Source organism: Micromonospora sp. NPDC004704 (assembly GCF_053601675.1).
This window is the reverse complement of sequence record NZ_JBSGCD010000031.1, coordinates 1-56,742: the sequence shown is the minus strand read 5'-3', so window position 1 is coordinate 56,742 and position 56,742 is coordinate 1. Positions and strand designations below refer to the sequence as shown.

54 protein-coding genes (1 of these 54 only partly in view) are annotated in these 56,742 nt (G+C 71.4%); 24 read left to right on the top strand and 30 right to left on the bottom strand.

Annotation, left to right across the window (positions count from 1 at the left end):
- The 5 genes from ACWEFB_RS30160 to ACWEFB_RS30140 all read left to right on the top strand — a co-directional run.
- On the top strand, positions 1-1,539 hold the 3' portion of the coding sequence (locus ACWEFB_RS30160) for a pyridoxal phosphate-dependent decarboxylase family protein (protein WP_452290872.1). 63 nt of this gene lie to the left of the window's left edge; the window shows 1,539 of its 1,602 coding nt (coding positions 64-1,602); its start codon lies beyond the left edge, outside the window; it ends in the stop codon at positions 1,537-1,539.
- The gene (locus ACWEFB_RS30155; protein ID WP_452290870.1) at positions 1,536-2,915 is read left to right on the top strand and encodes a lysine N(6)-hydroxylase/L-ornithine N(5)-oxygenase family protein; all 1,380 of its coding nucleotides are present in this window, start codon (positions 1,536-1,538) and stop codon (positions 2,913-2,915) included. Before ACWEFB_RS30160 ends, ACWEFB_RS30155 begins: the two co-directional genes overlap by 4 nt.
- Positions 2,916-3,010: 95 nt before the next feature.
- Positions 3,011-4,822 carry an IucA/IucC family protein gene (locus ACWEFB_RS30150; RefSeq protein ID WP_452290868.1) on the top strand — a complete coding sequence of 604 codons (1,812 nt, stop codon included), beginning with the start codon at positions 3,011-3,013 and terminating at the stop codon, positions 4,820-4,822.
- 1 nt (position 4,823) lies between these two features.
- Positions 4,824-6,698, top strand: coding sequence for an IucA/IucC family protein (locus tag ACWEFB_RS30145; RefSeq protein WP_452290866.1), 1,875 nt, complete (start codon positions 4,824-4,826; stop codon positions 6,696-6,698).
- Positions 6,695-8,074, top strand: coding sequence for a glutamine synthetase family protein (locus tag ACWEFB_RS30140; RefSeq protein WP_452290864.1), 1,380 nt, complete (start codon positions 6,695-6,697; stop codon positions 8,072-8,074). Before ACWEFB_RS30145 ends, ACWEFB_RS30140 begins: the two co-directional genes overlap by 4 nt.
- Positions 8,075-8,176: 102 nt before the next feature.
- Here ACWEFB_RS30140 and ACWEFB_RS30135 read toward each other — a convergent pair whose 3' ends face one another.
- From ACWEFB_RS30135 to ACWEFB_RS30125, 3 genes are all read right to left on the bottom strand, one after another.
- The gene (locus ACWEFB_RS30135; protein ID WP_452290862.1) at positions 8,177-9,451 is read right to left on the bottom strand and encodes an alanine racemase; all 1,275 of its coding nucleotides are present in this window, start codon (positions 9,449-9,451) and stop codon (positions 8,177-8,179) included.
- A gap of 19 nt (positions 9,452-9,470) precedes the next feature.
- Entirely contained in the window at positions 9,471-10,301 is an 831-nt protein-coding gene (locus ACWEFB_RS30130; protein ID WP_326563321.1) for a helix-turn-helix domain-containing protein, read from the bottom strand.
- A 210-nt stretch (positions 10,302-10,511) separates the two neighbouring features.
- Positions 10,512-10,751: a DUF397 domain-containing protein gene (locus tag ACWEFB_RS30125; protein ID WP_363590668.1), complete on the bottom strand. Its 240-nt coding sequence runs from the start codon at positions 10,749-10,751 to the stop codon at positions 10,512-10,514.
- A 322-nt stretch (positions 10,752-11,073) separates the two neighbouring features.
- Here ACWEFB_RS30125 and ACWEFB_RS30120 point away from each other — a divergent pair, with 322 nt between their 5' ends.
- Positions 11,074-11,364: a hypothetical protein gene (locus tag ACWEFB_RS30120; protein ID WP_326558755.1), complete on the top strand. Its 291-nt coding sequence runs from the start codon at positions 11,074-11,076 to the stop codon at positions 11,362-11,364.
- Between the two features lie 286 nt (positions 11,365-11,650).
- A complete protein-coding gene (locus ACWEFB_RS30115) occupies positions 11,651-12,580 on the top strand; it encodes an EamA family transporter (RefSeq protein WP_452290859.1) in 930 nt (309 codons plus the stop codon).
- 78 nt (positions 12,581-12,658) lie between these two features.
- On the opposite strand, the gene ACWEFB_RS30110 is transcribed toward ACWEFB_RS30115, so the two are convergent.
- The 15 genes from ACWEFB_RS30110 to ACWEFB_RS30040 form a co-directional block, all read right to left on the bottom strand.
- Positions 12,659-13,099, bottom strand: a complete 441-nt coding sequence (locus ACWEFB_RS30110) for a DoxX family protein (RefSeq protein ID WP_452290857.1) — start codon at positions 13,097-13,099, stop codon at positions 12,659-12,661.
- Positions 13,100-13,250: 151 nt separating this feature from the next.
- A complete protein-coding gene (locus tag ACWEFB_RS30105) occupies positions 13,251-14,534 on the bottom strand; it encodes a sensor histidine kinase (RefSeq protein WP_452290855.1) in 1,284 nt (427 codons plus the stop codon).
- On the bottom strand, positions 14,534-15,205 hold the full coding sequence (locus ACWEFB_RS30100; protein WP_452290853.1) for a response regulator transcription factor: 672 nt from the start codon (positions 15,203-15,205) through the stop codon (positions 14,534-14,536). The genes ACWEFB_RS30105 and ACWEFB_RS30100 overlap by 1 nt, the downstream gene beginning before the upstream one ends.
- Before the next feature lie 197 nt (positions 15,206-15,402).
- Entirely contained in the window at positions 15,403-16,908 is a 1,506-nt protein-coding gene (locus ACWEFB_RS30095) for a PQQ-dependent sugar dehydrogenase (protein WP_452290851.1), read from the bottom strand.
- Positions 16,909-17,003: 95 nt separating this feature from the next.
- The gene (locus ACWEFB_RS30090) at positions 17,004-17,468 is read right to left on the bottom strand and encodes a nuclear transport factor 2 family protein (RefSeq protein ID WP_326558749.1); all 465 of its coding nucleotides are present in this window, start codon (positions 17,466-17,468) and stop codon (positions 17,004-17,006) included.
- A 71-nt stretch (positions 17,469-17,539) separates the two neighbouring features.
- Positions 17,540-18,079 carry a nucleotidyltransferase domain-containing protein gene (locus tag ACWEFB_RS30085; protein ID WP_452290849.1) on the bottom strand — a complete coding sequence of 180 codons (540 nt, stop codon included), beginning with the start codon at positions 18,077-18,079 and terminating at the stop codon, positions 17,540-17,542.
- A 132-nt stretch (positions 18,080-18,211) separates the two neighbouring features.
- Positions 18,212-18,685 (bottom strand): hypothetical protein, encoded by a 474-nt coding sequence (locus ACWEFB_RS30080; RefSeq protein WP_452290847.1) that lies wholly within the window; start codon positions 18,683-18,685, stop codon positions 18,212-18,214.
- A gap of 148 nt (positions 18,686-18,833) precedes the next feature.
- Complete coding sequence (locus ACWEFB_RS30075) at positions 18,834-20,006, bottom strand: 4-hydroxybenzoate 3-monooxygenase (RefSeq protein ID WP_452290845.1); 1,173 nt, start codon at positions 20,004-20,006, stop codon at positions 18,834-18,836.
- 21 nt (positions 20,007-20,027) lie between these two features.
- A complete protein-coding gene (locus tag ACWEFB_RS30070; protein WP_452290843.1) occupies positions 20,028-21,224 on the bottom strand; it encodes a CynX/NimT family MFS transporter in 1,197 nt (398 codons plus the stop codon).
- Positions 21,182-22,645, bottom strand: a complete 1,464-nt coding sequence (locus ACWEFB_RS30065) for a benzaldehyde dehydrogenase (protein WP_452290841.1) — start codon at positions 22,643-22,645, stop codon at positions 21,182-21,184. The genes ACWEFB_RS30070 and ACWEFB_RS30065 overlap by 43 nt, the downstream gene beginning before the upstream one ends.
- Before the next feature lie 52 nt (positions 22,646-22,697).
- Entirely contained in the window at positions 22,698-24,305 is a 1,608-nt protein-coding gene (locus ACWEFB_RS30060; protein ID WP_452290839.1) for a thiamine pyrophosphate-dependent enzyme, read from the bottom strand.
- Positions 24,302-25,144, bottom strand: a complete 843-nt coding sequence (locus tag ACWEFB_RS30055; RefSeq protein ID WP_452290837.1) for an ABC transporter ATP-binding protein — start codon at positions 25,142-25,144, stop codon at positions 24,302-24,304. The genes ACWEFB_RS30060 and ACWEFB_RS30055 overlap by 4 nt, the downstream gene beginning before the upstream one ends.
- Positions 25,141-25,935 carry an ABC transporter permease gene (locus ACWEFB_RS30050; protein WP_452290835.1) on the bottom strand — a complete coding sequence of 265 codons (795 nt, stop codon included), beginning with the start codon at positions 25,933-25,935 and terminating at the stop codon, positions 25,141-25,143. The genes ACWEFB_RS30055 and ACWEFB_RS30050 overlap by 4 nt, the downstream gene beginning before the upstream one ends.
- Positions 25,932-26,729, bottom strand: coding sequence for an ABC transporter permease (locus ACWEFB_RS30045; RefSeq protein WP_452290833.1), 798 nt, complete (start codon positions 26,727-26,729; stop codon positions 25,932-25,934). Before ACWEFB_RS30045 ends, ACWEFB_RS30050 begins: the two co-directional genes overlap by 4 nt.
- Positions 26,726-27,688 carry an ABC transporter substrate-binding protein gene (locus tag ACWEFB_RS30040; RefSeq protein WP_452290831.1) on the bottom strand — a complete coding sequence of 321 codons (963 nt, stop codon included), beginning with the start codon at positions 27,686-27,688 and terminating at the stop codon, positions 26,726-26,728. The genes ACWEFB_RS30045 and ACWEFB_RS30040 overlap by 4 nt, the downstream gene beginning before the upstream one ends.
- Positions 27,689-28,014: 326 nt before the next feature.
- Here ACWEFB_RS30040 and ACWEFB_RS30035 point away from each other — a divergent pair, with 326 nt between their 5' ends.
- Genes ACWEFB_RS30035 through ACWEFB_RS29995 form a run of 9 tightly spaced genes read left to right on the top strand, consistent with a single transcriptional unit; the run spans position 28,015 to position 35,681 of the window.
- Positions 28,015-28,833, top strand: coding sequence for a CoA transferase subunit A (locus tag ACWEFB_RS30035; RefSeq protein WP_452290829.1), 819 nt, complete (start codon positions 28,015-28,017; stop codon positions 28,831-28,833).
- Positions 28,830-29,621 carry a CoA-transferase subunit beta gene (locus tag ACWEFB_RS30030; protein WP_452290827.1) on the top strand — a complete coding sequence of 264 codons (792 nt, stop codon included), beginning with the start codon at positions 28,830-28,832 and terminating at the stop codon, positions 29,619-29,621. The genes ACWEFB_RS30035 and ACWEFB_RS30030 overlap by 4 nt, the downstream gene beginning before the upstream one ends.
- On the top strand, positions 29,618-30,802 hold the full coding sequence (locus ACWEFB_RS30025; RefSeq protein WP_452290825.1) for a thiolase family protein: 1,185 nt from the start codon (positions 29,618-29,620) through the stop codon (positions 30,800-30,802). The genes ACWEFB_RS30030 and ACWEFB_RS30025 overlap by 4 nt, the downstream gene beginning before the upstream one ends.
- Before the next feature lie 9 nt (positions 30,803-30,811).
- On the top strand, positions 30,812-31,564 hold the full coding sequence (gene pcaH / locus ACWEFB_RS30020) for a protocatechuate 3,4-dioxygenase subunit beta (protein WP_452290823.1): 753 nt from the start codon (positions 30,812-30,814) through the stop codon (positions 31,562-31,564).
- On the top strand, positions 31,557-32,129 hold the full coding sequence (gene pcaG, locus ACWEFB_RS30015) for a protocatechuate 3,4-dioxygenase subunit alpha (RefSeq protein WP_452290821.1): 573 nt from the start codon (positions 31,557-31,559) through the stop codon (positions 32,127-32,129). Before pcaH ends, pcaG begins: the two co-directional genes overlap by 8 nt.
- Positions 32,104-33,732 carry a class-II fumarase/aspartase family protein gene (locus tag ACWEFB_RS30010; protein ID WP_452290819.1) on the top strand — a complete coding sequence of 543 codons (1,629 nt, stop codon included), beginning with the start codon at positions 32,104-32,106 and terminating at the stop codon, positions 33,730-33,732. Before pcaG ends, ACWEFB_RS30010 begins: the two co-directional genes overlap by 26 nt.
- Entirely contained in the window at positions 33,729-34,517 is a 789-nt protein-coding gene (pcaD, locus tag ACWEFB_RS30005; RefSeq protein ID WP_452290817.1) for a 3-oxoadipate enol-lactonase, read from the top strand. Before ACWEFB_RS30010 ends, pcaD begins: the two co-directional genes overlap by 4 nt.
- Positions 34,504-34,884 (top strand): 4-carboxymuconolactone decarboxylase, encoded by a 381-nt coding sequence (pcaC, locus tag ACWEFB_RS30000; protein WP_452290815.1) that lies wholly within the window; start codon positions 34,504-34,506, stop codon positions 34,882-34,884. The genes pcaD and pcaC overlap by 14 nt, the downstream gene beginning before the upstream one ends.
- Positions 34,881-35,681, top strand: coding sequence for an IclR family transcriptional regulator (locus ACWEFB_RS29995; RefSeq protein WP_452290813.1), 801 nt, complete (start codon positions 34,881-34,883; stop codon positions 35,679-35,681). Before pcaC ends, ACWEFB_RS29995 begins: the two co-directional genes overlap by 4 nt.
- A gap of 120 nt (positions 35,682-35,801) precedes the next feature.
- Here the strand turns inward: ACWEFB_RS29995 and ACWEFB_RS29990 are convergent, their stop codons facing one another.
- From ACWEFB_RS29990 to ACWEFB_RS29960, 7 genes are all read right to left on the bottom strand, one after another.
- Positions 35,802-36,140 carry a DUF952 domain-containing protein gene (locus tag ACWEFB_RS29990; protein ID WP_452290811.1) on the bottom strand — a complete coding sequence of 113 codons (339 nt, stop codon included), beginning with the start codon at positions 36,138-36,140 and terminating at the stop codon, positions 35,802-35,804.
- A 95-nt stretch (positions 36,141-36,235) separates the two neighbouring features.
- Positions 36,236-36,466, bottom strand: a complete 231-nt coding sequence (locus tag ACWEFB_RS29985) for a ferredoxin (RefSeq protein WP_326558728.1) — start codon at positions 36,464-36,466, stop codon at positions 36,236-36,238.
- Complete coding sequence (locus ACWEFB_RS29980) at positions 36,460-37,668, bottom strand: cytochrome P450 (RefSeq protein WP_452290809.1); 1,209 nt, start codon at positions 37,666-37,668, stop codon at positions 36,460-36,462. The genes ACWEFB_RS29985 and ACWEFB_RS29980 overlap by 7 nt, the downstream gene beginning before the upstream one ends.
- 196 nt (positions 37,669-37,864) lie before the next feature.
- Positions 37,865-39,967 (bottom strand): xanthine dehydrogenase family protein molybdopterin-binding subunit, encoded by a 2,103-nt coding sequence (locus tag ACWEFB_RS29975; protein ID WP_452290807.1) that lies wholly within the window; start codon positions 39,965-39,967, stop codon positions 37,865-37,867.
- Positions 39,964-40,956 carry an FAD binding domain-containing protein gene (locus ACWEFB_RS29970; protein ID WP_452290805.1) on the bottom strand — a complete coding sequence of 331 codons (993 nt, stop codon included), beginning with the start codon at positions 40,954-40,956 and terminating at the stop codon, positions 39,964-39,966. The genes ACWEFB_RS29975 and ACWEFB_RS29970 overlap by 4 nt, the downstream gene beginning before the upstream one ends.
- Complete coding sequence (locus ACWEFB_RS29965) at positions 40,953-41,519, bottom strand: 2Fe-2S iron-sulfur cluster-binding protein (protein ID WP_452290803.1); 567 nt, start codon at positions 41,517-41,519, stop codon at positions 40,953-40,955. The genes ACWEFB_RS29970 and ACWEFB_RS29965 overlap by 4 nt, the downstream gene beginning before the upstream one ends.
- A gap of 75 nt (positions 41,520-41,594) precedes the next feature.
- On the bottom strand, positions 41,595-42,272 hold the full coding sequence (locus tag ACWEFB_RS29960; RefSeq protein ID WP_452290801.1) for an HAD family hydrolase: 678 nt from the start codon (positions 42,270-42,272) through the stop codon (positions 41,595-41,597).
- Between the two features lie 273 nt (positions 42,273-42,545).
- Here ACWEFB_RS29960 and ACWEFB_RS29955 point away from each other — a divergent pair, with 273 nt between their 5' ends.
- Both ACWEFB_RS29955 and ACWEFB_RS29950 read left to right on the top strand, forming a co-directional pair.
- On the top strand, positions 42,546-43,826 hold the full coding sequence (locus tag ACWEFB_RS29955) for an Ig-like domain-containing protein (RefSeq protein WP_452290799.1): 1,281 nt from the start codon (positions 42,546-42,548) through the stop codon (positions 43,824-43,826).
- A gap of 306 nt (positions 43,827-44,132) precedes the next feature.
- The gene (locus ACWEFB_RS29950; protein WP_452290797.1) at positions 44,133-46,019 is read left to right on the top strand and encodes a Xaa-Pro dipeptidyl-peptidase; all 1,887 of its coding nucleotides are present in this window, start codon (positions 44,133-44,135) and stop codon (positions 46,017-46,019) included.
- A gap of 98 nt (positions 46,020-46,117) precedes the next feature.
- Here the strand turns inward: ACWEFB_RS29950 and ACWEFB_RS29945 are convergent, their stop codons facing one another.
- Positions 46,118-46,342: a helix-turn-helix domain-containing protein gene (locus tag ACWEFB_RS29945; protein WP_326558720.1), complete on the bottom strand. Its 225-nt coding sequence runs from the start codon at positions 46,340-46,342 to the stop codon at positions 46,118-46,120.
- On the bottom strand, positions 46,342-46,938 hold the full coding sequence (locus ACWEFB_RS29940; RefSeq protein ID WP_452290794.1) for a DUF2975 domain-containing protein: 597 nt from the start codon (positions 46,936-46,938) through the stop codon (positions 46,342-46,344). Before ACWEFB_RS29940 ends, ACWEFB_RS29945 begins: the two co-directional genes overlap by 1 nt.
- Positions 46,939-47,074: 136 nt before the next feature.
- Here ACWEFB_RS29940 and ACWEFB_RS29935 point away from each other — a divergent pair, with 136 nt between their 5' ends.
- Positions 47,075-47,935: an NAD-dependent epimerase/dehydratase family protein gene (locus ACWEFB_RS29935; protein ID WP_452290792.1), complete on the top strand. Its 861-nt coding sequence runs from the start codon at positions 47,075-47,077 to the stop codon at positions 47,933-47,935.
- A 24-nt stretch (positions 47,936-47,959) separates the two neighbouring features.
- Here the strand turns inward: ACWEFB_RS29935 and ACWEFB_RS29930 are convergent, their stop codons facing one another.
- Positions 47,960-49,114 (bottom strand): phospholipase D-like domain-containing protein, encoded by a 1,155-nt coding sequence (locus ACWEFB_RS29930; protein ID WP_452290790.1) that lies wholly within the window; start codon positions 49,112-49,114, stop codon positions 47,960-47,962.
- Between the two features lie 164 nt (positions 49,115-49,278).
- Here ACWEFB_RS29930 and ACWEFB_RS29925 point away from each other — a divergent pair, with 164 nt between their 5' ends.
- Positions 49,279-49,968 (top strand): helix-turn-helix domain-containing protein, encoded by a 690-nt coding sequence (locus tag ACWEFB_RS29925; protein ID WP_452290788.1) that lies wholly within the window; start codon positions 49,279-49,281, stop codon positions 49,966-49,968.
- A 73-nt stretch (positions 49,969-50,041) separates the two neighbouring features.
- Here ACWEFB_RS29925 and ACWEFB_RS29920 read toward each other — a convergent pair whose 3' ends face one another.
- Positions 50,042-50,434, bottom strand: a complete 393-nt coding sequence (locus tag ACWEFB_RS29920; protein ID WP_326558715.1) for a VOC family protein — start codon at positions 50,432-50,434, stop codon at positions 50,042-50,044.
- Between the two features lie 288 nt (positions 50,435-50,722).
- On the opposite strand from ACWEFB_RS29920, the gene ACWEFB_RS29915 reads away from it, so the two are divergent.
- The 4 genes from ACWEFB_RS29915 (at position 50,723) to ACWEFB_RS29900 (ending at position 55,837) form a co-directional block, all read left to right on the top strand.
- A complete protein-coding gene (locus ACWEFB_RS29915; protein WP_326558714.1) occupies positions 50,723-50,869 on the top strand; it encodes a hypothetical protein in 147 nt (48 codons plus the stop codon).
- A 19-nt stretch (positions 50,870-50,888) separates the two neighbouring features.
- Positions 50,889-52,340, top strand: coding sequence for a class I SAM-dependent methyltransferase (locus ACWEFB_RS29910; RefSeq protein ID WP_452290785.1), 1,452 nt, complete (start codon positions 50,889-50,891; stop codon positions 52,338-52,340).
- Entirely contained in the window at positions 52,333-54,399 is a 2,067-nt protein-coding gene (locus ACWEFB_RS29905; protein WP_452290783.1) for a sulfatase-like hydrolase/transferase, read from the top strand. The genes ACWEFB_RS29910 and ACWEFB_RS29905 overlap by 8 nt, the downstream gene beginning before the upstream one ends.
- Positions 54,400-54,553: 154 nt before the next feature.
- A complete protein-coding gene (locus ACWEFB_RS29900) occupies positions 54,554-55,837 on the top strand; it encodes a citrate synthase (protein WP_363590625.1) in 1,284 nt (427 codons plus the stop codon).
- A gap of 95 nt (positions 55,838-55,932) precedes the next feature.
- Here ACWEFB_RS29900 and ACWEFB_RS29895 read toward each other — a convergent pair.
- Positions 55,933-56,742: glycosyltransferase family 4 protein (locus ACWEFB_RS29895; RefSeq protein ID WP_452290781.1), on the bottom strand; the 810-nt coding region annotated here is incomplete at its 5' end.

Below are 56,742 nucleotides of genomic sequence, written 5' to 3'. Positions count from 1 at the left end.
GGCCCCTCCGCCCTGGGTCCCCTGGTCGACGTGGCGCTCGACGCGCTCCGGCTCGGTGCGCACCGCCGCGGCGGCCCGCTTCCCGCCGGTACGCCCGCCGAGGTGGCCCGTGCCGTCGCCGCCGCGACCGGTGGTGCACTCCTGCCCGACCGGGGGACCGGTGCGCTCGCCGCGCTCGCCGCGCTCGCCACCGAACTCACCGCCGGCACCGCCGATCCGGCCGACCCGCACTGCGCCGGGCACCTGCACTGTCCACCGCTGGCGGTGGCGGTGGCCGCCGAGGTGGTCGCCGCCGCGCTGAACCCGTCGCTCGACTCCTGGGACCAGGGCCCGTCCGCGACCGAACTCGAACCACTGGTGATCGCCACCCTGGCCGGGCTGGTCGGCTACCCGACCGACGGCTCGGGCGGCGTGATCACCACCGGTGGCACCGAGTCCAACCTGATGGGTCTGCTGCTGGCCCGCGACGCCGCCGTGCTCGCCACCACCGGGTCGACCGCGGCCACCGTCGGGCTGGGCGCGGTCGGTTCGCGGCTGCGCTACTTCTGCAGCGAGGTCGCCCACTTCTCGGTACGCCGCAACGCCGCCCTGCTCGGCCTCGGCGAGGAAGCCGTGGTCCCGGTGCCGGTCGACCGGGCGTACCGGATGAACCCGGCGGCGCTCGCCGACCGGCTGGCCGCAACCGTGCGCGCCGGTGGCGTACCGGCGGCGGTGGTGGCGACCGCGGGCACCACCGACTTCGGCAGCGTCGACCCGCTGCCGGAGATCGCCGAGATCACCGCCCGCCACCGGACCTGGCTGCACGTCGACGCCGCGTACGGCGGCGGTGCGCTCTTCTCCGACCGACTCGCCGGCCTGCTCCACGGCCTGTCCGGAGCCGACTCGGTCGCGCTGGACCTGCACAAGCTCGGCTGGCAACCGGTCGCCGCCGGGGTGTTCCTGACCGCCGACGCCGCCGCGCTGGCACCGCTGTCCCGGCGGGTGGCCTACCTCAACCCGGCCGACGACGAGGCGGCCGGCTACCCGAGCCTGCTCGGACACTCGCTGCGCACCACCCGGCGGGTGGACGCGTTCAAGCTCGCGGTCACCTTCCGTGCCCTCGGACGCCAGGGACTGGGCGCGCTGGTCGACGCGTGCCACGACCTGGCCCGGCACGCGGCGGCCCGGATCGCCGCCAGTCCGTACCTGGAACTGGCCGCCGAGCCGGTGCTCACCACCGTCGTGTTCCGCTACCGGGCCGGTGCGCGCGGCGACCGGGTCAACGCCGCCCTGCGCCGGCGCCTGCTCGCCGACGGGTCGGCGGTGGTCGGCCGCACCGAGGTCGGTGACGCGGTCTGGCTCAAACTCACCCTGCTCAACCCCCACGCCACCAGCGCCGACGTGGACGCGTTGCTGGACCTGGTGATCCGGGCCGGTGCCGCCGAGCAGCAGGCCGCCGCCGAGCAGCAGACTGGTACGCGGCGACCCGGTGCAGCGGCACCGAACGCCGTCGCCCCCAGGGCGAGGACCAGCGACACCCCGGAGGAAGCCAGCCGATGAGCACCGACGCCGTACCGACAGTCACCGACCCCGATCCGGTCGACACCGGATACGACCTGGTCGGGATCGGCCTGGGGCCGTTCAACCTGGGACTCGCCGCGCTGGCCGAACCGATCGCCGGCCTGCGTACGCTCTTCGTCGACGCCCGCCCCGACTTCGCCTGGCACCCCGGCCTGCTGCTCGAGGGCGCCCAGTTGCAGGTGCCGTTCCTCGCCGACCTGGTCTCCCTGGTCGACCCGACCAACAGGTGGTCGTTCCTCAACTACCTGCGCGAGCACGACCGGCTCTTCCCGTTCTACTTCGCCGAGCGGTTCCACGTGCCGCGCCGCGAGTACGACCACTACTGCCGCTGGGTCGCCGAATCGTTGCCCTCCTGCCGGTTCGGTGCCCGGGCGGACCGGCTGCGCTGGTCCACCGAAACCCGACGGTTCCTGATCGACCTGACCGACCCGGAGACCGGTGGAACCAGCCGGATCACCGCGCGACACGTGGTGCTCGGGGTCGGCACCGAGGCGGTGGTACCCGAGTCCCTGGCCCACCTGGTCGGCGAGCACATCTTCCACGCCGAGCACTACCTCGACCGGCAGCCGGCACTCGCCGGTGCCCGCGACGTCACCGTGGTCGGATCCGGCCAGTCCGGCGCCGAGGTCTTCCTCGACCTGCTGCGCCGCGCGCCGGAGCAGGGCTGGCGGCTGCGCTGGCTCACCCGGTCGCCGGGCTTCGCCCCGATGGAGTACTCGAAACTCGGGCTGGAGCACTTCACCCCGGACTACACCGCCTACTTCCGGGACCTGCCGGAGTCCACCCGCGACCGGCTCGTCCCCGAGCAGTGGCAGCTCTACAAGGCGATCAGCGCCGAAACCATCGACGAGATCCACACCCTGCTGTACGAGCGGTCCGTCGGTGGTTACCGGCCCGAGGTGGCGCTGACCGCGAACGTCGCGGTGGAGTCCGCCTCCGCCACCGAGGACGGCTACCTGCTTTCCTGCCGGGAGACCCGCCAGCAACGGTCGTTCACCCTGCGTACGGACCGGGTGGTCCTGGCGACCGGTTACCGGGCCCGCCGGCCGGCGCTGCTCGAACCCCTCGCCGACCAGGTGCTCTGGGACGGGCAGGGACGCTACCGGGTGGACGCCGACTACCGGGTGTCGCTCACCCCGGCGATCACCGGCTCGCTCTTCGTCCAGAACGCCGAACTGCACACCCACGGGATCGGCACACCCGACCTGGGGCTCGGTGCCTGGCGCAGCGCAACCATCCTGAACGCCGTCACCGGCGGGAAGGCGTACCGGCTGCCGGCCCGGACCGCGTACACCGGGTTCGGCGTACCCGAGGACGAGGTCGAGCGGGACCTGCCGGACGCACGGGCGCACTGAAGCTCCGCCCACCGGTCGCCGCCCACCGGTCGCCGCCCACCGGTAGGCGCCGGGCCCACCCCTGGTCACCGAACCCGCCCCCACGAAGGAGCGCCGTGCCCGTCGAGCCCGCCACCGCACCACCGCCGCACCTCGTACCGGAGCACTGGACCGCCGCCGGGCGTACGCTGCTGGCCCGCACGATCGCCGAAATGGCGTACGAGGAGATGGTCACGCCGCGCCCCGACGGCCCGGCGGAGAACTGGTGCCTCGACCTGCCCGACGGGGTGACCTACGCCTTCCGGGCCCGCCGGGGCGCGTTCGGGGCCTGGCGGATCCGGCCGGAGAGCCTGCGACGGCGGGCCGGTGGAAACGAGTCACCGGCGACCGACCCGACCCGGTTCGTGGTGGACGCCGCCGACGTGCTCGGCCTGACCCGGGCGGTCCTCGCCGACCTGATCCGCGACCTCACCGCCACCCACGCCGCCGACGCCCGGCTGCACGCCCGCGCGATTCCGGCCGCCGACCTCGCCGACCTGTCCCACGAGGACCTGGAGGCGCACCAGACCGGCCACCCGTGCATGTTCCTCAACAAGGGACGGCTCGGCTTCTCCGCCGCCGACACCGCCCGGTTCACCCCGGAGGCGGCCGGCGACTTCCGGCTGGTCTGGCTCGCGGTCACCCCCGCGCTCGCCCGGTTCAGCGCGGTACCGGGGCTGGACCGGGAGACCCTGCTCGCCGGGGAACTCGACCCGACCACCCGCGCCGAGTTCGCCGACCGGGTACGCGACCGGGGCGGCGACCCGGACGCCTACGTCTGGCTGCCGGTGCACCCGTTCCAGTGGGACGAGGTGATCCTGCCGCTGTTCGCCGGGCAGATCGCCGACGGCAGCGTGGTCTACCTCGGCGAGAGCGCCGACCGGTACCGCCCGTTGCAGTCGATCCGCACCCTGACCAACCTGGACCGACCCGGACGGCGCAACGTCAAGGTCCCGCTGATGATCCGCAACACCCTGGTCTGGCGCGGCCTGTCCGAGGCGCAGACCACCTGCGCCCCCCGGCTCACCACCTGGCTGCAGGACCTGCGCGACGGCGACGCCTTCCTGCGCGACGAGTGCCGGGTGGCGATGCTCGGCGAGGTCGCCTCCGTGACCGTGCCGCACCCGACCTACCGGGATCTGCCGGACGCCCCGTACAAGTACCAGGAGTTGTTGGGGGCGATCTGGCGGGAGCCGGTGCACGGCTACCTGGAGCCGGGGGAGCGGGCCCGGACCATGGCCACCCTGCTGCTGGAGGGCGGGGACGGGCGGGCGGTGGTGGGGGAACTGGTCGACCGTTCCGGTCTGGGGGCGCGGGAGTGGCTGCGGTCGTACCTGGGTGCGCTGCTGCCGCCGCTGCTGCACTACCTCTACCGCTACGGCGCCTCCTTCACCCCGCACGGGGAGAACGTGGTGCTGATCAGCGACGCGGCCGAGCGGCCCAGCCGGATCGCGCTGAAGGACTTCGGCGCCGACGTCGAACTGCTCCCGTTCGACCTGCCCGAGTACGCCCGCATCCCCGCCGAGGCACGCGACCGGCTGCACCGCTGGCCGGCCGGCGACCTGGCGCACTCGATCCTGTCGGCGATCTGCGCCGGGCACTTCCGTTTCTTCACCGACATCGTGGAGCGGCACCTGGGCGTACCGGAGCGGGAGTTCTGGTCCCTGGTCCGCGAACCGATCGACGCGTACCACCGGCGTTTTCCCGAACTGGCCGAGCGGTTCGCCTGGTTCGACCTGCTCGGGCCGGAGTTCGGGCGGGTGGCGCTCAACCGGGAGCAACTGCTCGGCGGCGGCTTCCACGACCGGGCCGAGCGCGACGCCGAGTTCGACGTCATGTACGGCACCCTGGCGAACCCCCTGCACCCGGCCCGAGTCGACGGAGACTGAGATGGACATGCTCATCCCACCCGGTCTGGCCCCCGGGACCTGGCAAGGGGTCTGCGGCACGCTCGCCGCCAAGATGGTCGCCGAACTCGCCTTCGAGCAGGCACTGACCCCGGAGCCGCTGGGCGGCGGCCGTTACCGGGTGTCGGTCCTGCCCGGTGTCGGGTACGAGTTCCTCGGCCGGCCGACCGCCATGGACTCCTGGCGGATCGAGCCCGACTCCCTCGTCCGGGTCGCCGACGACGGAAACGAGCCGGCGGACCCGTACCGCCTGCTGCTGGACCTGCACCGGGCATGGGGGCTGGATCCGGCGGTCACCGCGCTGACCGTGGGCGAGCTGAGCGCGACCCTCTCCGCCGACGCCTGGCTGCTGGAGACCGGACTACCGGTCGCGGAACTGGCCGAGCTGCCGCACCTGGAACTGGAGGGCCACCAGACCGGCCACCCGTGGATCTTCGCGAACAAGGGCCGGGTCGGTTTCTCGTACGCCGACCGGGCCCGGTACGCCCCCGAGTCCCGCCACGCCGATCCCCTGCACTGGATGGCCGTGCACCGGGACCTGGCCAGCTTCCACGGCGTACCGGGGCTGGACGAGGCGACGCTGCGCGAGCGGGAACTGGACGGGCCGACCCGGCAGCACTTCACCGATCTGCTCACCGGCCAGCGGCTCGACCCGGCCGAGTACGTCTGGCTCCCGGTGCACCCGTGGCAGTGGGACGAGGTGGTGCTGCCGCTGTTCGCGGCGGAGGTGGCCCAGGGGCAGATCGTGCCACTGGGTGAGGCACCGGACTCCTACCGGGCGCAGCAGTCGATCCGTACGTTCGGCAACGTGTCCCGGCCGGACCGGTTCGACGTCAAGCTGCCGCTGTCCATCCTCAACACCATGGTGTACCGGGGCATCCCCACCGAGCTGGCGCACGCCGCCCCGCACGGCACCACCTGGATCCACGCCATCCGGGACGCCGACCCGTTCCTGCGGGACGAGTGCCGGGTCATCCTGCCCGGCGAGGTGGCCGCGGTGGCGGTCCGGCATCCGGTGTTCGAGGCGTTGCCGGAGGCGCCGTATCGGTACCGGCAACTGCTCGGGGTGATCTGGCGGGAGCCGGTGGCGGGCAGCCTGGAGCCGGGTGAGCGGGCCCGTACGCTGGCCGCGCTGCTGCACGTCGACCGGGCCGGCCGGGCGTTCGTCGCGGAGTTGGTCGAACGGTCCGGGCTGGCGCCGACGCGTTGGCTGGCCGCCCTCTTCGCCGCCGTGCTGCCCCCGCTGCTGCACCTGCTCTACCGGTACGGCATCGGCTTCAACCCGCACGGCGAGAACGCGATCGTCGTGTACGACCACGCCGACGTGCCGGTCCGGTTGGCGGTGAAGGACTTCGTCGACGACATGAAACTGCTCGACGAGGACCTGCCCGAGTACGCCGACCTGCCGGCCGAGGCGCTCGGTGTACTGATGCGGTTCGGTGCGGAGGAACTGTCCGGGTCGATCGTCAAGTCGTTGCTGATGTGCCACTTCCGTTACCTCGCCCCGCTCTGCGCCGAGCAGCTCGAAGTGCCGGAGGAGGAGTTCTGGCGATTGGCGCGGGCCGAGATCGTGGCGTACCAGGCCCGGTTCCCGGAACTTGCCGACCGGTTCGACGGGTTCGACCTGCTGGCGGCCGAGTTCGGCCGGGTCTGCCTGAACCGGGAACGTCTGCTGCCCGGTGGTTACCACGACCGGGCCGAACGGGACGCCCCGTTCCACCTGGACGTCGCCCCGGTCCCGAACCCGCTGCACCTGCCCCCGGCTGGCTACTCGGCGGGCTCCTCCGCGGGCTCCTCTGCGGGCTCCTCTGCGGGCTCCTCGGCCGGTTCCTCGGTCGACCCGGAGCGGGCCCGATGAGCACGGATCCGAACCCGTTCCCGATGCCGGTCGAGCGGCTGCGGGCCGAGGTGGCAGCCGGTCGGATCGACAACGTCATCGTTGCCGTACCCGACCTGCAGGGGCGGTTGCAGGGGAGCAGGCTCGACGGCGAACACTTCTGCGAACGGGTCCTCGTCGACGGCTTCGCCGCCTGCGTCTACCTGCTCGCCGTGGACGTGGAGATGAACACCGGGCCGGGGTACGCCGTCGACCCGTGGGCCGCCGGCTTCGGCGACCTCAATCTCACCCCGGACATCCGTACGCTGCGCGAGCTGCCCTGGGATCCGGGCACCGCACTGGTGATCGCCGACGCGCACCGGCCCGACGGTCGGCCGCTCGGTTTCGCGCCCCGGCACGTGCTGCGGACCCAGCTCGACCGGCTGGCGCAGCGGGGACTGACCGCCCACGCCGGCACGGAACTGGAGTTCATCCTGTTCCGGGACAGCTTCCAGGAGGCACACGACCGGGACTACCGCGGTCTGCGTACCGCCACCCGGCACAACGTGGACTACTCGCTCGCCGGGGTCACCGAGGTCGACCCGGTGCTCCGGCGGATCCGGCGCGAGATGACCCGGGCTGGCCTGAAACTGGAGTCCGCGCGCGGCGAGGTCCACCCCGGACAGTACGAGATCGTCTTCCGGTACGCGGACGCGCTCACCACCTGCGACAACCACGCGCTCTACAAGACCGGTGTACGCCAGATCGTCACCCAGGAGGGCCTGGCCGTCACCTTCATGGCCAAGTACGACGAGGGCGAGGGCAACTCCTGTCACGTGCACCTGTCGCTGCGTCACGCCGACGGCACCCCGGTCTTCGCCGGTGACGGCACCGGGGACACGGCGGGCATGTCACCGCTGATGGAGCACTTCGTCGCCGGGCAACTCGCCGGGCTGCGGGAGCTGACCCTGCTTCAGGCACCGAACATCAACTCGTACAAGCGGTTGGCGCCGGGCGCGTTCGCCCCGACCGGTGTCGCGTGGGGGCGGGACAACCGCACCTGCCCCATCCGGGTTGTCGGTACGGGCGACTCGCTGCGAATCGAGCACCGGGTGGCCGGCGGCGACGCGAACCCGTACACGGTGGTTGCCGCGATCATCGCCGCCGGCCTGCACGGCATCGACCGGGAACTGCCACTGCCACCGGCCCAGTCCGGCAACGCCTTCACCGCCGATCTCCCCCGCCTGCCGGGATCCCTGGCCGAGGCCGTTCACCTGTGGGAGAACAGCCCCCTCGCCCACGACGCGTTCGGCCAAGAAGTGGTCACCCACTACGCCGCCGCCGCCCACGCCGAACTAACCGAGTTCGCCCACGCGATCACCGACTGGGAACGCCACCGAGGCTTCGAACGCCTCTAACCCCCCCCGGCCCCTTCACCGCGTTGACCATGAAGTTAGCGCGGAAATCGGGCTCGAAAATTGCGCTAACTTCATGATCAACATGGAGAGTCGGGGTGCGGGTCAGGGGAGGAGGGTGCGGGTGGCTGGGGGGTGGGAGAGGAAGGAGGGCATGGCGAACTCCCAGCCGTAGGAGCCGGCCATGGGGAAGACGATCAGGTCGCCGGCACGGACGGCCGTGACCGTCACGTCCCGGGCCAGGGTGTCCTCGGTGGTGCAGAGTTCGCCGACCACGGTGACCGGTTGTTCGCGTACCTCGGGGCGGGGGTACGGATGCGGCCAGTCGGCCACCGGCAGGACCACGAACCGGTGCGGGATGTCCCACGAGGTCGGCAACTGGAAGTGGTTGATACCCCCGCGTAACACCACGAACCAGGTGCCGTACGCCTGCTTCACGTCGACCACCTCTGCGGCGTACCAGCCGGCGTCGGTGACCAGGTAGCGCCCCGGTTCGAAGAGCACCCGACAGTCCGGCGGCGGTGCGAGATCCGCGAGCAGGCTGCCGAACTCCTTGACGTCGAACGGCTGCTCGCCACCGAACGGCACCCCGAGCCCACCGCCGACGTCCACGAAACGCAGGTCCAACCCGTACGCCTCGGCGGTACGCCGGCTCCAGTCCAGGCACCAGGCCACGTACGCGGCATGCGCGGCGGCGTCGAGGTTGTTGCCCACCACGTGTACGTGGAAGCCGACCACCCGCAGCCGGGGCAGGGTCGCGGCCAGCCGCAACACGTCCGGCACCTCTGCCTCGGGAATGCCGAACTGGGTGGCCGAGCCGCCCATGGTCAGTGCGCCGCTGACCGACACCGTCGCCGGGTTGACCCGCAGGGCGACGTCCACCCGGCGGTCCAGCCGATCGGCCACCACCTGTAGGCGGTGCAGTTCGAGCGCGCTCTCCACGTTGACCAGGTCGACGTCGAGGTCGACCAGCCGGTGCAGCAGCCGTTCGGTCTTGGCCGGCCCGGCGGCGACCATCAGCCCGCCGTCACCGCGCGCCAACGAACCGGTCGAGGACACCTGTCCGTCCAGCGTCGCCTGCACGTGTCGGGCCAGGGTCGCCTCGGCGGCGGAGGCGACCTCGAAACCGTCGACGTACGGGGCGAGCGCGTGCACCAGCGGGGGATAGGAGTTGGCCTTCACCGCGTAGCAGATCCGGGCCCAGTCGGGCAGTGCCGTCCGCAGTTCGGTGGCGCGACGGATCGCCACCGCCGGGTCGTACAGATAGCCGCTGACCGGCTCGCTCGCGCCCGTACGGGACAGCAGGTGGTCGCGGATGGCCGGGGGCAGGTCCGCGGCGGTGAGTGCCGGTCGTCCGGCGGCGGAGGGGGGCAGATCCAACGCGTCAGCTCGTTGTCGCTCAGCGGTCGAGGTCGGCCAGGATACGGGCCAGGATGTCCGGCGTACGGGCCGGTGGTTCGGCCTCCACACAGACCCGCTCCATCGCCGCGGCGTAGTGGTCGACGTCGTCCCGCTTGTCCAGGTAGAGCGCGCTGGTGAGCTGTTCGATGTAGACCACGTCGGGCAGGTCCCGGTCGGGGAAACGCAGGATGCTGAACGCCCCGCCCGCGGCGGCGTGCCCACCGGACGCGAACGGCATCACCTGGAGCCTGACGTTCGGCAGTTTGGTGGCCTCGATCAACGCGTTGATCTGGCCCCACATCACCTCGGGGCCACCGATGGGCCGGCGCAGCGCGGCCTCGTCCACGACCGCCCAGAGCTGCGGCGCGTCTGGGCGGGTGAGCAGTTGCTGCCGGGCCATCCGCAGATTGACCCGGCGCTCGACCTCCTCGCTCGCGGCCGCCCGATGGCCGAGCAGGACAACCGCACGGGCGTAGTCGCGGCTCTGCAACAGGCCGGGGATGAACTGCACCTCGTAGGTACGGATCAGCGACGACGCCGCCTCCAGCCCGAGATAGGACTGGAACCACTGGGGGAGGATGTCGCCGTACCGGTGCCACCAGCCGGGCTCGTTGGCATCGCGGGCGAGCCCGAGCAGCACCGCGCGTTCACCGTCGTCATGTACGCCGTAGAGGGTCAGCAGGTCCGCGACATCACGTTCCTTGAAGCCGACCCGGCCCAGCTCCATCCGGCTGATTTTCGACTCGGAGGCCCGGATCTCCCAGCCCGCGGCCTCCCGGGTGACCCCGTTCGCCTCGCGGAGCCGGCGCAACTGTGCGCCGAGCAGCATGCGCAACACGGTGGGACCGGTGGCGGTCTCGCCGTCGGGCCGTGTAGTCGTCATGCACCTACCTCCCGATACTGCGCGCGGCCAGGACGGCCGGCTTTACTGCGGCGTAAGCATGCCATGACCGCGTGCTGTACGGGATCAACGGGAGGGCTCGAATATCAGCGGGTCTCCCACCCTCGGCAGAGCCCGATTCTCACCGGGTCCGGGCGATCATCCGATCAGGTGGTCGAAGTCGCCGTCGCGCGCCCCGAGGATGAAGGCGGTGATCTCGGCCGGGGTGTAGATCAGGGCCGGACCGTTCGGGTCCCGGGAGTTACGGACCGCAATTCCCGCACCACCGGGTAGCTCCGCGAGCTCGACGCAGTTCCCGCTGGGATTGCTGCGGCGGCTCTTCCGCCAGGCGATGGGCGGTAGCTCGGTGACGGGGATCCCGTTGTATGGCTGATTCATCGAAGTCTCTCTCAACGGCCAGGACAGGCCGGGTGTCGGTCAGGTCGCAGCCCGGGATCCTGTTCCCGGGCGGAGGCGGGCGGCGCGGTACCGCTCCTTCTCCCGACCACTCTGCATGGTCATCTGCACGTGCATCTGCTCTTGCGTCTGCATCGCACAGCGAGCATGATAGCGCTTGTGTAGGTGTGCCCGGTTACTCACGGTTAGTAATTGGAGGGTGGGTCGGCCCGTGACGAAACAACTGCTCGGGGTTACCGCCAACCGAGCCCGCACGTGCGCTGACCACCCGACAAGCCACGCAACGACAGGAGGCTAGGTAGAGATGGCCGCACCGACCATCGACCCGAACCAGCGTGACCCGCATGACGTGGTACCCACCGACAGTTACCAACCGACAGACCCGGTCTGGATCTTCCGTTCCGGCACCTGGCGCGCCGGTGTGGTCGAGGTTGCCTCGGCGGGCGCCGCCACGGTCACCTACCGGCCCAGCGGCGCTCGGGGCACCGGTGTGGACACCCTGACCGCCCGGTACGTGCTGCCGCGCGCCGACCTCGACCCGCTCGACGCGGTGAGTGGCATGCAGCGCCGCCTCGACGTGGCCGAACTGCGCTGATCCGTTCCGGCTCGGGCGCCCCGACGACGCGGCGCCCGATGCCGTCGAACGTGATCCGCGGCCCGGCAACCGGACCGCGCGCGGTTTGTTGGATTCGCGCCGCGCGCGGTTGCGGTTACAGTGGCGCCGTGCACCGACGCTTCCCGATCACCCCGCCGCCCCGCTCCTGAGCGGGGCAGTGCGCTTCCCACGTCACGCCGTCTGAGCTGACGTCGCCCGTACCCGGGCCGGTTCGTCGTGCCCCGCTTCCGCGACCAATTCCTTCTCGTCGCAGGAGCGTCTTCCCATGCTTGTCTCGTCAACGCCGATGGTGGCTGCCCGCCACCGTACCGGCGTCGGTCTGTCCTATCTCGCCCTGGCCGGAGTGCTCTGGGGAACCGGCGGGCTGCTCGGCAGCCTGTTGGGTCGGCACGCGGGTCTGTCCCCGGTGGCGGTCGCCACCTACCGCCTCGCGGTGGGCGGTGTGCTGCTCGTCCTCGTGCTCCTGTTGTCCGGTCGGCCGTTGCCGCGCAGTCGGCCGGCCTGGTCCCGCATTGTTGTGCTGGGCATGCTCTTCGCCCTCTACCAAGCCTGTTACTTCGGCGCGGTGGCGCTGACCTCGGTCTCACTGGCCACCCTGGTCACCATCGGCACCTCGCCGGTGCTGGTGCTGGCCGCCGACTGGGCGACCACCCGGCGTCGGGCGAGCCGGCGGATGATCGGCGCGGTCTGCCTGGCCGTCGTCGGCCTGGGCCTGCTGGTGGGCCTGCCCGCCGGCGGGTACGCACCGAGTGCCGTACTGGCCAGCGCGGGGCTGGCACTCCTCTCCGCCGGAGGCTTCGCCACCGTCACCCGACTCGGCGCCAGGCCGGTCGCCGGCTTGGACGAGCAGGCCGCGGTCGGGCTCGGATTCGGTGTCGGCGGACTGCTCCTGGCACCGCTCGCCGTCTCCACGGTCGGGTTGGGTTTCCAGCCGAGTCTGCTCACCGTGGGGCTGCTCGTCGCCCTGGGAGCCGCACCGACCGCGCTGGCGTACACGTTCTACTTCCGTGGCCTGCGTACCGTGGGCGCCAGCACGGCGGTGGTGGTGGCGCTGCTGGAGCCGTTGACCGGTGCCCTGCTGGCGGCGATTCTGCTGCATGACCGGCTCGGCGCGCCCGGCGTCGCCGGGGCGGTCCTGCTCGCGCTGGCGGTGGTGCTCGCCGGGAGCGCGTCCGGCCGGTCCGAACCGAGCTGACCGGGGCCGGCGGGCACATCCGGGGATCTCCGGGGTGCCCGCCGGCCGACGAGGTCGACCGGAGCCCGTCCCCCCGGGTCAGGCCACCGACGCGGGTTGCGGCTCCGACCGACGGGATCGCTGCAGGGCGGACAGCCCGCGGTCCAGCGACCACGGTCCCGGCCCGAGCACGGCGATCAGCAGGAACGACCAGCAGAACAGCGCGGACAACTCGCCGCCGTTGTTCAGCGGCAGCAGGTCGTCCGGCTGGTGGACCACGAAATAGGCGTACGCCATGGAGCCGGAGCAGAGTACGGCGGCTGGGCGGGTACCGAGTCCGACCAGCACCAGCAGCCCTCCGACCAGTTGGATGAGCGCGGCCCACCATCCGGGCCAGGTGCCGAACGGGATGGCGTCACCCGATCCACGGCTGCCGCCGAAGACGCCGAACAGCGACGACGCGCCATGCAGGGTGAAGAGCAGGCCGACCACTATCCGGTAGAGGGACGTGACCAGGTCGGGTAGACGAAGGGAATGCACAATGACCTCCTCGCGGATCAGCGGATAGGAGTTTTGTACAGGTCGTTTTTCAGATTGATTTCAAAACCGTCGATGGCGAAGACCATCGGTGGGCATTCGACAGCCGCACCGGGTGACTTTGCGCGGGCACGTTGACGAACGGGCCGAACCGCTACGTGTCGGCGCCGAGTTGCCGCACAAAGAGCCGCCGGACGCCCCGAAGCTGTCCCTGTGCTGACGCGGGGAACCGTCTCGTGGGAAGCCGCACCGTGAATGTCGCGCCCCGGCCGGGATAGCCCTCGGCCTCGATCGTGCCGTGGTGGCTGGTGACGACCTCCCGCAGCAGGGCCAGCCCGAGGCCGAAGCGGTGGTCGCCGGAACCCGCCCCGCGATGGAACCGGTCGAAGATCCGCCGCGCGTCCGCCTGGTCGAAGCCCTCGCCGGTGTCCGCGACCACGATCTCGGCGTAACCGTCGCCGGCCTGAAGCGTCAGGCGGATCCGGCCACCGGCGGGAGTGTGGATCAGCGCGTTCGCGAGCAACTCGCCGACGACCCGGCGCAGCGCCGACTCGACCCCCGGTACGGGCAGTGGGCCGTCGGGCGTCTCGACCGTGACCGTGACCTGGCGCTCGGCGGCGCGTTCGGTCTCCGCGGCGACCGCCGCCGCGACCAGCGTGGTGAGGTCGACCGGCGGGTTCGGTCGCCGGCCGCTGGGAGCCGCGGCGAGTTGGGCCGAGAGGAGCAGGTCGTCCACGATCTCGCCGAGTCGCCGGGTGGTGCCGACCAGCCGTTCGAGGTCGTGCAGGTCGGTGGACGTTCCGCCGGTACGCGCCCGCTGGGCCAGCAACTGGGCACGGGTGTGCACCTGGGCGATCGGGGTACGCAGTTCGTGGCTGGCGTCCGCGACGAAGCGGCGTTGACGGGTGAGCGCCTCCGCGAGCGGTGCCACGGCCCGGCGGCCGACGAGCACACCGGTCAGCACGGCGGCGAGCAGCCCGACGGCCGCCGCGAGGCTGAACGCGAGCAGCAGGTGCCGCCGGTCGGAGAGCTGGAAACGCGCGTCGAACACCGCCTGCACCACCGCGTCGCCCCGGACCTCCGTACGCACGTGGTAGACCGTGTCGTTGCGGGTGATGGTGGTGATCTCGGTGGCCCCGTTAGCGGCCACGGTGTCCAGCGCCTCGTGCAGCGGGAAGCCGGGGGGCGGGGGATTGGTGCCGGTGTCCACCGTGCTGCCGTCGTACCGGAAGATCCAACTGCAGGCGGGTGGGCCGGCGATCGTGCCGTACGTCGTGCCCCACTCGAGCTCACGCTGGATCTGGGCCTCCTGGCTCTGGACCAGGGCCGCGTACGAGATGCCTGCGCCCAGCAACAGCAGCGCGCCGATGGACAGGCCGACCAGCAGGCCGATCCGTAGCCGGGCCCGCCGGACGATCATCCGCTCGGCCGACTCCATCAGAGAGCGCCGAGCCGGTAGCCGAACCCGTGCACCGTCCGGATCACCGTGCGGCCGAGCTTGCGTCGGAGGTAGTAGACGTAGGTGTCCACGATCGATGCGGCAGCGGCCTCGTCGAAGACCCGGCGGCGCAGTTCGCTCCGGGGGTGCACGGCGTTGGGCCGGGCCGCCAGCACACGCAGCAGCTCGAACTCACGGGAGGACAGCGCCACCCGGGTGCCGTCGGCCAGCAGGACGTCACGCGGTGCCAGGTCGAGCAGCCCGGAACCGATCCGCAGCACCTCGGTGGAGTCGGACGTGCGCCGGCACAGCGCCCGCAGCCGGGCACTCAGCTCGTCCAGGTCGAAGGGTTTGACCAGGTAGTCGTCGGCGCCCGCGTCCAGCCCGGCGATCCGGTCGTCGACCGTACCGAGCGCGGTGAGCATCAGCGTCCTCGCCGGGACCGCCCGTGAGCGGAGCCGGGCCACCAGGTCGAGCCCGTCGAGTGCGGGTAGCAGGCGGTCGATGACCATCACGTCGTACGGCCGGGTCAGTCCGAGATGCAGGCCACGCTGACCGTCGGGTGCGCGGTCGACGACATACCCCTCGTCGCTCAGCGTCTCGGTGAGCAATTCCGTGAGGTCCGCGTCATCCTCGACCAGCAGCAGCCGGTTTGATCTTCCGCCGCGCATTCGTCAACAATCGCATAGGTCTAGCCCGATGAAAGCAGTGATAGTTGTCTCTCGAATCATTCGAACCGGACCGGGCCGACATGCGTGCAGGAATGGCCGATTCTCGGTTCGTGTGCCGGTGTGCGTGCGTCGGGATACGGCTGCCCGTCGTGCCGGCGTTGGACCGGCCGGCACGACGGATCAGTCGGCACGACGGATCAGCCGGTGCCGCAGAGGGTCCCGTTCAGGCGGAACTCGACCGGTCGCGGAGTGTTGCCGGAGTGGTTCGCCTGGAAGCCGAAGGTGGTGCTCGCGTTGGTGGCGATGGTGCCGTTCCAGGCGGCGTTGCGGGCGCTGACGTTCTGGCCGGTCTGGGTGATCACCGAGTTCCACCCGCCGGTGACCTGCTGGGTGCCGGCGAACGCCCAGGTCAGGGTCCAGCCGTTCACGGCGGGGCCACGGTTGGTGATGGTCAGGTTCGCGGTGAATCCGTTGGCCCACTGGTTGGTCTGCCAGCCGATGGTGCAGGAGCCGAGACCGGTCGGTGGCGGTGTCGTCGGTGGCGCCGTCGTGGGTGGAGCCGTCGTCGGCGGGACGGTGGTGGGTGGTGTGGTCGGGGGAGCGGTGGTGGGCGGAGGAGTGCCATCGAGCGGCGGGAAGCGCAGGATCCGGTCGTCGGTCGCGGCCGGCGTACCCCGCCCGTCGCGGTTGCTGGTGCTCACCCAGAGCGAGCCGTCGGGGGCGTAGACCACCGTGCGCAGCCGGCCGTACGCACCGGTGAGCTGGGCGACCGGGGTGCCGGCGCCGCCGTTGCCGGTCAGCGGTACGGTCCACAGCCGGGTACCGCGCAGAGCGGCGACGAAGAGCCGGTTGCCAGCGATCGCGGCACCGCTGGGTGAGGCCTCGGCCGTGGTCCAGGTGACGATCGGATCGCGGAAGCGCGGGTCGTTCGCCCGGCCCTCCACCGTGGGCCAGCCGTAGTTTCCGCCGGGCACGATGTAGTTGACCTCGTCCCAGGTGTTCTGCCCGAACTCGCTGGCATAGAGCCGGCCCTGCGCGTCCCAGGCCAGACCCTGGACGTTGCGGTGACCGAGGCTGTAGACCAGCGACCCGGCGGTCGGGTTGTCCGGCGGTACGGTCCCGTCCGGCCGCATCCGCAGGATCTTGCCGTTGCGGCTCTGCGGGTCCTGCGCACTGGCGGTCTGGTTGGCGTCACCGACCCCGGCGTAGAGCATCCCGTCCGGACCGAACCCGATCCGTCCGCCGTCATGCACGGTCGCCCGGGCCAGCCCGGTGAGGATCGGTTGCTGGGTCTGTGGCGCGGTGAGCCGGAAGCGGACGATCCGGTTGTCGCTGGCGGAGGTGAAGTACGCGTACACGTACCCGTCCTGGCCGTAGGTCGGCGACACGGCGAGCCCGAGCAGCCCCGCTTCACCGCCCGCCGAGACCCCGGAGATCAGGGCCACCTGCTGGGGCGTCTGCCCGGGGCGCACCTGGAGTACGCGGGCGCTGTTGCGCTCGGCGACCAGCGCGCTTCCGTCGGGCAGGAAGGCCATCCCCCATGGTGTCTGGAGGTTGGTGGCGACCACCTGGGGCCGGCTGAAGTCGAAGTCTCCGATCGCGGCGACCCCGGCTCCGCCGGCTGCCGGTGCGGTCACGGCGACCAGCCCGGCGATGCCGACGCCGAATGCGGTGGCCAACCCGACAACGAGGCGACCTCTCATCTCCACCCTCCCGAATTACGACGACAACCATCAATTCAGTGATGGCTGTCAATGTAACACGGATGCGTGGGAGCGTGCCCATCGTCGCGGATGGTTCAGTCCCGGGCAGCCAGGAACCCGTCCAGCCGCTGCCGACCGGTCTGCCGCAGCACCCGCCGGCCGGCAGGGGTGAGCGCCAGCAGCCGTCCCTTGAGGCCCAGGGCCTGCGCCGCCCACCGCCGTACGTCGAACTCGTCGCGGTGGGTCAGGATCAGGCCGTCGGCGAAGGTGAACCGGGCGCGTACGTCGTTGCGCACGGTCCGGCCGCCGAACGGGTACGTGGCGATCCAGTGCGCCGAGCCGCCGCTGTCGTCCGCGACGATCTCCGAGACCTCGACCCCGGCCCGGGCCCGCGCGGTGAGCATCAACCACATGCCCCGCACCTCCCGGGCGTCAAGATCGGGGAAGAGTGGATCGGAGAACCGGGCCCGGTCGGAGTAGCTGGCTCCCATGGTGGCGCCGTCACCCGCGGCCAGGGCGGCGTAGAACCGGGTGAGCAGGGCGACGTTCGGATGTTCCACGGATACCTCGTGATGGGTGAGGACGCCGGTCGGCGTCTACGGTGCGCGCGGATCGGCGCGGGTGCTGCCGGTCAGTCCGGTGGGAGAGCCGTGCGGAGCAAGAGGATATCGGTACGGTCCTTGTCCCGGCGGGCCAAGCCGGGTACCCACACCGGCATCATCCGCTTGATCTCGATCTGGGCCGCCGCCGCGATGACCGGACAGGTCAGACCGGCGAGCCGGCCCGGTGCCGCGTCGAGCATGCCCGCAGGCCACGGCTCACGGGCATAGGGCCCGCCGGCCACCACCACCCGACCGGCACCGTCCCGGTCGAGCAGGGCGATGCCCAGTTCGACGTCGCCCCGGACCAGGTCACGCTGCTGGTCCCGGGGTGCGTCGCCGGTCGGGCGGAAGCCGAGCACGGCCAGGGCGTCGGTCAACCTGTCGGCGTCCGCAGCCCAGCAGAACCAGTCGACGTCCACATGCGCGCGGGTCCGTGACCCGAGGAGGAAGTCCATCGCCCAGCCGCCGCGCAGCCAGACCTCGATCCGCTCCCGCTCGGCCACGGCCAGCAGCTCGGCGATCGCCAGCAGTTGCCGCTCGGAGAGGTCGTCCCGGTCCGGTTCGCCCAACGGGGTTCGTGTCCCTAGTCCCGGCCGGTCGGCCGCTGTCCGCCCAGCACCGCCGGTATGGGGGCAGCGGCGGTACGCCGAGCCGGCCACCGCCCGGAAACGATAGCGCGCCGGATGGCGGCGCCGGTCCAACTACTGCCCGCCCGCGCCGGCCTCGTCGGCCAGCGTGAACAGCCATCGCGCCGGGTCGGCCGGCCGGTGCCGGCGGGGCCGGAACGGCACCTTGCCGAGCCCCTGACCGGCGTCGCCGAAGCGGAACTCGTACGACTCGATCCGGTCCACCGTGGGCGACACGGCCAGGGCGCCGAGGAACGGCTCGGCCCACTGGCTGCGTCCCTTGCCCCAGATCATCATGGCCCGGATCTCCAGCCCGAGCGGGGAGGTGACCACGACGGACTCGGGGAGCAGACCGTCGACGTACCGGTGGCGGGTCCAGCCGGGGTGGTCCCGCAGCAGGCCGTTGAGAAACCATTCGAGTTGGGCGCAGATCCGTTGCAGTCGTTCCTGTCCGGCCGGCGAGCCGCGGTCGGTCATGGCGAGATATGCCCGTACGCCGACCGCGAGTTCGGTGCGGAGTTCGTCGAGTGCGTTCTCGGATTCACCCATGGCGCCACCTCCGCGACGAATGTGGATGTGGACGAGGCACATTCATGGCGTTCAGTGTGGCCTAGTTGGCGTGCCTTTTTCTGCCCGTGTCGTGTTATCAACCGCCGATCGTGGTGGAGACTCCGCCGGGAGCCCCCGCGGCGGCCGGTCACACCTCGGGCAGGCCGACGTAGTTCTCGGCGAGGCTGGTCGCGTACGCCCTGGAGGTGGCGACGTAGCGCAGGGTGGACAGTTGGAGTTGCACCTCGTACGGGTCGTGGCTGTCCAGCCGGTGCAGCATCGAGGTCATCCACCAGGAGAAGTGCTGTGCCCGCCAGACCCGGCGCAGGGCGGTACGGGAGTAGTCGCGCAGCAGGTCGTCGCGGCCGTTCGCGTACCAGGCGGCGAACGCGTCCCCGAGCAGCGCCACGTCGGCGAGAGCCAGGTTCATCCCCTTCGCGCCGGTCGGCGGCACGATGTGCACCGCGTCCCCGGCGAGGAACAGCCGCTCCCACTGCATCGGCTCGACCACCAGGCTGCGCATCGGGGTGAGGCTCTTCTCCAGGATCGGTCCGGCGTTCACCGACCAGCCCGGCACCGTCTCCAGCCGGGTACGCAGCTCCGCCCAGATTCGCTCGTCGGGCCACTGGTCCAACCGCTCGTCCGGATCGACCTGGAGGTAGAGCCGGGACACCTCGGGGGAACGGAGGCTGTACAGGGCGAATCCCCGCTCGTGGTTGGCGTACACCAGTTCGTCGACCGCCGGCGCGGCGGCGGCGAGTACGCCGAGCCAGGCGAACGGGTAGGCCCGCTCGTACGAGGTGAGCACCCCGTCCGGGACCGAGCCACGGCTGATCCCGTGCGACCCGTCGCAGCCGGCGACGAAGTCGCAGTGCAACTCCACGTCATGACCGCCCTGCCGGAACCGGATCACCGGTGTCGACGAGTCGAGCCCGTGCAGGCTGACGTCGTCGACCTCGAACACGATCCGTCCACCCGCTGCGATCCGGGCACTGATCAGGTCCTTGACCACCTCCTGCTGCCCGTACACGGTGATCGCCCGGCCGATCAGTTCGGTCATCGGCACCCGGTACGCCTCCCCGGCGAAACGCAGCTCTATCCCCTCGTGCCGGCTTCCCTCCCGGGCCAACCGGTCACCGAGTCCGGTGTCGCGCAGCAGGTCGACCGAGCCCTGCTCCAGTACGCCGGCCCGGACCCGGCGTTCGACGTAGTCTCGGCTGCGGTGTTCGATCACCACCGAGTCGATCCCGCGCAGGTGCAGCAGGTGCGACAGCATCAGTCCGGCGGGTCCGGCCCCCACGATCCCAACCTGGGTACGCATCGGTTTCTCCCTGTCCCTCGCTCAGACTTGTCGGTCCCGGGCCGCGCCCGCACCCGCGAACGTCATCACCGCCACCGCGACCAGCAGGGTGAGCAGTGGCAGGGTCCAGCCGCCGGAGGCGTCCCGGAGCAACCCCATCAGCAGCGGTCCGGTCGACCCGACGAGGTAGCCGACCGACTGCACGGTGCCGGACAGGTCGCGGGCGGATTCGGGGGTGCGCGCCCGCAGCACGATCAGGGTCAGCGCGAGGCCGATCCCGGCGCCCTGGGCGAGGCCGGCGATCGCGCACCACACCGGGTACGCCCCCGGTGCCACCAGCAGCCCGGCTAGTCCGAGCGCCCAGCCGGCGCAGACGACCACCGTCAGGGCGCGTTGGTCCGGCCGACGTACGGCGAGCATCGGGGCGAGCACCGCGGTCCCGACACCGAGCACGTTGAACAGCGCCAGTCCCCAACCGGCACCGGCGACCGACACCCCGTGGTCGCGCAGCAGCGCCGGCAGCCAGGCGAGCACGCCGTAGTAGGTCAGCGCCTGCATCGCCATGAACGCGGCGAGTTGCCAGGTCAGCGGTGCCCGCCGGACCGTGGCGGCGCCGACGCTGACCGTCGGGGCGGCGTGCCGATGACGCAGTTGCGGCAGCCAGACCAGGGCGGCGACCACGGCCGGGGCGGCGACGGCGAGCAACGCCACGCGCCAGCCCAGCCCGGTCGAGTGTGCCAGTGGGACGGTCACCGCCGCCGCGAGCGCCGCCCCGCCGGTCATCGCGGCCGTGGTCAGCCCGGTCAGCAGGCCCTGCCGGTGCGGGAAGTCCTGCTTCACCACGCTGGGCAGCAGCACGTTGCCGATGGTGATCCCGGCACCGATCAGGGCCGTACCGGCGATCATCGCGGGGACTCCCGGGAATACGCGCAGCACGCTGCCGGCGACGACGCCGACCAGGGCCGCCAGCAGCGCCGGTTCCACCCCGATGCGGCGTCCGAGCAGCGCCGCCGGCGAGGACAGCAGGCCGAAGCAGAGCACCGGCAGCGTGGTCAGCAGCCCCGCCGTCGCCCGCGCCAGGTCCAGGTCGGCCTGGACGTCGGGCAGCAGCGGGGACAGGCCGGCGATCGCCGCCCGCAGGTTGAGGGCCAGCAGGAGTACGCCGAGCAGCGTCAGCCACGGCGCGACCCGGCGGCTCAGAACGGGTACCGGGTGATGGCACCCTGCAGCGTGACCCACTGGGTCTCGGTGAACGCGTCCACGTTCGCCGCCGCACCACCGAACCGGGCCCCGGTGCCGGACGACCCGACGCCACCGAACGGGGCCACCGCCTCGTCACCGACGGTCTGGTCGTTGATGTGCACGATCCCGCTGGGGATCCGCTCGGCCAGGTCGAGGGCCTTCATCACGTCGCGGCTGAGGATGCCGAGCGAGAGGCCGTACTCGGTGTCGGTGGCGAGGGCGACCGCCTCGTCGAGGTCACCGAAGCTGATCACCGGGGCGACCGGTCCGAAGACCTCCCGGGCGAACGCCGGCGTGCCGGGGTGGACTCCGGCGAGCACCGTCGGGCGGTAGAACAGCCCGTCGTACGTGCCGCCGGCGGCCAGCGTCGCTCCCTCCCGGACACTTTCCGTCACCAGGCTGTGTACCTTGTCCCGCTGGTTCGCGTCGATGATCGGGCCGAGGGCGACCCGGTCCCGGGCCGGGTCACCGACCGTCAGCCGGTCGGCGTGCTCGGCCAGCTCGGTGACGTACCGCTGCGCCACGCTCTCGTGCACCAGGTGCCGGCCGGTGGTCATGCAGATCTGCCCCTGGTGCAGGAACGAGCCCCACGCACCGGCGGAGACCGCGAGGTCCAGGTCGGCGTCGTCGAGCACGATCACCGCCGAGTTCCCGCCGAGTTCGAGGTGGGCGCGCTTGAGGTGCCGGGCGGCGGCCTGGCCGACGGCGCGACCGGCGGCGGTGGAGCCGGTGAAGCTGATCACCCGTACGTGCGGGTCGGCGACCAGCGCCTCGCCGGTCTGCGCCCCGCCGGGCAGCACGTGCAGCAACCCGTCGGGGAGTCCGGCCTCCTCGAACACCCGGGCGATCGACACCCCACCGCTGACCGCCGTACGCGGATCCGGTTTGAGCACCACCGCGTTGCCCAGGGCCAGGGCCGGGGCGACCGAGCGGATGGCCAGGATGAGCGGGAAGTTGAACGGCGCGATGACCCCGACCACACCGACCGGGACCCGGCGGGCGAGGCTCAGCCGGGGCGAGGTGGATGGGATGACCTCGCCGAGCGGGCGGGACGGCAGGGCGGCGGCCTCGTAGCACTCCTGGGCCGCGATGTGTGTCTCCAGCTCGGCCTTGGGCGGGATCGCCCCGGACTCGCGGACCACCCAGTCGCCGACCTCGGCCGCGTGCTGCTCCCACAGCTGTCCGGCCCGGCGCAGCACCGCCGCGCGTTCCTCGAAACCGGTTGCCGCCCAGGCGCGTTGGGCGGCGGACGCGCGGGCACAGGCCCGGCTCACGTCGTCCGGCGAGGCGATTCCGGTACGGCCGAGTTCGGCCCCGGTCGCCGGCTCGATGACCGCGGCGTCGCCGCCGTCGGCCTTGCCCCAGCCGTCGCTGAAGACCTTGCCGTGCCAGGTGGTGGTGGGGTCGAGCAGAGTCACCGGGTCCTCCTTCTCGCGGGTGGCAGGCTGGGCTGGGCCTGCCGGAACGGGCTCAGGGTTCGAAGTGCGGTTCGGTCGCCACCTGTACGTCGAGCAGCAGCGGTTCGGTCCGGTCGGCCAGCGTCGGCACCACCTCGTCGAGTACGGCGAGCAGGTCGGCGTACGCGGTGATCCGCCGAGCGGGGCAGCCCAACGAGCGGGCCAGTCCGGCCACGTCGATCTCGTCGAACGGCGGCCAGGGCGGCTTGCCGCCGTGCTTCTCCGCCAGCCGGTCCATGATCGCGTAGCGTCCGTTGGAGAGGATCACGTACAGCACGCCGCAGCCGTACCGGGCCGCGCTCCACAGTCCCTGGATGGCGTAGAGCGACGACCCGTCGCCGAGCACGGCCACCACCGGCCGGCTCGGGTCGCCGAGGCGGAGTCCGGCGGCGGCGGGCAGACCGAAGCCGAGGCCGCCCATGGCCGCGCTGACAAAACCGCGGGGTTGCCGGGCCGGCAACATCCGGTGCAGTTGGGGGCGGGTGGACGGGGTCTCCTCGACCAGCACCACGTCGGACGGCAGCCGGGCGGCCAACGCGGCGAACACGTGCCCGGCCCGCAGCGGCTCCCCGTCGTTCGGCGCGTCGAGCAGGTCGCCGCCTCCCGGTCGTGCGCTCGCCGGCACCACCGGGCGGTCCGGCAGCAGCCGGGCCACGGCCGCGCAGAACGTCGCCGGGTCGGCGAGTACGGCCAGGTCGGCGCTGCTGTGGTGCAGCTCGGCCGGATCGTCCGAAACCACCGCGACCCGCATCCCGGCCGGTACCAACGGTCCCGGTTCGTACGGGTACTGCCGGAACGCGCCGGTGCCGACGACCACGGCGACGTCGTGCCCGGTGAGCACCGCACGCAGGCGGGACCGCCCGGCCGGCAGGTGCCCCGCGAACCGGGGATGGTCCTGCGGGAAACCGGCACGGGCACCGAACGCCTCCTGCCACACCGGGGCGTCCAGCCGGTCGGCCAAGTCGACCAGCGCGTCCCAGCTCGCCCGGTCGTCCGCACCGGCACCGACCACGAGCACCGGGGCGGACGCGTCGGCGAGCAGCCGGGCGACCTCGTCGGCGGCCGGACCCGGTGCCGAACCCGATCGCCGTACGACGGTCGGGGCGGCCAGCCCCAGCGACGGATCGAGGTCGGCGTACCAGTCGTCCATCGGCACCACCACCAGAGCCGGTCCCCGGTGCTGGCCGGCCTCGTGCCAGGCCCGACGGACCGCCGCCGGTACGTCCTGCGCCAGCACCGGTTGGTCCACCCAGACCGGGTACGGTCCGGCGAGCCGGTCGAGTTGTCCGGCGAGGAACGGCTCCAGGGCCAGATGCCGGCGGTCCTGCTGACCGACCACGACCACCAGCGGCGCCCGGTTGACCCGGGCGGTGGCGAGCGCGCCGACCGCGTTGCCGAGCCCGGCGGTGGTGTGCAGGTTGACGAAGGCCGGCGCCCCGGTGGCGATCGCGTGCCCGGTCGCCAGGCCGACCACCGAGCCCTCGTGCAGGGCGAGCACGAACTCGAGATCGTCGGGGAGATCGGCGAGGAACGCCACCTCGGTCGAACCGGGGTTGGCGAAGATCCGGCGCATCCCGTACTCGCGCAGCACCGCCCAGGTCGCGTCGCGGACCGTGGTCATCGTGGGTCGGCCGGTCGGCCGTCCTTCGCCCGCTGGATCTGCCCGAAGACGTGGGCCCGCAGTTCGGCGAAGCGGGGCGACGAGCGGGTGCCGAGCTGGTCGCGCTCGGCCGGCAGGTCGATCGCCACGTCGTCCAGCACCACGGTCGGTGAGCTGGACAGGACCAGCACCCGCTGTCCGAGGTAGACCGCCTCGTCGATGTCGTGGGTGACGAACAGGATCGTCACCCCGAGCCGCTGCCACAGCGACCGGACCAGGTCCTCCAGGTCCGCCCGGGTCTGCGCGTCCACCGCCGCGAACGGTTCGTCCATCAGCAGGATGTGCGGCTCGTACGCGACCGCGCGGGCGATCGCCACCCGCTGCTGCATCCCGCCGGAGAGCTGCCACGGGTGGGCCGTGTGCACGTCGGCGAGGCCGACCGCGGCGAGCGCCTCCTCGACGAGTTCCCGACGACGGGCACGGGGCAGCTTCTTCTGCTTCAGCGGCAGTTCGACGTTGTCCCGTACGGTCATCCACGGGAACAGGCTGCGGCCGTACTCCTGGAAGACCACGGCCATGCCCGGCGGCGGACCCGCCACCGTGTTCCCCTCCAGGACCACCGCTCCGCCGGTCGGCGGAAGCAGTCCGGCGATGCACTTGAGCAGGGTGGTCTTGCCCGCGCCGGAGGGTCCGACCACGCACACCAGTTCGCCCCGGCCGACGGAGAAGGTCAGGTCACGGACGGCCTCGACCGACCGGCCACGGCCGTCGTACACCTTGCGGATTCCGCGTACGTCGAGCAGCACACCGCCGTCGGCCTGTGCCTGTGCCTGTGCCTGGGTCTCGGTCATGGTGCTCATCGACTCCCGCCTCGCTGCGCCTGACGCAGCCCGAAGTACCAGTGGAGGACCCGCCGCTCGAAGACCCGCATCAGCAGCGCGAGCAGGTATCCGAGCAGGCCGAGCAGCAGGATGCCGGTCCACATCTCGGTGACCGCGAACGACCGCTGGAACTGGATGATGGTGAAGCCGAGCCCGTTGCTGGCCGCGAACATCTCGCTGATCACCATGAGGATGATGCCGATCGAGAGGCCCTGGCGCATGCCCGTGACGATCTGCGGGCTGGCCGAGCGGATCACCAGGTGCCAGAGTCGGGCCGGGCCGCGGATGCCGTAGCACCGGCAGGTCTCGGTGAGGACCTCGTCCACCGCTCGGACGCCCTCGACCGTGTTGAGCAGGATCGGCCAGACCGCGCCGGAGACGACCACCAGCACCTTCATCGAGTCGCCGATGCCGGCGAAGAGCATCAGCACCGGGATCAGGACCGGCGGCGGGATCGCCCGCAGGAACTCCAGTACCGGTTCGCAGAAGGCGCGCAGCGCCCGGGACGAGCCGATCAGTACGCCGAGCCCGACGCCGAGCACCACCGCGACGAGGAAACCGGTGAGCAGGCGCAGCACACTGGGCAGTACGTCGTCGGCGAGCCGGGTGGAGTGCAGCCAGACGTCGTCGAAGATGGACAGGATCTCCGACAGCGGCGGCAGGTAGTAGGTGGTGCTGTCGGCGGAGGTGATCCACCAGAGTGTCAGCAGTGCCACCGGCAGGGCGAGCACCGCCAACACCCCCCTGACCATCCGGACAACCAGACTCACGCTGTTACCTCGCTGCGGATCGACGGGTGCCAGGCGAGCAGCCAGCGCTCGACCAGCCGGGCCAGCACGTTGACCGCCACCCCGAGCAGTCCGGTGACGATGACCAGGGCGTACATCTCGGCGACCGCGCCGCCGGACTGGGCGGTACCGATGGCGTTGCCGAGGCCGGGTGCGCCGATGATGAGTTCGGCGGTGATCGCCAGGATCAGCGCCACCGCGGCAGCGAGCCGAACCCCGGTGAGCAGGTACGGCAGCGCGGTCGGCCAGGTGACGTACCTGATCCGGGCCCACCGGCCGAGACCGAACGTACGGGCGGTGTCCTGGGCGACCGGGTCGACGTCCTGTACGCCGTAGAGCACCTGGATCAGCACCTGCCAGAACGAGGCGTAGACGACCAGCAGCAGCACCGAGCGCAGGTCGGTGCCGAAGAGCAGGACGGCCAGCGGGATCAGCGCGACCGACGGGATGGGCCGGAGGAACTCGATCGTCGAGGCGGTGAACTCGCGCAGCACCGGCACGGTGCCGATGACAAAGCCGAGCACGATGCCGAGGGCGACCGCGATGGCCAGACCGAGGAACCAGCCCCGGACGGTGTCACCGGCGGCGGTCCAGAAATCCGGTTCGCCGAGCAGGTCGGTCAGCGCGACCGCGATCCGGCTCAGCGGCGGCAGGTAGTCGGGGGAGACCAGCCCGCTGCGCGGCACCAACTCCAGGACGGCCAGGAAGGTCGCGAACCCGAGTACGCCGAGCAGCGTGGTGCCGCCACCGGCCCGGCGCCCCGATCCGGAACTCACGGGAGCAGTTCCGAGATGTCGACCTTCTCCTTGATCAGCCCGTCGGTCAGCATCAGATCGGCCATGACCTGCACCGACTCGCGGTTGATCTCGCTGGGCCAGGCGGGCAGGGTGATCTGCTCGGTCACCGCGGCCTCGATCTTGGTGTAGCTCAGCAGCACCTTGCGGGCCTCGTCCGGGTGCTCCTGCGCGTACTTCAGCGAGGTCTCGATCGCGGCCGTGAACCGGCGGGTCAGGTCCGCCCGCTCCTTGACGACCTTCTCGCTGGTGAAGTACGCCGCCACCGTCATGTTCGGCGCGGTGTCGACGAAGTTCGAGGCGACCACCCGGGCGCCCTGGTTGCGGGCCACGGTGAAGAACGGCTCGACGATCCACGCCGCGTCGACCCGCTTGGCGGCGACCGCGGCCGGCATGTCGGGGAAGGGCAGCTCGACGAACTTCACCTTGGTGGCGTCGCCGCCCGCCTTGCGGATGGAGGCACGCACGGTGGTGTCGCCGACGTTCTTGAGGTTGTTGACCGCGACGGTACGGCCGGCGAGGTCGGCCGCGGTCTGGATCGGACTGCCCGGCGGGACCACGATGCCGCCGAAGTCGGCGTCGGCCTTGCCGGTGGACGAGTTGCCGACCGCGATCGCCTTCAGCGGCAGCCGTTGGGAACGGGCCAGGATGAGCGAGACGACGTTGCCGAAGGCGAAGTCGAACTCGCCGCTGACCACGCCGGGTACGGCCGCGGCGCCCCCGGTGGTGTTGACCACCTCCAGCTCGATCCCCTGGTCGCGGAAGAACCCCTTCTCCTTGCCCAGGTAGAGCGGTGCCACGTCGACGATGGGGATCGCGCCGACCTTGACCCTGTCCGGTCCGGCGGAACCGCCGTCGTCGCCGGTGTCCTCGGTGGAGCCGCAGGCGGCCACGCCGAGGATCAGGGTGGCGGCGATGGCACTGACCATGAGACGGCGCATGAGTCGCTCCTGCGTCCGGTGGTCCTGGACGGACCGAGAGGGGGCGGGCCTCGACCGGAAGCCCTCGAGGGTGTTCGGAAGCGGTGGTGGTGGTGTTCGCAAGGCGAACGGCTGTTCTCATTTAGAACTTGGCATGTGGTGAGCCTCACGTCAAGGCCTCATCCCGACCTGCGGCGGCAACATTTCCGCAACGGCTCCGGCGTCCCTTGGGGAGGGTCCCGACCTCGTTGACGGAACGCCTCGCCGGCCGCTACGTTCGAATTGAGGACGACAGTCCGCATGCCGAACACGTGGCGGCGGCTCGGAAACGAGGAGGCGGAAGGCCGATGGCGAACATCGTCTCGCTGTCCGAGGGGATCGCGGAGCTGGTGCACGACGGGGACGTGGTCGCCCTCGAAGGCTTCACCCACCTCATCCCGTTCGCCGCCGGACACGAGATCATCCGCCAGGGACGGCGCGACCTGACCCTGGTACGGATGACCCCGGACGTCATCTACGACCAGCTCATCGGCATGGGGTGCGCGAACCGGCTGGTTTTCTCCTGGGGCGGCAACCCCGGCGTCGGCTCCCTGCACCGGTTCCGTGACGCCGTGCAGAACTCCTGGCCGGGCCGCCTCGACCTGGAGGAACACAGCCACGCCGGGATGGCCAACCGGTACGTCGCCGGCGCCTCCGGCCTGCCGTTCGCCGTACTGCGTGGTTACACCGGCACCGACCTGCCCCGGCACACCTCGAACATCAAAACCATCAGCTGCCCGTTCACCGGCGAACTGCTCACCGCCGTACCGGCACTGCGGCCCGACGTCACCGTGGTGCACGCCCAGCGCGCCGACCGGGCCGGCAACGTCCAGCTCTGGGGCATCACCGGGGTGCAGAAGGAAGCGGTGCTGGCCGCCCGCCGGTCCCTGGTCACCGTCGAGGAGGTCGTCGACCGGCTGGAACCCGTACCGGGTCAGGTGATCCTGCCGGCCTGGGTGGTCGGCGCGGTGGCCGAGGTCCCCGGCGGCGCGCACCCGTCGTACGCCCAGGGCTACTCGGTCCGGGACAACAACTTCTACGTCGGCTGGGACGAGATCAGCCGGGACCGGGACACCTTCCGCCAGTGGATAAAGCGACACGTGCTGGAAGCAGTTGAGTCGGAATGAGTGGAGGCCTGGATACGACCGAACAGCCGGACTGGACGGCGGACGAGATGATGACGGTCGCCGCCGCCCGGCAACTGCGCGACGGCACGTCCTGCTTCGTCGGCATCGGGCTGCCGAGCACGGCGGCGAACCTGGCCCGCGCCACACACGCCCCGAACCTGATGCTCATCTACGAGTCCGGTTGCCTGGGCGCGAAACCCGATCGGCTGCCGCTCTCGATCGGCGACGGCATCCTCGCCGACACCGCCGACTCGGTGGTCTCGGTGCCGGAGGTCTTCAACTACTGGCTGCAGCCCGGCCGGATCGACGTCGGCTTCCTCGGGGCCGCCCAACTCGACCGCCTCGGCAACCTGAACACCACCGTGATCGGCGGCAGCTACGGCGACCCGAAGGTACGGCTGCCCGGGGCCGGTGGCGCGCCCGAGATCGCCGCCTCCTGCCGCGAGGTGATCGTCGTCGTCCGGCAGACCCCGCGTACGTTCGTCGAGCGGGTCGACTTCGTCACCTCGGTCGGCTACGGACGCGGACCCGGCGACCGGGAGCGCCTCGGACTGCGCGGCGGCGGGCCCCGCCTGGTCATCACCGATCTCGGTGTCCTGGAACCCGACCCGGACACCCTGGAGCTGACCCTCACCCGGCTGCATCCCGGTGCCACCGTCGACCGGGCCCGCGCGTCGACCGGGTGGCCGCTCGCGGTCGCCGACAACCTCGTCACCGAACCCGCGCCGACCGTGGCCGAACTGAACGCGCTGCGCGCCCTCACCGCCACCCTGGAAGGTGCGCCATGACCGGCGAGGTGTACCTGGTCGACGCGGTCCGTACCCCGATCGGCCGGTACGGCGGCGCCCTGGCCGGCGTACGCCCCGACGACCTGGCAGCGCACGTGGTGGGGGAGATCGTCCGGCGCAGCCCGGATCTCGACCCGGCCCGGATCGACGACGTGCTGCTCGGCAACGCCAACGGTGCCGGGGAGGAGAACCGGGACGTGGCGCGGATGGCCGTACTCCTCGCCGGTCTGCCGCCGTCGGTGCCCGGCGCTACCGTCAACCGGCTCTGCGGGTCCGGTCTGGAGGCGGTCATCGCGGCCAACCGGGCGATAGCGGTCGGCGACGCCTCGATCTGCCTGGCCGGTGGCGTCGAGTCGATGAGCCGCGCCCCGTGGGTGCTGCCCAAGCCCGAACGGCCCTACCCCGCCGGGGCGCAGACGCTGCACTCGACCACGCTCGGGTGGCGGCTGGTCAACCCGGACATGCCGGCGCAGTGGACCGCCAGCCTCGGCGAGTGCACCGAGCAACTGGCCGACCGGTACCGGATCTCTCGATCGGCGCAGGACGCGTTCGCCCTGCGCAGCCACGGGTTGGCCGCCGCAGCCTGGGCGGACGGGTGCTTCACCGACGAGGTCAGCGCCGTACCCGGAACGGATCTTGTGAGCGACGAGAGCGTGCGGCCGACGACCTCGGCCGCGGCGCTCGCCGGCCTCAAGCCGGCCTTCCGGCCCGACGGTACGGTGACCGCCGGCAACTCCTCCCCGCTCAACGACGGCGCCAGCGCCCTGCTCCTCGCCGACCGGGCCGGGCTCGACACCATCGGCCGGGCGCCACTGGCCCGGATCGTCTCCCGGGCGGTCACCGCGATCGAACCGGAACTGTTCGGCATCGGCCCGGTGGCGGCGGCCCGGCGGGCGCTGGACCGGGCCGGAATCGGCTTCCCCGACCTGGCCGTGGTCGAACTCAACGAGGCGTTCGCCGCCCAGTCACTGGCCTGCCTGTCGCAGTGGCCGGAACTGGACCCCGGCCTGGTCAACCCGCAGGGCGGGGCGATCGCCCTGGGACACCCGCTCGGCTCGTCCGGGTCGCGCATCCTCGGCTCGCTCGCCTGGCAACTGCACCGCCGTGGCGGCGGGTACGGCCTGGCCGCCATCTGCATCGGCGTCGGCCAGGGGCTGGCCGTCGTGCTCGAAGCCTGTTAGGAGGGACCGATGACCGAAACCACCGGACGCGGCCCGACCGGCCTGGTGCTGCCGACGTACCGACCGGACGGCGACCGTACGCACCCGCCGCTGCTCAGCCCCGAGTACGGCTCGACCGTGCTGCGTGCTCCCAGCCGGCCGCTGGTCCTGCTCCCGCAGCGGCTCACCGAGATCACCGGGCCGCTGCTCGGCGCCGAACGGCTCGGCCCGCTCGACCACGACCTCACCCGCCAGCACGACGGCGAACCGCTCGGCCAGCGGATCATCGTGCACGGCCGGGTACGCGACGGCGACGGCCGCCCGGTCCCCGACACCCTGGTCGAGATCTGGCAGCCGAACGCGTCCGGCCGGTACCGGCACGCGGTGGACAACTGGCCGGCACCGCTGGACCCCAACTTCACCGGTGTCGGACGGGTGATCACCGACGCCGACGGGCGGTACCGGTTCGTCACCATCCAGCCGGGCGCCTACCCGTGGCGCAACCACCTCAACGCCTGGCGGCCGGCGCACATCCACTTCTCCCTGTTCGGCCGGGCGTTCACCCAGCGTCTGGTGACCCAGATGTACTTCCCCGGCGACCCGCTCTTCTTCCAGGATCCGATCTTCAACTCGATCCCCGACCCGCAGGCCCGGCAACGGCTCGTCTCCCGGTACGACCACACGGTCTCCGAGCCGGAGTGGGCGCTGGGCTTCGAGTTCGACATCGTCCTGCGGGGTCGGGACAGCACGCCCTTCGAGGACGGGGACGACGACGATGACTGAGCGGACCGGCTCCACCCCGTCGCAGACCGTCGGGCCGTACCTGCACCTCGGCCTGCTCTGGCCGGACGGGCCCGACGTCGTACCGGCCGGCACACCGGGGGAGATCTGGGTGCGCGGGCAGGTCTTCGACGGTGCCGGTGCACCGGTGGTCGACGCGCTGGTCGAGAGCTGGCAGGCCGATCCGGACGGCCGGTTCGACCACCCCGACGACCCCCGGGGTGCCCGCCGCTCGACGGTCGTCGGATTCCGTGGCTTCGGCCGCAGCCCCACCGACGCCTCCGGCCGGTACGCCCTCCGCACGGTCAAGCCGGGACCGCTGCCCGGACCGGACGGGACCGTCGAGGCGCCGCACCTGAACCTGTCGGTCTTCGCCCGGGGGCTGCTGCACCGGCTGGTGACCCGGCTCTACTTCCCCGACGAACCGGCGGGCAACGAAGCCGACCCGGTGCTCGCGAGCATCGACCCGGACCGCCGTACGACCCTGGTGGCCCGAGGCGCGCCCGACGGGTTCCACTTCGACATCCACCTGCAGGGTGAGCATGAGACCGTTTTCTTCGCCGTCTGAGGACCGCCCACCCGCGCGCCTGCGCGGCGTACCGGCCGGGGAGCAGTTCGGCCCGGTACCGGCCGGGGACCGACCCGGTGAGCCCGGCGGCGCCGAAGCCGACGGGGCCGGGACACCGGCTCGGGGCGCGCTGTTCGGCGGGTTGTTCGGAGCGGCCGGGGTGGACGCCGAGCTGACCGACCGGGCCGTGCTGCAGGCGATGCTCGACGTGGAACGCGCCCTGGTCGAGGCGGCGGCCGACGAGGGTCTCGTGCCTGCACCGATGGCCGGGGCGATCGGGCGGGAGTGCCGCGCCGACCGGTTCGACCCGGCCGCGCTCGGGCGGGACGCCGACGCCGGCGGCAACCCGGTGGTCCCGCTGGTCCGGGCGCTGACCGCCGCGGTACCGCGCGACGCCCGGCCGTGGGTGCATCTCGGCGCGACCAGCCAGGACGTGCTCGACACCGCGCTGGTCCTGGTGGCCGTACGGGCCGGGGTGCCGCTGCGGCAGGACCTCGACGCGGCGGCCGACGCCGCCGCCCGGCTCGCCCACGAGCACCGCGACACCGTCATGGTGGCGCGGACGCTCGGCCAGCAGGCCGCACCGACCACCTTCGGGCTCAAGGCCGCCGGCTGGCTGACCGCGCTGCTCGACGCCGGGACCCAGCTGGACGTCTTGCTCGACGCCCCGCCCCGATCCGACCCGCTGCTCGACACGGCGACCCGGTTCGACCCGCCGCTCGACGCAGCGACCCGGTTCGACCCGCAAGCCCGGTCGGATCAACCTCCGGACCGGCTCGGGCTGCCGGCCCAGCTCGGTGGCGCGGCCGGCACCCTGGCCGCCCTCGGGCCGGCCGGTCCGGCGGTGGCCGACCGGCTCGCCCACCGGCTCGGTCTGGCCACCTCCCCGCTGCCCTGGCACACCCGGCGGCAACCGCTGCTCGACCTCAGCGCCGCGCTCGGCGGACTGGTCGTGGCCACCGGAAAGATCGCGCTCGACGTCGGCCTGCTCGCCCAGTCCGAGGTGGCGGAGGTCGCCGAGGGCGGCGCGGCGGGACGGGGCGGCTCGTCGGCGATGCCGCACAAGCAGAACCCGGTCGACTCGATCCTCGTCACGGCGGCGGCCCGGCGCGCCCCACACCTGGTCGCGACGATGTACGCCGCCGCGATCCAGGAGCACGAGCGGGCGGCCGGCGGCTGGCATGCGGAATGGGAACCGCTGCTCGACCTGCTCCGGCTCGCCGGCAGCGTCGCCTTCCGGACCCGGCGACTGCTCGACGGGCTGCGGGTCCGGCCGGACCGGATGCGGGCCAACCTCGCCGCGACCGGCGGGCTGGTGCTGGCCGAGGCGGTCGCCGCCCGACTCGCATCCGGGGTCGGGCGTACCGCCGCGCACGACCTGGTCGCCCGAGCCGCCGCCGAGTCGTCCCGCTCCGGGGCGACGCTCCGGGACGCGTTGCTCGCCGACCCGACGGTCGGCGCCCTGCTCACCGACGACGACCTCGACCGGGCACTCGACCCGCACCGGTGGTTGGGATCCGCGGGTATCTTCGTCGACCGCGCCCTGACCCGGCACCGGGAACAGCGGCCGGTCGGTGACCCGCCAGGGGAGGTAGGCCGATGACGAGTCGACTGCACGCCCGGATCGACGGTCCCGAAGACGCGCCGGTGCTCGTACTCGGCAGTTCGTTGGGGACCACCGGACAGATGTGGGACCCGCAGGTTGGCGTACTGGCGTCACGGTTCCGGGTGATCCGGTACGACCACGCCGGTCACGGTGGTTCGGCTCCGCCGTCCGCCCCGTACACGATTGCCGGTCTCGGCGCCGACCTGCTGGACCTGCTCGACGACCTCGGGATCCGGCGGGTGTCGTACGCGGGACTGTCCCTCGGCGGGATGGTCGGCATGTGGCTGGCCGCGTACGCCCCGCAGCGGGTGGAACGGCTGGCGCTGCTCTGCACCTCGGCCCTGCTCGGCCCACCGGAGGGCTGGCGGGAGCGGGCGGAGACGGTACGCCGGGACGGCACCGGGGCGGTTGCCGACGCGGTGCTCGCCCGCTGGTTCACCCCGACCTTCGCGGTACGGCGGCCCGAGGTGGTCGCCGCCCACCGGGCGATGCTGACCTCGACCCCGGCCGACGGGTACGCCGCCTGCTGCGAGGCGATCGGGGCGATGGACCTGCGGCCGGATCTGCCCCGGGTCACCGCGTCGACACTGGTGGTCGCCGGAGCCGACGACCCGGCGACGCCGGTGCCGCACGCCGAACTGATCGTCGCGAGAATTCCGGGCGCCCGGCTGCGGGTGGTGCCCGACGCCGCCCACCTGGCCAACGTCGAGCAGGCGGACACGGTCACCGAGCTGCTGCTGGACCACTTCGGATCGCCGGGGAAGCCCGATGGACGACCGTGAGCGGCACGAGGCCGGCATGGCGGTACGCCGGCAGGTGCTCGGCGACGCGCACGTGGACCGGGCCGTCGCCGGCACCGACGAGTTCACCGCCGACTTCCAGGATTTCATCACCAGGTACGCCTGGGGCGAGATCTGGACCCGTCCCGGCCTGGACCGGCGTACCCGCAGTTGCATCACGTTGGCGATGCTGGCCGCTCTGCAGCACGAGGAGGAACTGGCGATGCACGTACGCGCCGCGCTGCGCAACGGCCTGACACGCGAGGAGATCCTCGAAGTCCTGCTGCAGGTCGGCGTCTACGCTGGCGTACCAGCGGCGAACCGGGCGTTCAAGGTCGCACAGCGCACTATGCAACAGGAGGATGGGTGACCGAGGCGACCGAGACGGCGTCGCGTAGTCCGGAGTTCGTCCAGTCCCTCGAGCGCGGGCTCGCGGTGATCCGGGCCTTCGACGCCGTCCACCCGCAGCTCACCCTGAGCGAGGTGGCCCGCGCGACCGGGCTGACCCGGGCCGCCGCCCGCCGCTTCCTGCTCACCCTGGTCGAGCTGGGATACATGCGTACGGACGGGCGGCTGTTCTCGCTGCGGCCCCGGGTGCTGGAACTGGGCTACGCCTACCTGTCCAGCCTGAGCCTGCCGGAGGTGGCGCAGCCGCACATGGAGGCGCTGGTCGCGCAGGTCCACGAGTCATGCTCGATGTCGGTGCTCGACGGCGACGAGGTGGTCTACGTCGCCCGGGTACCGACCAAACGGATCATGGCGGTGGCGATCAGCGTCGGGACCAGGTTCCCCGCGTACGCCACCTCGATGGGGCGGGTGCTGCTGGCCGGACAGCCGGCCGACTGGCTCGCCGGCTACCTCGACACGGCGCAGTTGCGCCCGCTCACCCGGCGTACGATCACCGACCCGGCCAAGCTGCGCGCCGCGCTGACCCGGATCGGCAGCCAAGGGTTCGCGCTGGTCGACCAGGAGTTGGAGGAGGGGCTGCGGTCGCTGGCCGCACCCATCCACGGCGAGGACGGCTCGGTCATCGCCGCGCTGAACGTGTCGGCGCACGCCAGCCGGGGCACCTCCGAGGTGATCCGCCGGGAACTGCTGCCGCCGCTGCTCGCCACCGCCCGGCGGATCGAGGAGGACCTGCGCGGCGGCGCTCAACCCACGCGCTGACGTGGGATGGTCCCGCTGCGCCGACCCACCGCCGGGCTCGACCAGCGGGTCTCGGGCCGACGGCGCGCCGGGCTCGGCCAGCGGGTTTCAGGCCGACGGCGCGCCGGGCTCGGGCCGGGCTCAGGTGAACAGGGCGGCCACCGCGTCCGGCACCGGGAGGTCGGCCGGCAGGGGTGCGACCGCCACCACCGCGCCGGTCGGCAGCGGTCCGTACAGGTGCGGGAAGAGTGCGCCGCCCCGGGACGGTTCCCAGCGCAGGTCGGCGTCGAGCCGGTCCGGGTCGACGGTGAGCAGGACGAGATCCGACTGGCCGGCGAAGTGCCGGGCCGCCGTCTCGACCACCTGGTCCCGGCCGGAGAGGTGGATGAAACCGTCCTGGAGGTCGACCGCCGAACCGTCGTACCGATCCCGGGTCTCGGCCTCGGCCCATTCCGCCGCCGCCAACAGTTTGTAGATCACCGGCTCAGCCTAGACACCGGTTGGTCCGTGAGCGCTCGTCGGTGGGATCCGGGCCGGCTCGGTACCACCGGCCGGATCCCACCGAGCGGTGCCGGTCAGGGCTCCGGTGCGATCAACCGGTCGTCGGTCGAGTCCCGTACGGTGATCGCCTCCACCGGGCAGGAGTCGGCCGCGGCGGCGACCTCGTCGGCCGGGATGATCGTCTCGGCGACCGGGGTGGACAGCCCGTCGACGAGGACGAAGTGCTTCGGCGCCGCCCCGGCGCAGACTCCCGAGCCGATGCAGCGGCGCGAGTCCACCCGGACCCGCCAGGCGGGGCTCACCATTCGACCGGCATGTGCTTGAGACCGCGGACCAGCATCCCGCTCTTCCAGGGCAGCTCCGCCTCCGGTATGGCCAGCCGCAGTTCGGGCAGCCGGTCGAGCAGCGTACCGATCGCGACCTGCAACTCCATCCGGGCGAGCTGCGCGCCGAGGCAGTGGTGTACGCCGTGCCCGAAGCCCAGGTGCGGGTTGTGCTCGCGGGTGAGGTCGAGCCGGTCCGGGTCGCCGAAGACCCGGTGGTCCCGGTTCGCCGACCCGAGTTCGACGATCACCGGTTCACCGGCGCGGACCAGCACACCACCGAGTTCGACGTCCTCGAGGGCGTACCGGGCGAAGCCGGAGGCGGCGCCGAGCGGCACGTGGCGCAGCAGTTCCTCGATCGCGCCGGGGAGCAGTGTCCGGTCGGCCCGCAGTCGGGCCAGCTCCTGCGGATTACGGAGCAGGGTGTAGACGAAGTTCGGGATCTGGGTGACGGTCGTCTCGTGTCCGGCGGCGAGCAGACCGGCCGCGAGCTGCACCATCTCCTCCTCGGTCAGCCGCCCCTCGTCGGAGTCGCGGGCCCGTACCATCGCGCCGAGCAGGTCGTCGGTGGGTTTCTCGCGACGCTGCGCAATCAGCCCACCCATGTACGCGTACAGGTTGCCGTAGTACTCCTGGATGGTTTCCGGGGACAGCGAGGTGGTCGACACGATCGCCTCGGACCAGAGGTGGAACTTGTGCTCGTCGGCGACCGGCACCCCGAGCAGTTCACAGATGACCCGGATCGGCAGCGGGGTGGCGAAGTCCTCGACCAGGTCGGCCGGGGGACCGGTGTGGACCAACCCGTCGACCAACTCGTCCGCTATCTGCTGCGTACGCGGCCGCAACTGCTCCACCCGGCGGGCGGTGAACGCCTTGGCGACCAGCGTACGGATCCGGGTGTGCTCGGGTGGGTCCATGCTGAGGATGCCGGTCGCCAGCCGCTGCGGTGTGCTCCGGGGTTCGTCGTGGGCCGCGGCGGCGGCCCGGCTGAACCGGGGATCGCCGAGGACGACCCGTACGTCGGCGTAGCGGGTGGCCAGCCAGGCTTCCTCGCCGTACGGCATCCGGATCCGGGTCAACGGTTCGTGCTCACGTAGCTCGGCATACTTCGGGTCGAGGTCCAGCCGTTCGGGCGGGTTGAACGGGTAGGCGTGGGCGCTCGACACCTGCTGAATTTCCGTCACCGGGGGCTCCCTGTCGTCAGATGGCGCGTTCGCTTCGGACGCGTATGACGTGCGGTTGCGCGACACGACACCAAGATCTACCTCGGGTCATGCTCCGGGTACGGATGGTAGCGAAACGGGTGGATTCGCGCTACTGTTGGTTATCGATACCTCGATCGACAGTGACGACGGCCGGTGGCCGGACACCGTGCCAGCGCTAGCCCCGCAGCGCGGTGACCCGGGGCAGCAGCTTGTCCAGCCGGACCGGCAGTTCGCGGATCCGTACGCCGGTCGCGTGGTACACGGCGTTCGTGACGGCGGCGGCCGAACCGACGATCCCGATCTCCCCGACGCCCTTGACCCCGAGCGGGTTGAGATGCGGATCGTCCTCCTCGACCCAGTCCGCCTCGATCCGCTCGACGTCCGCGTTCGCGGTGATGTGGTACGTGGCGAAGTCGTGGTTGACCCAGTCGCCGAAGCGGGGGTCGAGCAGACCCTCCTCGTGCAGCGCCATCGAGATGCCCATGGTCATGCCGCCGATGAGCTGGGATCGGGTGGTGGTCGGGTTCACCACCCGCCCGACACCGAACATGCCGAGCATCCGGCCGACCCGGATCTCACCACTGTCCACGTCGACGCGTACCTCGACGAAGTGGGCGCCGAAGGCGTAGCGCACGTACGAGCGGTCCGCCGAGAGGGCGTTCGTCTCCGGCGTGGTGTTCGCCTCGACCCGTACCTCCTGGGTGGGCGGCCGGTCGCCGAGCCGGTCCCGCAGCGCCCGGCAGGCCTTGCTGACGGCCCAACTCCAGGACGCCGTGCCGGTCGAACCGCCGGCCAGCGGGGCCGGTGGGAGTCGGCTGTCACCGATCTCGATCCGTACCCGTTCCGGGGGCGCGCCGAGCGCGTCGACGGCCACCTGCCAGAGGGCGGTACGCGCTCCCGTACCGATGTCGGCGGCGTTGGTCCGGACCACGTAGGTGCCGTCCGGGTTGGCCTGGGCCGAGGCGGACGAGGCACCGGCGCGGGCCGGATAGCTGCCCCCGGCCACCCCGGTACCGACCAGCCAGCGGCCCTGCCGCCGGACGCCGACGGTCGGGTCCCGGTCCGCCCAGCCGAACCTCTCCGCGCCCTCGCGCAGACAGGCGACCAGGTTGCGGCTGCTGTACGGGATGCCCTCCTCCGGGTCGACCCGGGCGTCGTTGCGGATCCGCAGCTCGACCGGGTCCACCCCGCAGGCCACCGCCAGTTCGTCCATCGCCGACTCCAGCGCAAACGAGCCGGGGCACTCACCCGGTGCCCGCATCCACGACGGCGTCGGTACGTCCAACCGGGTGATCCGGTGCGTGGTTCGCCGGTGCGGGGCCGCGTACATGGCGCGGGTGTAGACGGCGGTCTGCTCGGCGAACTCGGTCAGGGTGGAGGTCTGGCTGATCGCGTCGTGGGCGATGGCGGCGAGCCGGCCGTCCGCGTCGGCACCGAGCCGGATCCGTTGGATGGTCGGGGTGCGGTACCCGACCAGCGAGAACATCTGCTGGCGGGTGAGGGTCAGCCGGACCGGCCGGTCGACCGCGCGGGCGGCCATCGCGGCGAGCACGGACTGGCAGCGCGGTGTGCCCTTGGACCCGAAGCCGCCGCCGACGTGCTTGCTGATCACCTGCACCGAGTCCGGTGGCAGGTCGAACAGCCCGGCCAGGACCTGGGCGACGGGCGTGGAGCCCTGGTTGGAGTCGTGCACCACGAGCGTTCCGTCGCGCCACTGGGCGGTCGCGGCGTGTGGCTCCATCGGATTGTTGTGGTACGCCGGGGTGCGGTACACGTGGTCGACCCGTACCTCCGCGGCCTCGTACCCGGCCTCGAAGTCACCGAGGGCGGTGTCGGTGGGGTAGGACGGGTTCACGTGGTCGGGTGAGTACAGGCCCGGATGCGTCTCGGTCAGCACGGTGCTGTGCGGCAGCGTGTCGTAGTCGACGTGGACCAGGCCGGCGGCCTCCCGGGCCGCCTCCAGCGACTCGGCCACCACCAGGGCCACCACCTGACCACGGAAGTGCACCTCGGGTCGCTGCAACAGGAACAGGTCGACGTTCGTCTCCGAGTGCAGGCGGGGCGCGTTGGCGTACCACAGCACGGTCAGCACGCCGGGTGTGGCGAGGGCGGCGTCGGCGCCGACCCGGGTGATCCCGGCCCGCACCACGTCGGCCTGCACGGGCCAGGCGTACACGACGCCGTCGACCGGGTACTCGACGGCGTACCGGGCCGCGCCGGTGACCTTCTCCCGCCCCTCCAGCCGGGTGTGCGGACGGCCGACGGTCGGGGCGCTCACCGGGTCGCCGCCTCGGCCAGGTCGGCGAGCGTACGCACGGTCAGGTTGTGGATCAGCGACACCTTGAATCCGTTGTTCGGCAACGGACGCGCGGCCGCCAGTTCCTCGTCCGCGGCCAGGCCGAAGTTCTCCATCGTGGCCGGTTGACCGCGCAGCGTCTCCTCGGCCAGCCGGGCCCGCCAGGGTCGGTGGGCCACCGCGCCGTACGCGATCCGCACCTCGCGGACGATGCCGCCGTCCAGGTCGAGCACCGCCGCCACCGACCCGGCGGCGAAGGCGAAGGAGGCCCGGTCGCGTGCCTTGCGGTAGGTCGAGTGCCGGGCGTACGGGAGAGCCGGGATCCGTACGCCGGTGATCAGCCCACCGGGTGCCATGGTCGTCTCCAGGTCCGGGCGGTCGCCGGGCAGCCGGTGGAACTCGGTCAGCGGGATCTCGCGGGCTCCGTCCGGCTCCAGGACCTCGACCCGGGCGTCCAGGGCGGCGAGTGCGACCGCCATGTCGGAGGGATGGGTGGCCACGCACGACGTCGACCAGCCGAGGATGGCGAGGTCCCGGTTCTGGCCCTCCAGCGCGGAGCACCCGGTTCCGGGTTCGCGCTTGTTGCACGGCTTGCCGACGTCCTGGAAGTAGACGCACCGGGTACGTTGCAGCAGGTTGCCGCCGACCGTGGCCATGTTGCGCAGTTGGCCGGAGGCGGCTGCCAGCAGGGCCCGGGTCAGCACCGGGAAGTCCCGTCGGACCACGGGATGGGCGGCCAGGTCGCTGTTGCGTACGGTCGCGCCGATCCGCAGGCCCCCGTCGGACAGTGGCTCGACCGAGCCCAGCGGTAGCCGGGTCACGTCGACCAGCAGCCGGGGGCGTTGCACGCTCAGTTTCATCAGGTCGACGAGGTTCGTACCGCCGCCGAGGTACGCCGCCTCGGACTCGCCGGCCACCATCCGTACGGCCTCGGCCGGGTCGCTGGCCCGGTGGTAGCGGAAGGTCCTCATCGCACCGCCTCCGCCGTGGCGGTGGCCCGGATCGCCGCCACGATCTGCGGGTACGCCGCGCAGCGGCACAGGTTGCCGCTCATCCGCTCCCGGATCTCCTCCTCGGTGAGGGGGACCGGTCCGGCGGCGAGGTCCCCGGTCACCACGCTGGGCCACCCCTTGCGTACCTCGTCGAGCATGCCGGTGGCCGAGCAGAGCTGTCCGGAGGTGCAGTAGCCGCACTGGAACGCGTCGTGGTCGATGAAGCACTGTTGCAGCGGTTGCAGGTCGTCGCCGTCGGCCAGGCCCTCCACGCTCACCACCGCCGACCCGGACGCGGCCACGGCGAAGATCAGGCAACTCTTCACCCGGCGCCCGTCGAGCAGTACGGTGCACGACCCGCACTGGCCGTGGTCGCACCCCTTCTTCGCCCCGATCAGCCCGAGATGCTCGCGCAGCGCGTCCAGCAGGGTGGTCCGGTTGTCCAGCCGGAGCCGGTGCTGCTGGCCGTTCACCGCCAACGTGACCGACGACCGTTCCGTCTCCGCCAACGTGACCGACGACCGCTCTGTCTCCTCGGGCATGCCGATCGCACCTCCCCGTTTCTCCGAATACGCGCAGATTATCCGGTTTACGACGGGGTGGAGGGTCGATCCGCCTTAAGCGTCGCTCGGTCCCGCCCCCGGCGCCGCGTCCCGTACGGCCTGGTCGGTCAGGTCGCGGATGGTCGGGATGACCAGGGTGGCGAGCTGTTGTGCGTCCGGGTCGATCGGGTACGAGGCGTGCGGCACCGCGATCACGCGGGTCCCGGCGGCGCTGGCCGACCGTACGCCGTTGGAGGAGTCCTCGACCGCGACGCAGCGGGTGGGGTCGAACCCCAGCCGCTCGGCCACCCGCAGGTACACGTCGGGCGCCGGCTTGCCCCGCGGGACCTGTTCGGTGGAGAGCGTCACCGAGAAGGCGTCGGTGAGCCCGGTGGCCCGCAGCGCGGCCTCGATCAGCCGGGCCGGCGACGAGCTGGCCAGCCCCATCGGCCAGGTCGCGGCGAGCCGGCGTACCACCTCGTCGGCACCGGTGATCAGCGGTACGTGCTCCAGGTAACGCCGGGCCATCTCGTCCACCACCTCGGTGGCGACCTGCTGTGGTGAGCGGTCCACCCCGAGTTCCGTGCTCAGGTACCGGGCCCATTCGCCGGTGCTCATCCCCATCAGCCGGCGTTGGCTGTCCGGCTGCCACTGGCCGCCGTGATCGGCGACGTAGCGCCGGCGGACCTCCTCCCACACCGGTTCGGAGTCCACGATCACGCCGTCCAGGTCAAAGATCACCGCGTCCGTCACAAGCCCATCGTGCCCGATCCCGCCCCACCCGTGTCGGCGGGTTGCTCCGACCGACCGTGCTCCCGCCTCGCGGACCGCGCCGACATACCCGGATCCGACTGGTCTATCCGCCGCCGGACCGGGTAACCGCGTTCTGTCCGGCAACAACGCGTTCTGTCCGGCATCAATTCGAATGCGCGATGCGCACTTCGATTCTTCTGTTCCGAACCGACGCGGTGCCCGCGACTCTCGTTACACAATGTGGCGAGACGCTAGCGGAATGGGGTGGGGATCATGACAAAGAGGCGTCGGGCCACAATTCTGGTGGCGATGGTCGCTACCGCGTCACTGGCCCTGGTGGGGTGCACCAGTGAGCAGGACAAGAAGGAAGCCGCAAAGGCGGCGGTTCCGCCGCCGCAACTTGCGATCAGTCCTGCGGCGAATGCGAAGGACCTCCCGATCAGCACCGAGGTCGGCCTGACCGTCACCGGCGGGAAGGTCACGGCGGTAACGCTCACCGACGACAAGGGTGGGAAGGTCGCGGGCTCGTTGCGTACGGACGGTTCGTCCTGGCTGCCCGACAAGGCGCTGAAGAACAAACAGCGCTATACGGCGCAGGTCACCGCAACCAACGACGCGGGCAAGGAAGTAACCCGGACGACCAACTTCACCACCATGGGAAAGCCGGACAGGGAAATCTTCTCCACCCTTTATTTCCAGGACAAACGGACGTACGGGGTGGCGATGCCGGTAACGGTCGACTTCGACCCGGGAGTGCCCAAGGAACAGCGTGCCGACGTACAGAAGCGGCTCTTTGTCACCACCACTCCGGCGCAGCCCGGTGCCTGGCACTGGACCGAGGACGGACAGCAGGTCTTCTACCGGGCACCGGACTTCTGGAAGGCCGGTACGACGATCAGCGTCAAGGCCATGCTCGACGGGGTGCCGATGGGCAAGGAGGGGTTCGGTGACGCCGACCGGACCGCCACCGCCAGGATCGGCAACAAGGTCTCGTTGGACATCGACAACGACACCAAGCAGATGTCGGTGTTCAAGGACGACAAGCTGGTTCGCAAGATCCCGGTCAGCCTCGGCAAGTCGAGCACCCCGACGTCCAGCGGCAAGATGGTGATCATGGAGAAGCACGAGCAGACGGTCTTCGACACGACCGGCTCGGCCGACCCGTACGTCGTCACCGTGCAGGACGCCCAGCGCCTGACCTGGGGCGGCGAGTTCATCCACTCGGCGCCGTGGTCCGAGGGCGATCAGGGCAGCACGAACGTCTCGCACGGCTGCACCAACGTCTCCGCCGCCAACGCCGCCTTCCTGATGCGGACAACCCAGGTCGGTGACCTGGTGACCGTGCGCGGGACCGAGGTCCAGCTCGAGGATGGCAACGGCTGGACCGCCTGGAACATGGACTGGGACGAGTACGTGAAGGGCAGCGCGCTGCCCGTACCGCAGGATCTGAAGCCGGCAGCCGCGCCGCCGGCCGCCGCCGGTGCGCCCGCGCCCAGCGGCCCGCCGGCGAGCAACCAGCCGCCGGCACCGGCACCGTCGAACCCCGGCGGCTGACCCCGCCGGAACGTACGCCGGGCGGTGAAGCCGACGGGGAGCCCACCCCGTCCGGCCTCACCGCCCGGCTTCTTCGGTAGGCCCCGCCCGACTGTGCACTGTGGCCACCGACCTCGCGCCGGTCCCGTCGGGACCGGCGATTCCCGTCCCTGGGCACCCGCTTGCGGTACGGCAACCGGAAACCCGGTACGCCCGCGATTGATCGACTACGGGCGTCGACGCGCCTAGCATGTGTGGCCGATGGAACCAACTCGATTCGTCCCCCTGACCGGTTCCGGCCACGAGCCCGATCGAAGGGAACTGCCCATGCGTCGACCCCGTCACCCGGTGCTGCTCACCGCCATCCTGACCGGCACTCTGGTCCTGACCGCACCCGTGGCGCCCGCCGCCGCCGGTACCCGTACGCCCCCTCCGACCATTGTGGTCAGTGACGGGATGACCCAGCCGGTCTTCTCGCTCGCCGACGCGATCGAGGAGCGGGTGTTCGTCCAGACGCCGCTGGACACCGACCACGACGGTCGCCTCGACCGGGTCGCGATCGACATCTCCCGCCCCGCCGAGACCGCCACCAGGGGCTTCAAGGTGCCGGTGATCTTCGAGCACAGCCCGTACCGCAAGGACACCTGGGGCGACGTGCCGTACCCGAGCGTGCTGGTGGACGAGCTGCCGCAGAACGGGCTGACCGGCCGCAACGGTGCCCGTTCGGCCGCCGGCGAGCAGGCCCAGCGCGCGATCGCGAAGGCCAACCTCCCCGGATCGCTCGACGACTACTACGTGCCCCGCGGTTACGCCGTGGTGCTCGGCCAGAGCATCGGCACCGGTGACTCGGACGGCTGCCCGACCAGCGGCGACCGGGCCGAGACGCTCGGCACCAAGGCCGTCATCGACTGGCTCAACGGCCGGGCGAGGGGATTCGACGCCAGCGGGGCTCCGGTCACCGCCGGCTGGACCACCGGCGCGGTCGGGATGACCGGGGTCTCCTACAACGGCACCCTGCCCAACATGGTCGCCACCACCGGGGTGAAGGGCCTCAAGACGATCATCCCGGTCTCGGCGATCAGCAGCTGGTACGACTACTACCGGGCGAACGGCCTGGTCGTCGCCCCCGGCACCTATCAGGGCGAGGACGCCGACATCCTGGCCCAGTACACCGCCGGGCAGGCGCGGGCCGAGGGAACCTGCGCCGACGAGATCGCCGAGATCACCAGGGAGCAGGACCGGGTCACCGGTGACTACACCCGGTTCTGGCAGGAGCGGGACTACCTCGGCGGCGCGCGTGACGTGAAGGCCAGCGTGTTCGTCGTACACGGGCTCAACGACTGGAACGTCAAGACCGAGAACTTCGCCGGCTGGTGGGACCAGCTCGCCCGGTACGACGTACCGCGCAAGATCTGGCTGCACCAGGGCGGGCACGGTGGACCCGGCAGTGGCGCCACCGTACCGCTGCCGGACGGCAGGTCCTGGACCTACAAGCAGACCGAGAACCGGTGGTTCGACTTCTGGTTGTGGGGGGTGCGCAACGGAATCATGGACGAGCCGACCGCGGTGGTCCAGCGTGAGAACCGCGCCTACACCACGTACGCCAACTGGCCCGACCCCGGCGCACGCGAGGTCGACCTGCGCCTCGCCGCGACCAGCGCGACCCAGCCCGGCACCCTGACCACCGGAAAGCCGCCGAAGGGCAAGGTCGAGCAGGGGTTCGTCGACGAGGGGCGGACCATCGCGCCGACCCAGTTGGTGGCCCAGCCGGACACCGCCAGCCCGAACCGGCTGGCCTACACCTCGCCCGTGCTCGCCCAGGACGTCCGGCTCTCCGGCCGGCCCGAGATGCGGCTGCGGCTGGCGATCGACAACAAGCCCGACGCCAACCTGACCACCTACCTGGTCGACTACGGTCCGGCCGGGTCGACCGCCGCGCCCGTCGTGGTGACCCGAGGGTGGACGGATCCGCAGAACCGCAAGGACGCCGACCGCACCGAGAAGGTCAAGCAGGGCAAGTTCTACGACTACAGGTGGACCCTGGAGCCCAAGGACTACATCTTCGCCGCCGGACACCGGATCGGCGTGGTGGTCTTCTCCAGCGACCAGGAGTACACCCTGCTCCCGCTGGGCGGCACCCGCCTGCGGGTCGCGCCCAACGAGAGTGAACTGCGCATTCCCGTGGTCGGCGGACGGTCCGCGCTCGGCTTCTGAGCGTCCGCGCCACACTCGATCGGCCGCCGGGGAGCAGTCCCCGGCGGCCGATCGGCTGTCCTGGATGGCGGTCCGGCGCGGTCGATGACCGCTGCCCGTCAGGATCGGCGGACGGTGAGCAGGTCGCCCGGCTGGCAGTCCAGTTCGTGGCAGAGCGCGGTCAGGGTACTGAACCGGATCGCCCGCGCCCGACCGTTTTTCAGGACGGACAGGTTGGCGAGGGTCAGGCCGACCCGGTCGGCCAGCTCGGTGAGGGTCAGGCCGCGTTCGGCCAGGAGCTTGTCGAGATGTACGTCGACGCGGTGATCCTCCTCGGGCGGCATCAGATCACCGTCTCCAGTTCGGTCCGCATCGCCAGCCCGCGCTTGACGATCTCGGCGATGGCGAAGAACCCGAAGCCCAGCAGCAGGAGCAACCCGGTCCGCGTCAGGTCCAGCGTTGCGGACTGCTCGCCGTCGGCGGTGACCCGCGCGGTCAGTTCGAGGGAAGCGAGCAGCTGTACGAGCTGCGCCAGGACGCCACCGACGAGGGCGACCCAACCGATCCGGCGCAGGCGCCGGACGGTACCGGTGGCGAACGGATCTCCGCGACGGGCGCGGCGCAGCACGGTCCAGAGCAGGACCAGCACCGCCGCCGCGACGGCCAACATCGGCAGCACGGTCAGGTGGTACGCCACGAGCTGGCCCGGTGTGGGGTCCGCGACCCGCACCTCGACGTCACCGTCGACGACGACTCCGGTGCGCAGGCCACCCGTAGCACCGGCGACATCCGCCACCGCGTCGGCCGGAACCTGGGCGGTCACGGGCCCGCCGTCGGCGAGCGTGACGACGTTAAACGCGATGATCCCGGCCAGGACGACCAGGGCAACCACCACGACACCCTGCAGTTCAGCTAGCCAGTCAGGGTTGCGGAATCTCATGAGACACCTCCACCTTATCGATTAGCGATATCTCGATAATCGATAAGTCGACGGCTCTTGTCAACCCACCGCCGTCGCAGCGACGGGACACGCCCTAAGTTGGTCGCATGATCTCGTGTTTGGGTGCGGAACAGTGGTGACCCGGGTCGCGGTCACCGGCGGGAGCGGCAAGCTCGGTCGGGCGGTTGTCGACGACCTGCTCGACCACGGTTACCAGGTGGTCAACCTCGACGCGGCGCCACCCGCGACATCGCGGTGCCCGTACACGAGGGTGGACCTGGCCGACTACGGCCAGACCATCGAGGCGCTCAGCGCGATCGACGACCGGCACGCGGGCGTGGACGCGGTGGTGCATCTCGCCGCGATCCCCGCACCGGGCCTGCGGACCAATTCGGCGACGTTCCACCACAACATCACCGCGACCTACAACGTCTTCACCGCCGCCAGGGCAGTCGGGATCCGGAACGTGGTCTGGGCCTCCAGTGAGACGCTGCTCGGGCTGCCGTTCGACACCCCGCCGCCGTACATCCCGATCGACGAGGAGTACCCGGCCCGTCCGGAGAGCAACTACGCGCTGGTCAAGCACCTGGAGGAGGAACTCGCCGGGCAGCTCTGCCGGTGGCAGCCGGACCTCAAGATGATCGGTCTGCGGTTCTCGAACGTGATGGAGCCGGCCGACTATGCCGCCTTCCCGGCCTTCGACGCCGATCCCGTGCTGCGCAAGTGGAACCTGTGGTCGTACATCGACTGCCGGGACGGCGCCCAGGCGGTCCGCCTCGGACTGGAGCACCAGGGGACCGGGGTCGATGTTTTTGTGATCGCCAACGCCGACACGGTGATGAGCCGTCCCAGCGCGAAACTGGCCGCGGAACTCTTCCCGGAGGTCCCGCTGACCCGCGAACTCGTCGGCAACGAGACCCTGATGTCGATCGACAAGGCCCGCCGGATCCTCGGCTACGACCCCACGCACTCCTGGCGTGACCAGGTGGTCGTCTGATCCGGAGCGCCCGACCCGTCGCGGCTAACCCGCCCCGGCGAAACGTTCGCCCGCGTCGATGATGCGTTGGATCTCGGCCCGGAAGAAGCCGGTCAGCTCGGCGCACCGACCGAGGTCGACCGGCCCGCCCTCGCTGGCCGGCAGATCCGGGTACGGGCTGCCGAGCACGAAGATGTTCTCGTCGTTGTACTGGTTGGCGGGTGCGGTGTAGTTGAACGAACCGGCGATCACCGTACTGTCGTCGATCGTCATGAGCTTGTGGTGCAGCTTGCCGAACGCGGGTGACCTGATCGGGGCGTAGAGGGCGATCTGGGCCCGGTTCAGGTCGTGCGTCGCGGCCCACCGCTGCGCCCCCTGACCCGGGTCCACCGCGCCGGTGACCGTACGGCCGGCGGCGGCCAGGGCGATCATGGCGTCGTCCAGGCCGGACGAGCCGGCGAAGGTGAAGACGGCGAAGTCCACCCGGCCGGTGGCCTTCAGCATCTGCTTCATGATCTCCAGCTCCGGCGCGTGGTCCGGCGCGAAGAGCACCTTCACCGGTATCCCGCCGAGGTTGTAGGCCCGGGGCACCTTCCCGTGCGCGCCGCGACCGAACAGCCCGGCGCGGAGCTGGGTGAACTCGCCCGCGTACTCCTGGCAGATCCGGGCGTCGTGGAAGGTCACCACGTGGTTGAGGTTGCGGTGGCAGTCGGTTCCGGTGAAGTTGGCCGACCCGGACAGCACCGCCGACGTGGCTCCGGCCCGTCTCCGGTAGTCGCGGACGATGAACTTCTGGTGGAAGATCGCCGGGTTGTAGTCGGCCTTGACGTCGACGGCGCAGCGCAGGAGCGCGGCCATGATCTTGCGGTTGGGCTCCAGACTGCGGGCGCCGGGTTCGGCCGCCCACTGGACCCGCCGCTGGGCGGCCTGCGCCGATTCGCCGGCGCGCGCCGCCACCTTGGGCACCTTGGCCGTACGGAGATAGTCCTGTTCGAGCACGATCCGGATGTCGACACCACGGAACCTGGCGTCGAGCAGTGCCTGTGCGATCGGCTCGGAGTCGAGTTCCTGTACGGCGACGTCGAGGGAATCCCTGGCGTCGTTGATGAACCCGACGATGACCTGTTCGAGATCGTCGGCGGCGCCGAGTTCGGGCGGCCCGACGAAGGCCTCTATCTTGCCCGCGGCGAAACGTGTCATAGCTGTCAGGCTGACACTCCGTAACCCTCGGTAGTGTCGGCTTCCAGGACACCGGCCGTGCCGGAAGACGCACCAGCGGCACGAGCACCGCATTCCGACCCACCCGGCCGGGTCCCGGCGGGCCGCAGACCAGGCCGGTGGCCGGTGCTGGCAGGCTGGGGGACATGTACCGGGAGACCACCTCCGCGCTGGTGCGCGGGGCCGTCCTGTGGTGGAGCACGGCGACGCCGGGGGCGGCACCGGTCCGGGTCCTGCCCGACGGGTGCATGGACCTGATCTGGTCGGAGCGGCACGGGCTGCTGGTGGCCGGGCCGGACACCACCGCCCACGTCGGGACCGCCACGGGGGAGCGGTACGTCGGACTGCGGTTCCCGCCCGGCACCGGGCCGGCCGTGTTCGGTCTGCCGGCGTACGAGCTGCGCGACCAGCGGGTCCCGCTCACCGCGCTCTGGTCCGACTCCCGCACCCGTGAGCTCGACGAGCGGGTCGCGTACGCGGACCGCCCCGAACGCCTGCTGGAGTCGGTGGCGGCGGCCCGGCTGGGTGACGGTGGTGGCCCCGACCCGATCGCCCGTACGGTGGTCGCCCGGTTGGATGCCGGTGACGACGTGGCCGGCACCGCCGCCGATCTCGGCCTCGGCCCCCGCCAACTCCACCGGCGCAGCCGGGCGCTGTTCGGCTACGGGCCGAAGACACTGGCCCGGATCCTGCGCATGCAGCGGGCCGTGGCGTTGCTCCGGGCCGGAGTACCGGCCGCCGACACCGCGGTACGGACCGGCTACGCCGACCAGCCGCACCTGTCCCGGGAGATCCGGGCGCTGACCGGCGTCCCACCCCGCGACCTGATCACCTAGCCGCCCGGGATCGTGCCGGTGATCGGGCCGCCGAAGCCGCGAGCGGTGGACCGGGTTGGAGCTCACGGCGCGGTCAGGTGAGTGGGGCGAAGAGGTCCACCCCGTTGCCGTCCGGGTCGAGCAGGGTGGCGTAGCGCTGGCCCCAGAAGGCATCCCAGGGTTTGAGATGCCCGGTGTAGCCGGCCTCGGTCATCTCGGCGTACGCCGAGTCGACCTCGGCGGGGTTCTCGCACCGGAAGGCGAGAGTGATCCGACCGTGGCCCGTGGGCATGGACCAGCTCGGGTCGATCGAGGAGGTCATCTCCGCGGTGTCCCAGGCCAGACGCAGCCCGCCGGGAAGAAGTGCCTCCACGTGCGGATCTCCGTCCGAGTCGGCCGGGATCTCCAACCCGAGGCGGCGGTAGAAGGTCAGCGAGCGGCCCATGTCGGCAACGACCAGGGCAATCACATCCAGTTGAGGTGGCATTGCCCCACCCTAGGGTCGCCGGTCGGCGCCCGTCTTGAAGGAATCGGACACCCGTTCGTGGAGCGCGAATCGGACACCCGGCACCAGGTCCGCAGTGCGAGTGCGAGCGGGCGATCTCCGGCGTACGGTGTGGTTAACGGCACCTGAAGCCCAGATGAGCAGGGGGTTGCCGGCACCGGACGACTCTTCGCGACACGCCGACGCGGACGCCGTCCCGGCCGGCGCGGCGGGCTCGCGGTGCCGTCCGACGTATCAACATGCGGGACGAAAATGAAAGGGGCGGCCGAGATGGACCTGGCCTATCTGGATGCCGGATCCGGCAGTCTCATCGTGCAGGCGGTGATCGGCGGTGCCGCCGGGGTCGCGGTCGCGGCCAAGCTGTACTGGCGTCGGCTGGTCGGCCGGTTGCGCCGGCAGCCGGCCGAGAAGGACTGAGAGCGGGGCCCGGTCGCAGATGTCCCCGCCACCACTTTCCACATCGGAGGCCGGCGTACGCGCGGAGCCGGGCTCGTTCCGCGACCCCGGCAACCGGGTCTTCTACCTCGACGGGCAGGTGCTGCGCGGGCTCGACCGGCGAGCCACCGAGGACTGGCACGCGCTGGCGGCCAGCGAGTTCTTCCCACCCCTGCTCACCGCAGGCAAGGTCTGCGGCACCGAACCCGTCGACCGGGACACCCTGTCGATGCCCGACGACACCTCCTGGGACACGGTGCTGCGGCACGAGCGGATACCGTTCGTCTCCTACCCGTACGAGTGGTCGTTCGGGATGCTCCGGGACGCGGCGCTGCTGCACCTGGAGATCCTCACCGCCGCGTTGGACTGCGGGTTCACGACCAAGGACGGTTCGGCGTACAACCTGCAGTGGCGGGGCGCCACGCCGGTCTTCATCGACATCGGTTCCTTCGAACGGGCGCGCGACGGCGAGCCCTGGGCCGGCTACCGGCAGTTCTGCCAGACCCTGCTCTACCCACTGATGTTGCAGGCGCACCTCGACCTGGACTTCCAGCCCTGGCTGCGATCCCGGATCGACGGCGTCGAACCCGGCCAGATGCGCCGCGTCTTCGGCGGCACCCGCCGGTTCTCCGCGGGCGTGCTCAAGCACGTGTACCTGCACGACGCGATGCAGGCCCGGCACGCCGACGCGAGCACCGGGACGGTCCGGGCCGAACTGCGCGACGCCGGCTTCTCGCGGGACCTGGTGCTGTCGGGCGTACGGGCGGTGGAGAAGCTGGTCCACCGGCTGGACTGGCAGCCCCCGGCGAGTCACTGGGAGCAGTACCGCCAGACCTGTGGCTACTCCGAGGCCGACCGGGAGCGCAAGGAGCGTTTCGTCGAGTCGGCGCTGGCCGGGGCGGCCCCGCAACTCGTGCTCGACCTAGGCGCCAACGACGGCGACTACTCCCGACTCGCCGCCCGGCACGCCGCGTACGTGGTGGCGGCGGAGAGCGATCCGGCGGTGGTCGAGCACCTCTACCGGCGCCTGCGGGCCGACGGTGAACGGCGGATCCTGCCGCTGGTGCTCGACCTGGCCGACCCCTCACCCGGCGGGGGTTGGGGCGGTGTCGAACGGGCCTCCTTCGCGGCCCGCGCCGATGTCGACGCGGTGCTTGCCCTGGCCGTGATCCACCACCTGGCCATCGGCCGAAACGTGCCGCTGCCCCGGGTTGTCGACTGGCTGGTCGGATTCCTGGCGACCGCTGGTCCGCGCGGTCGGCTGGTGGCCGAGTTCGTCCACCCGGAGGACCCGATGGCCCGGCGGCTGCTGGCCAACAAGCCGGCCGGTCTCTTTCCGGACTACCGCCGGGAGGAGTTCGAACGGTTACTGGCCCGGCGGTGCGACATCACCGCGCGGGAGGAACTTCCGTCGGGCACCCGGACGCTCTACGTCGGAGTGCCGCGTGGCTGACCCGGCCACCCCGCGCGGCCGGGGCCGGCTGTCCCGCTGGTGGCGCTCGGAACTTCCCGCGTTCCTGGAGATCGTGGCACTCTGCGGGCTGGTGATCACCCAACCGCTGCTCGACGTCACCGGACGCAGCCCCGACTTCTTCCTCTTCTACGGTGCCGGGCCGGTGGAGATCCTGCTGCTGGTGGCAGCCTTCACCGTCCCGATCCCGGTGCTGGTCTGGGGGGTCGGCGCGCTCATCCGGCTGATCGGGCCGGTGGTCCGGGGCGTCGTGCACACCGTGTCGCTGGGGCTGCTGCTCGCCGCGCTCGCGATCCAGGTCGGCAAACACCTGCTGCCCTGGCGAGGGCTGCCGTTGGCACTGGTCGCGCTGCTCGTCGGCGCCGCCGGGGCGTACGCGTACCGGCGCTGGCGGGCGGCCGGACAGCTACTGCGGATCGCCGCCGCCGGCCCGCTGGTTTTTGTCCTGCTCTTCGTCTTCGCCTCGCCGGCCTCGGCGGTCGTGCTGCCGGCCGAGCGCGGCTCGGGTCCCGGCGCCGCGCACGAGTCGGCCAGCCATCCACCGGTGGTGATGCTCGTCCTGGACGAGCTGCCGCTGGTCTCGCTGCTCGGCGAGGGCGGGACGGTCGACGCGACCCGGTTCCCCAACTTCGCCGCACTGGCCGGCGGATCAACCTGGTACCGCAACGCCACCGGAGTGAGCGGGTGGACCCCGTACGCGCTGCCGGCGATGCTGACCGGCCGCTACCCGTCGTCGGCACGGGCCCCGCACTACTCGCAGTACCCGGACAACCTGTTCACCCTGCTGGGCGGGACCTACGACCTCAAGGTCCAGGAGAGCATCAGCCAGCTCTGCCCGCCGAGCGAGTGTGCGCGGCGCGAGACGCCGGTCCGCGGTGGACTGCCGGTGCTGCTGCGGGAGAGCGTCGGACTGCTCCGCCAGATCGTCTCGCCCGTCGACGTACCCGACGACCCGGAGTCGTCGTACCGGGAGGCCACCCGCCAGGAGGCGGAACTCGAGGAGCAGGAGCAACAGCCGCCGCCGACCGACCCGAGGTTCCGGTGGGGCGAACTGGACGTCAACCAGCCGGCCCGGTTCACCCGGTTCCTCGCCGACCTGCGTCCCGCCGAACGGCCCACGCTGCACTTCCTGCACCTGCTGATGCCGCACACCCCGTGGAACTACCTCCCGTCGGGCATGCGGTACGACTCACCGCCGGGTATGCCCAACGACGGTGACGGTTGGGTGGAACTGGCCCGGCAGCGTCACCTGCTGCAACTCGGGTACACCGACCGGTTGATCGGTGAGACCCTCCGTACGCTGCGTGAGTCCGGGCTCTACGACGACGCCCTGGTGGTGGTGACCGCCGACCACGGACTCAGCTTCACGCCCGGGGTCCAGGGGCGGGGCCGGGCGTCGATCGACCGGTCTCCCGGCGAGGTGGCCTGGGTGCCGCTGTTCGTCAAGGAGCCGGGGCAGCGGGACGGGCGGATCGACGACCGCAACTGGGAGCACGTCGACCTGCTGCCGACCATCGCCGACCGGGCACAGGTCCGGATTCCCTGGTCGGTCGACGGTCTGGTCGCGCCGGACGTCAGCCGGGAGCGGACGGAGAAACGGTTCCACGACCAGCCCACGTTCGCCCTGCAACTCCCCGGCGAGACCTTCGCCGAGGTGCTGAGCGGCGCCGCCCGGCCGAAGCTGCCCGCGCCCCCGTTCCCCGAGCTGATCGGGCGTCGGGTCGCTGACCTGCCGGTCAGCGACGACCGGACCGGGGTGAGCGTGATCAATCGGGACGCCTTCGACAACATCGACCCGAACGGCGGGCGACTGCCCGCGCTGGTCTGCGGCACGGTCCCGGACTCGGTGCGTACCGGCGCCAGGATCGCGGTCGCGGTCAACGGCCGGATCGGGGCGGTTGTCCCGGTGGTCGACCCGGACAAGAACGGTCGTCGCTTCGGTGCCCTGGTGAGCGACGAGTCGCTGTTCGTCCCCGGTGCGAACAAGCTGGAGTTGTTCCTGGTCAGCGACGGTGCCGAGTTGCGCCGGTTACGCCTGTGACTTAGGCGACATTCAAGGCGACAGTTTCGCAAGTGGGGTGATGCGTGACGCATCCCTCACCGCTCGACCATGGCCAGGTGTTGGTTCCGCGCCACGATTACCGTAGGAACAGAGGCAATTCAACGAAGATTTTGCCGCCGAAGCGAGGAACCACATGACGGATGTCAAGCTCGACCACCCCGGCGGGCAACTGTCTATGCCGGTGCGGCCCGCTGTCGAGGGCCCGTCCGGGATCGGCGTCGGCAAGCTGTTGGGGGAGACCGGGTACGTCACCTACGACCCGGGTTTCGTCAACACCGCCGCCTGCTCCTCGGAGATCACCTACATCGACGGAGATGCGGGCATTCTCCGCTACCGCGGATACCCCATCGACCAGCTGGCGGAGAAGGCCTCGTTCCTGGAGGTCTCGTACCTGCTGATCTACGGCGAGCTGCCCACCGCCCAGCAGCTCACCGAGTTCAGTGAATGGATCCGCCGGCACTCGCTGCTCCACGAAGAAATGCGGCGGTTCTTCGACGGGTTCCCGCGCGACGCGCACCCGATGGCGGTGCTCTCCTCGGCGGTGAGCGCCATCTCGACCTTCTACCAGGACAGCCTGGACCCGTTCGACCCCGAGCACGTCGAGATCTCCACCGTGCGCCTGATGGCCAAGGTGCCGACGATCGCGTCGTACGCGTACAAGAAGTCGATCGGTCAGGCGCAGCTCTACCCGGACAACTCCCTCGGGTACGTGGAGAACTTCCTGCGCCTGACGTTCGGCGTACCGGCGGAGGAGTACGAGGTCGACCCGGTTGTCGCCCGCGTCCTCGACATGCTGTTCGTGCTGCACGCCGACCACGAGCAGAACTGCTCCACCTCCACCGTCCGGCTGGTCGGCTCCAGCCAGGCCAACCTGTTCGCCTCGGTCTCGGCCGGCGTGAACGCGCTCTTCGGTCCCCTGCACGGGGGCGCGAACCAGGCGGTACTGGAGATGCTGGAGGGCATCCGCGCCGACGGCGGGGACGTCCAGGCCTTCGTCCGCCGGGTCAAGGCCAAGGAGCAGGGCGTCAAGCTGATGGGCTTCGGCCACCGGGTCTACAAGAACTACGACCCGCGGGCGGCCATCGTCAAGAAGGCCGCGCAGGACGTACTCGCCCGGATGAACAAGCCCGATCCGCTGCTCGACCTCGCGCTGCAGCTCGAGGAGATCGCGCTCGCCGACGACTTCTTCGTGTCGCGTCGGCTCTACCCGAACGTGGACTTCTACACCGGCCTGATCTACAAGGCCATGGGGTTCCCGACCAAGATGTTCACCGTGCTCTTCGCGCTCGGCCGGCTGCCCGGCTGGATCGCCCAGTGGCGCGAGATGATCTCGGACCCGGAGACCAAGATCGGCCGTCCGCGGCAGCTCTACACCGGTGCCGGCGAGCGGGCGTTCGTCCCGGTCGACCAGCGCTGAACGGTGCCACCGGTACAACTCTGAGCCGTGACACCACCGGCCGCCGACGCCCTCGGGCATCGGCGGCCGGAGTCGTATACCGGGACCGTTTGCGGTCAGCGCACGCCGACGGCGGCGAGCAGGTTCCCCGCCGGGATGTCCAGCACCGGCCGGCCGTGCGCCAACCGGTGCGCCGCCTGCTCGGTGGTGAACGCCGAGGCCTTGTCGATCGCGGTGGCGTAGGTGGCGGCGGTGCGCTGTGCGATCGACGCCCACCCGTAGTCGTCGGCCACCATCCGCCGGGCACGGCGGGCCAGCTCCCGCGCCCGGTCACTGTCGGCCAGCAGGGCGTGTACGGCGTCCGCGAGCGCGTCCGGGTCCTTCGGCTCGAAGGTCATCCCGGTCACCCCGGTCTCGACGATCTCGGCGAGCCCACCCGTGGCGGCGACCGCGAGCGGGGCCCCGGCTGCCGCACCCTCCAGCGCGACCATGCCGAACGGCTCGTAGATGCTCGGCACCGCGAAGCAGTCCGACGCCGCCATCATCGCGGGCAGGTCCGATCCGCCGAGGAAGCCGGGCATGGTGACCGCGCCCCGTACCCCGAGCCGGTCGATGTCGGCCTCCAGCTCACCCCGGTACGGGCCGTCGCCGGCGATGACCAGGCGCAGTCCGGGGTGCTCCCGGCGCAGCCGGGGCAGTCCCGCGATGAGGTGCTGGACGCCCTTCTCGTACACCAGGCGGCCGGCGAAGGTGACCAGCGGGCCATCTCCGGCGAAGCGCTTGCGGGCGGCGGCGACAGCGGCGGCACTCGCCTTCCACCGGTGCGTCTCCACCCCGTTGGGTACGACGTCGATCTGGGTGGTGGGGAGGTTGAAGAGGTTGTTGACCTGGTCGCGCATGTATCCGGAGCAGGTGATGACGCGGCT

Bases quoted from the DNA above. Each gene is read 5' to 3' on its own strand.
- ACWEFB_RS30035 (WP_452290829.1), top strand. From the start codon at position 28,015: ATGGCGAACATCGTCTCGCTGTCCGAGGGGATCGCGGAGCTGGTGCAC.
- ACWEFB_RS29900 (WP_363590625.1), top strand. From the start codon at position 54,554: ATGACGGATGTCAAGCTCGACCACCCCGGCGGGCAACTGTCTATGCCG.
- ACWEFB_RS30120 (WP_326558755.1), top strand. From the start codon at position 11,074: ATGGCCGCACCGACCATCGACCCGAACCAGCGTGACCCGCATGACGTG.
- ACWEFB_RS30155 (WP_452290870.1), top strand. From the start codon at position 1,536: ATGAGCACCGACGCCGTACCGACAGTCACCGACCCCGATCCGGTCGAC.
- ACWEFB_RS29920 (WP_326558715.1), bottom strand. From the start codon at position 50,434: ATGCCACCTCAACTGGATGTGATTGCCCTGGTCGTTGCCGACATGGGC.
- ACWEFB_RS29925 (WP_452290788.1), top strand. From the start codon at position 49,279: ATGTACCGGGAGACCACCTCCGCGCTGGTGCGCGGGGCCGTCCTGTGG.
- ACWEFB_RS30100 (WP_452290853.1), bottom strand. From the start codon at position 15,205: ATGCGCGGCGGAAGATCAAACCGGCTGCTGCTGGTCGAGGATGACGCG.
- ACWEFB_RS29985 (WP_326558728.1), bottom strand. From the start codon at position 36,466: ATGGTGAGCCCCGCCTGGCGGGTCCGGGTGGACTCGCGCCGCTGCATC.
- ACWEFB_RS30145 (WP_452290866.1), top strand. From the start codon at position 4,824: ATGGACATGCTCATCCCACCCGGTCTGGCCCCCGGGACCTGGCAAGGG.
- ACWEFB_RS29915 (WP_326558714.1), top strand. From the start codon at position 50,723: ATGGACCTGGCCTATCTGGATGCCGGATCCGGCAGTCTCATCGTGCAG.
- ACWEFB_RS29970 (WP_452290805.1), bottom strand. From the start codon at position 40,956: ATGAGGACCTTCCGCTACCACCGGGCCAGCGACCCGGCCGAGGCCGTA.
- ACWEFB_RS30130 (WP_326563321.1), bottom strand. From the start codon at position 10,301: ATGCTGCTCGGCGCACAGTTGCGCCGGCTCCGCGAGGCGAACGGGGTC.
- ACWEFB_RS30040 (WP_452290831.1), bottom strand. From the start codon at position 27,688: ATGCGCCGTCTCATGGTCAGTGCCATCGCCGCCACCCTGATCCTCGGC.
- ACWEFB_RS30095 (WP_452290851.1), bottom strand. From the start codon at position 16,908: ATGAGAGGTCGCCTCGTTGTCGGGTTGGCCACCGCATTCGGCGTCGGC.
- ACWEFB_RS30080 (WP_452290847.1), bottom strand. From the start codon at position 18,685: ATGGGTGAATCCGAGAACGCACTCGACGAACTCCGCACCGAACTCGCG.
- ACWEFB_RS29955 (WP_452290799.1), top strand. From the start codon at position 42,546: ATGACAAAGAGGCGTCGGGCCACAATTCTGGTGGCGATGGTCGCTACC.
- ACWEFB_RS29930 (WP_452290790.1), bottom strand. From the start codon at position 49,114: ATGACACGTTTCGCCGCGGGCAAGATAGAGGCCTTCGTCGGGCCGCCC.
- ACWEFB_RS29910 (WP_452290785.1), top strand. From the start codon at position 50,889: ATGTCCCCGCCACCACTTTCCACATCGGAGGCCGGCGTACGCGCGGAG.
- pcaG (WP_452290821.1), top strand. From the start codon at position 31,557: ATGACTGAGCGGACCGGCTCCACCCCGTCGCAGACCGTCGGGCCGTAC.
- ACWEFB_RS29950 (WP_452290797.1), top strand. From the start codon at position 44,133: ATGCGTCGACCCCGTCACCCGGTGCTGCTCACCGCCATCCTGACCGGC.
- ACWEFB_RS30105 (WP_452290855.1), bottom strand. From the start codon at position 14,534: ATGGAGTCGGCCGAGCGGATGATCGTCCGGCGGGCCCGGCTACGGATC.
- ACWEFB_RS30060 (WP_452290839.1), bottom strand. From the start codon at position 24,305: ATGACCACGGTCCGCGACGCGACCTGGGCGGTGCTGCGCGAGTACGGG.
- ACWEFB_RS30140 (WP_452290864.1), top strand. From the start codon at position 6,695: ATGAGCACGGATCCGAACCCGTTCCCGATGCCGGTCGAGCGGCTGCGG.
- ACWEFB_RS29965 (WP_452290803.1), bottom strand. From the start codon at position 41,519: ATGCCCGAGGAGACAGAGCGGTCGTCGGTCACGTTGGCGGAGACGGAA.
- ACWEFB_RS30055 (WP_452290837.1), bottom strand. From the start codon at position 25,144: ATGAGCACCATGACCGAGACCCAGGCACAGGCACAGGCACAGGCCGAC.
- pcaC (WP_452290815.1), top strand. From the start codon at position 34,504: ATGGACGACCGTGAGCGGCACGAGGCCGGCATGGCGGTACGCCGGCAG.
- ACWEFB_RS30125 (WP_363590668.1), bottom strand. From the start codon at position 10,751: ATGAATCAGCCATACAACGGGATCCCCGTCACCGAGCTACCGCCCATC.
- ACWEFB_RS30030 (WP_452290827.1), top strand. From the start codon at position 28,830: ATGAGTGGAGGCCTGGATACGACCGAACAGCCGGACTGGACGGCGGAC.
- ACWEFB_RS29945 (WP_326558720.1), bottom strand. From the start codon at position 46,342: ATGCCGCCCGAGGAGGATCACCGCGTCGACGTACATCTCGACAAGCTC.
- ACWEFB_RS29940 (WP_452290794.1), bottom strand. From the start codon at position 46,938: ATGAGATTCCGCAACCCTGACTGGCTAGCTGAACTGCAGGGTGTCGTG.
- pcaH (WP_452290823.1), top strand. From the start codon at position 30,812: ATGACCGAAACCACCGGACGCGGCCCGACCGGCCTGGTGCTGCCGACG.
- ACWEFB_RS30115 (WP_452290859.1), top strand. From the start codon at position 11,651: ATGCTTGTCTCGTCAACGCCGATGGTGGCTGCCCGCCACCGTACCGGC.
- ACWEFB_RS30010 (WP_452290819.1), top strand. From the start codon at position 32,104: ATGAGACCGTTTTCTTCGCCGTCTGAGGACCGCCCACCCGCGCGCCTG.
- ACWEFB_RS30075 (WP_452290845.1), bottom strand. From the start codon at position 20,006: ATGCGTACCCAGGTTGGGATCGTGGGGGCCGGACCCGCCGGACTGATG.
- pcaD (WP_452290817.1), top strand. From the start codon at position 33,729: ATGACGAGTCGACTGCACGCCCGGATCGACGGTCCCGAAGACGCGCCG.
- ACWEFB_RS30025 (WP_452290825.1), top strand. From the start codon at position 29,618: ATGACCGGCGAGGTGTACCTGGTCGACGCGGTCCGTACCCCGATCGGC.